We start from the raw sequence: 56,882 nt of genomic DNA, 5'->3' as shown, positions 1-56,882 counted from the left end.
GTGACCGACAGCTCGACCCGCTCGCCGGTGCGGTCGTCGTAGAAGGTGACCAGCGGGAGTGCGGGGTGCGAACGCAGCGCTCCGGCCAGGAGGTCGGGGAAGGTGCTCGGGGCAGGGGAGGGGCTCACCCGCAGCAGGGTACGCAATGGCAGGATGCCCGCATGTCGCACCATGCAGAGGCCGTGATCGTGGCCGGCGGGTTCGGGACCCGGTTGCTGCCGCTCACGGCCCGCCGCCCCAAGCACCTGCTCAACGTCGGCGGGGTCCCGTTCCTCGAGCACCAGCTCGCCCGGCTCGCCGGCGCGGGGGTCGAGCACGTCGTGCTCGCCACGTCGTACCGCGCCGAGCTGTTCGAGCCGGTCCTCGGCGACGGTTCCCGCTGGGGCCTGCGGCTGGACTACGTGCTGGAGGAGGAGCCGCTCGGCACCGCCGGCGCGATCCGCAACGTCGCAGCCGCCCTGGACGGCGACCCGGAGGGCGCGGTGGTGATCCTCAACGGGGACATCCTCTCCGGCCACGACCTGCGCAAGCAGCTCGCCGACTTCGAGACGCCGCGCGACGGACAGCGCGTCGACGTCTCCCTGCACCTGGTGCAGGTGCCCGACGCCCGCCCGTTCGGCTGCGTGCCGACCGACGCATCCGGCAGGGTCACCGGCTTCATGGAGAAGTCCGAGCACCCGGTGACCAACCAGGTCAACGCGGGCTGCTACGTGTTCCGCAGGCGGATCATCGACGAGATCCCACCGGGACGGGTGGTCTCGGTGGAGCGCGAGACCTTCCCCGAGCTCGTCGAGCGCGGCCGGCTGGTGGTCGGCTACGTCGAGACGGCGTACTGGCGCGACGTCGGCACCCCCGAGGCGCTCGTCGCCGCGTCGCAGGACCTCGTCACCGGGGTCGCGCCCAGCCCGGCGCTCGACCACGACCCCGCCGCGGCGCGGGTGCTCGACGGTGCCGACGTGGATCCCACGGCTCGGCTCGACCGGGGCAGTCTCGTCGACCAAGGAGCCCGGGTCGAGGCCGGGGCCCGGGTGAGCGGAAGCGTCGTGATGAGGGGTGCGGTCGTCGGGCCCGATGCCGTGGTGGAGGACTCGGTGGTCGGGCCCTCGGCGGTCGTCGGAGAGGCGGCGCGGCTGCAGCGGGTGACTCTCGGCGACGAGGCCACGGTCGCGCCCGGGACCCACCTGGCGGACGCCAAGGTCGACTGCGCCGTCGCGGTCTGACCCCTGCGCGCGGCCCCGCAGGCGCGTCGCGGCCGCGGGGTCAGGAGGCGCCGGGCTCGGGGGAGTCGGTGTAGGGGTAGTCCTCGACGAAGGTCGAGACAACCTCGCCGCTCGGCTCGCCGCAGTACTGCGTGATCCCGTGCTGGCCCTCGGGGTTGCCGTTGGTGCCGCCCATCGACCAGTGCGTCAACGCGATGTGCGCTCCGTCGGGGAACGGCTCGCCGTCCTCGGCGGTCCACGGGGCAGCGATGAACTTGTTCTCGTAGCTCTCGCCCTCGAACTTCTGCGCGATCGCCTTCACCTGGGCCAGCTTGTCGGAGTCCTCGGCGATGGTCTCGTCGTACCAGAGGATGTTGTAGCCGTGCTCGAGGTTGTGCACCAGGCGGCCCAGCTCGGGGCGGTCCTGGGCGGTGTAGAACTTGCGCTCGAGCGTGGCCCAGTCGGGGTAGTGCGGCCCGGCGGCCGGCGGCGACTGGTCGTAGGGCAGGTCGGAGCCCAGCGGGCGGTGGTCGTTGTTGCCCTCGGCCTTGACCGCCACCGGGTCGGTGCAGCTCGCGGCGTCGGCGGAGACGCCGAGAGCGCCGAGCTCCTCGTCGGCCAGCTTGTCCTGCTTCAGCAGCGGGTAGGCGCCGGCACCGATGATCACCAGCGCCACCAGCGACGCGGCGACGATCATCGCGATCGTGCGCTTCTTCTCGGCACGCTGCTGCTCGCGCTTGAGCTGCTCGACGACGGCGCGACGGTCATTGCCCTTGCTGGCCTTGGCCACGGAACCGATACCTCTCGACGGGGAAGTTACGCGCGCAGTCTACGGAGTGCCCGGCGAGAACAGCAGTCGCAGCCCGGCACCCGGATCCGAGGCGTCAGGAGCTGCCGCTTGCCAGCCGTGAGCGAACGCCACGCTGCGGGCTCGCTCCTCGAGCGCCCCGAGCAGATGCGGCTCGGTCCCGGCCGCGAGCGAGACCAGGACGCCGTCGGGGCTCGCGAGGCTGGTGGTCGCCTCGGGCGCGGGCAGGGCGTGGGACAACGTCGCGACGAGCTCCTCGGCCGGGGCGGGGTCGCCGAACCCCCGTCCGTCCTGACGCGCCGCTGCCTGGAGCACCGCCTCCCGGCTGCCGAGACCGAACATGTCCTGGGCCTCGGCACGCACCAACGCTGCCGCGCCGGACCCGTGCCGGCCGCGGGGCAGGACGAGGTGCCCGAGCCCCCGCACGACCGCCGCCGGGCTCCGGCTCAGCTTCCCCGTCACGAGGTCGGCTGCCGCTGCGAGCTCGTCGGCGACCGCGGGCACGGTGACAGCCAGCACGTTGCCGTAGCCGTCGTCACGACCCGCGTGGTCGTCGAGCACCTCGATCCCCGCCGCGCCGACCGCGATGTCGGTCTGGCCGGCTCGCCAGGCTCGTCCCGAGGTGTCGCTGATCAGGACCGCGACGTTCGGCCCGTCCGCGCCCAGTGCCTCGCGCAGCGCCCGGGCCGAACGGTCGGGGTCGGCCGGGAGCAGCACCAGCGTTCCCGGCTCGGTGTTGGAGGCGTCGATCCCGGCCGCGGCCATCACCAGCCCGAGCCGGGTCCGCACGATCGCGGTCTGCCCGCGCCGGGCGACGACCCGGTCCGTCTCCGCGGCGAGCGCCTCGGCCTTCTCGCCGCGGACCACCCGGCCTTCCGCCTTGCTCACCACCTTGCTGGTCACCACGAGCACGTCGCCGTCTCGCAGGTCCGCGCCGGAGGCGAGCAGGGCGGCCAGGTCGTCACCGGCGCGGACCTCACCGATGCCGGTGACGGCCAGGCAGCTGATCACCGCGCCGCCCCCGGCGCGCTGCCCGGGTCGACGACGTCACCGGCGAGGGCGTAGGCCTCGCCGACCATCGCCGCCGTCGCGTCGGGGTCGGTCATCATCAGTGGGACCGCCCGGCAGGCGATCCCGGCTGCCTCCACCCGCTGGACCTCGCCGGTGTCGCGCTCGTCGACGAGCCAGCCGTCGAGCACCCCGCCGCTGCGCCGGGAGCCGTAGTGCTCGGCCACCGCGGCGGCGCTGGTCTCGACGCCGATCGCCGCGAGCATCTGGGCCGCCATCCCGCGCACGTGTGCCCCGGCGACGATGGGGGAGACGCCGACCACGCGTGCGCCGGTCGCCCGCAGCGCTTCGCGGATGCCGGGCACGGCGAGGATCGTCCCGACGGAGACGACCGGGTTCGACGGTGGCAGCAGGACCACGTCGGCCGCGGCGATCGCCTCGAGGACCCCGGGCGCCGGGCGGGCCCGGTCGATGCCGACCGCGACCACGGCGCGGGCCGGGACCTCGGCGTGCATGCGGACCCAGTACTCCTGGAAGTGCACCACCCGTTGCCCCGACGGCGACTCCGGGTCGTCGACGGCGACGTGGGTCTCCACCCGGTCGTCGGTCATCGGCAGCAGGTCCACCCCCGGCTGCCAGCGCTCGCACAGCGCCCTGGTCACCGCGGACAGCGGGTACCCGGCGTCGAGCATCTGGGTGCGCACGAGGTGGGTGGCGAGGTCACGGTCGCCGAGGCCGAACCAGGTCGGCTCGACGCCGTACGCCTCCAGCTCGGCCTTCACGTTCCAGGTCTCGTCGGTGCGCCCCCAGCCGCGGTCGGAGTCGATCCCGCCACCGAGGGTGTACATCACCGTGTCGAGGTCGGGGCAGACCTTGAGCCCGTGCAGCCAGATGTCGTCGGCGGTGTTGGTCACCACCGTCACGTCGACGGGTGACCCCGTCGAGGCGTGGTGGTGGAGCAGGCCGGTGAGGAAGCGGGCACCCCCGATCCCCCCGGAGAGCACGACCACACGTCGGGTCGGTGGTGACGGTGGGGAGGAATGTGAGCTTTGGGGCGTTTGGGACGGCGAACCGGGGGTAGTCATGACGCGCTCTTCCTAGGGCAATGGCCCGACCGGGTCAACTTCACCGGCACGGACGGGCATATAGCAGATGCGGGCTTGACTTGGTCTCTACGACAGGCATGTAATTCCAACGTTGTTGTTCGAACCGGTCACATCGGGGAGCGATTGCCACTAGCGTCAGGCCAGTGCTGCAGAGCACGGGTAGTCAATGGGGGTCCTGCGAAGGATCTCACGGGTCGAAGGGCGGAATGCCGTGAGGGAGCTCTACGTACTCGACGGGGAAGCCGAGGAGCTGGGTTGGCAGGAGCGCGCGCTGTGCGCGCAGACCGACCCCGAGGCGTTCTTCCCGGAGAAGGGTGGCTCGACGAGGGAGGCCAAACGGGTGTGCCTGACCTGCGACGTGCGCAGCGAGTGTCTTGAATACGCGCTCGAGCACGACGAGAGGTTCGGCATCTGGGGAGGCCTCTCCGAACGCGAGCGCCGCAAGCTGAAGAAGCGGGCGGTCTAGCGCGACAACGGGCAGTGTGGTGACCACCGCACTGCCCGTCGTGGTTCTCGGGCAGCTGTCCCGGGCCGTGCGCTCGCCCCCGGCCTCGCCGATGCCTTCGGTCACCGGGCCGGTGGTTAGGGTTGGGCGCCGTGACGGTTACAGCGCTCCTGGTCAGCCACGACGGTGCTCGCTGGCTCCCGGCGGTGCTCGAGGGCCTGCGGCGCCAGACCCGGCGCCCCGACCGCGTGGTGGCGGTCGACACCGGCAGCACCGATGCCAGCCGCGACCTGCTGGTCGCGAACCTCGGTGCCGACTCCGTCATCGACGCTCCCGCCGAGCTCTCCTTCCCCGACGCCGTCGCCCTCGGCCTCGGGCAGCCACCCCGCACCGACGCGGACGGTGGCGAGTGGGTCTGGCTGCTCCACGACGACAGTCGGCCCGCCCCGGACGCTCTCGAGCGGCTCCTCGCGGCGGCCGCCGACAACGCCTCCGCCGCGATCCTCGGCCCCAAGATCCGTGAGTGGCCCTCGCTGCGCCGGCTGCTCGAGGTCGGGGTCACGATCAGCGGCACCGGCCGGCGCGAGACCGGCCTCGAGCGCGGCGAGTACGACCAGGGACAGCACGACCAGGTCCGTGAGGTGCTCGCGGTCTCCTCGGCCGGCATGCTCGTCCGCCGCGAGGTCCTCGAGCAGCTCGGCCTCGACCGCCGGCTTCCGGTGTTCGGCAACGACCTCGACCTCGGCTGGCGTGCGGCGCGGGCCGGCCACCGGACGCTGGTGGTCCCGGACGCGGTCGTCTTCCACGCCGAGGCGGCCCATCGCGGGCTCCGGCGTACGTCGCTCACCGGCAGTCCTCGTCGCGGGGAGCGCCGGGCAGCGTTGTACACCCTGCTGGCCAACGCGGCGCTCCCGGCGCTGCCGTTCCTCGTCGTCCGGCTGTTCCTCGGCAGCCTGCTCCGGGCGCTGGGCCTGCTGCTCGTCCGAGCACCGCGGGAGGCGCTGGACGAGCTGCTCGCGCTCCTGGCCACCTATGGCCGGCCGGACCTCGTACTGCGGGGTCGGCGGGAACGGCGCCGGACGGCCACCGTCCCGGCCCGCGACGTCCGGCACCTGCTGGCCCCGTCCTGGCTGCCCTACCGGCATGGCCTCGACGCGGTCTCCGACCTCGTCCTCGCGGTGGCCGGGCAGGTCGGCGAGGCGCCCTCCGGCCGGCGCGCCGCCCGTGCCGCGGAGACCGGGCCGGTGCCGGAGGAGGCCCAGGAGCTCCCCGCCGACACGGGCCTGCTGGCCCGGTTCCTGGCGAGCCCCCGTGCCTGGGTGGCCGTGCTGCTGGTGCTGCTCGCGCTGGTCGCGGCCCGCGGGCTGGTGGGCGGGGGTGTGCTCTCCGGTGGAGCGCTGCTGCCGGCACCCGGCTCGGCGGCTGCCTGGTGGGCGCTGTACCTGGAGTCGTGGCACGAGGCCGGCATCGGCTCGGACGTGCCGGCGGCGCCGTACCTGCTGCCGATGGCGCTCGGCGGCACACTCCTGTTCAACAAGGCGTGGCTGCTGGTCGACCTGCTCTTCGTGCTGGCCGTGCCCCTCGCCGCGTGGGGGGCCGGCAGGTTCCTCCGCGACCTCGTCGGCCCGGGCTGGCCGCAGCTGTGGGGCGCGGTCACCTACGGGCTGGTGCCGGTGCTGACCGGGGCGGTGGCCCAGGGCCGGCTCGGCACCGTCGTCGCCGCGGCGGTGCTGCCGTGGGTCGCGCACGCGGCCCTGTTCCTGGGCCCCGGGCATCGCAGCGAGCGGCGCTGGCAGGCAGGCTGGCGGACGGCCCTGCTCCTGGCGCTGCTCACCGCGTTCACCCCGCTCGCCTGGCCGCTGGCCGCGGTGCTCGCCGTCGCTGCTGTCGTGGCCGGTGTGGTCGGCGACCGGGCCACCTGGACCACGGTGACCGCGTGGGGTCCCGTCGCGGTCGCCGTGCTCGCCGTCCCCGTGCTGTTGCTGCCCTGGTCCCTGTTGCGGTTCACCGGGCAGCACGCCGGTGCCTGGTACGCCGAGGCCGGGCTGCCGGCGCCCGAGCTGGTCGCCGACCTCGGCTTCTGGGAGCTGCTCAGCGGCCGGGCCACCACCGCCGATCTGGGTGCCGCGCCGGCCTGGTTCAGCATCGGCGTCGCGGTGGCCGCGGTCGCCGCCCTGGTCGCCCGGCGCACCCGCCGGCTCGTCGTCGCGGGCTGGCTGGTGGTCGTGCTCGCGCTCGGGGTCGCGGTCGTCCTCGACGCGCGAGGTGAGTGGGCCGGCTTCCCGGTCCTGCTCGCCGCGGGGGCGGCCGTCACGGTCGTCGCCGCGGCCGGTCGGGGCACGACGCGCCGACTCTCGGGGCGGTCCTTCGGCTGGTACCAGCCGCTGGCGCTGCTGGTCGTCCTCGCGGCGCTGCTCGCGCCCGTCGCGGGGCTGCTCTGGTGGGTGACCGGAGTGCCCGGGCCGCTGGACCGCGCAGCCGCGAACGGCGTGCCCGCCTACATGGTCGACGCCTCGCTGCGCGACCCCGACCAGGGAGTGCTGGTGGTCCGTCGTGACGGCGCCGGGCTCGGCCACACGCTGTTGCGCGGCGAGGGGGCCCGACTCGGCGACGACTCCGTCCAGCCTTCCGCGGGGGAGCAGCGTGAGCTGACCGAGCTCGTGGCCGCGCTCGCCACCGATGCCACCGCCGAACAGGTCGACCGGCTGAGCGACTTCGCGGTCGAGTTCGTCTACCTGCCCCCGCCGGCCGACCCGACACTGGTCGCCAACCTCGACTCGGTGAGCGGCCTGAGCTCCGCGAGCTCGCTCCGTCCGGGCTCGCGCGCCTGGCAGCTCGACGCCGAGCCCACGCGCGACGCGCTGCCCGGTCCCGACATGTCGTGGCGTCCGGTGCTGCTGGGCGCCCAGCTCCTGGCACTCGTGGTCGCCGCGGTGCTCGCCGCACCGAGCAGGAGGGTCCGCCGATGAGCACGCCCACCCCCGGTCGCCGGATCGCAGCCCGGGCACGCCGGCGTCCCGACGCGGCGGTGCTCGCGGGCGCCGCCCTCGTCATCCTCGCCCTGGTGCTCCTCGTGGTGGTCGACCGTGTCGAGGCCGAACCCGAGGCACCGCCCCGGGCCTCGGCGGTGCCGGTCGGAGAGGTCACTGTCGCCTGCGCCGCCTCGCCCGTCCCGGGACGCCGCGAGGTGTCCACCCTCGCCGCGGCACTCCCCGACGCCGAGGGTGAGGGCCGGCTGGTCGCCGGCGCGGCGGGGGAGGAGCCGACGCAGATCCGGGGTGCCCGCGGCGAGCGGGTGGACGTCGACCTGCCCGCACGGGCCGCCGATGCAGCCGTGACCGTCGCGGCGACCGGTGCGCAGGCGCTGGGCCGAGTCACCTTCCAGGTCGACCGCGCACGGGGCGGCGAGCGGCTCGCCGTGCAGGCCTGCCCGCAACCGCGCTCGCGCTGGTGGTTCACCGGTGCGGGCGCCGGGCTCGACCACACCTCCGTGCTGACGCTGGTGAACCTCGATCCCGGCCCGGCCGTCGTCGACGTGCTGGCACTGGGCGCCGACGGCCCGATCGACAGCGTCGGCACCCGTGGGATCACGATCGGCCCCGGCGAGGTGCACACGCTCGACCTGGTCGACGTGGCGCCCCAGGCCGACGAGCTCGCCGTGCACGTCGAGGCGTCCCGGGGCCGGGTCGTCGCCGTGATGGCCGACGGGCTCACCGAGGGGCCGGCCGGCGCCGCGGGGCAGGAGTGGCTGCCCGGGCAGAGCCGTCCGGCTCGCGAGCTCCGGCTCGCTCCGCTGCCGCGCCGGGCCGACCGCCGTACCCTCCTCGTCGCGAACCGCGGCGACCGTGAGGCGCTGGTCGAGGTCGCTCTGGCCGGGGAGGCCGGGACGTTCGTGCCGACGGGGGTCGGCCCGGTGCGAGTGCCCCCGGGCACCGTGGTGACCCAGGACCTCGGCGACGCCGTCGGGGCCGAGCCCACGGCAGTGGTGCTGAGGTCCACGGTGGCGGTGACCGCCGCGGTGCGCTCCGTGAGCGGCGGCGGCGACCATGCCTATGCCGCAGTCGTCCGACCGCTCCGACGGCCCGCGGCTGCGGTGCTGCCTGTCGCCGGGGCCGCCGTGCACCTGACCGCCGGGGAGGACGGTGGCACCGCGCGGGTCACGTCCTACTCCGCGGCCGGCGAGGAGGTCGCCACCGAGGACGTCGAGGTGCCGGCCGCCTCGACCGTGACGTGGCAGCCCGGGCGCGACGCCGCCTCGGTGCTGGTCACCCCGGCCATCGGACGGCTCTGGGGCGGTGTTGCCCTCACCGGAGACGGCCTGTCCCAGATCGCGCTCCGCGAGCTGCCGGTGACCCTGCGCAGGCCACCGGTCGTGCCGGTGGTCCGCTGAGCCGAGGGCTCAGCCGGCGTCGTAGCCGGGGTCGACCTCCTCGGGCGGCAGGCCGAGCAGCTCGCCGACCTGCTCGGCGAGCACCGTCATCACCAGCGCCTCGAGGTCCGACCGGGTCTCGCACCGCATCTCGATCGGTCGCCGGAACAGCACCAGCCGGGTCGGCGTGGTGCCCGTCGCGCGCACCAGGGACGCCAGCGGCACCGGCCCCGCGCCCCAGTCCGCGGGCACGATCGGCGTCTCCTCGACCGCGAACTCGATGAGCCCCAGCTCGTCGTGCCACCGCTCCTCGAGCCGCTCGACGGCGGCGAGCACGATCAGGTCGAAGACGGTGCGCGGCGACCGGTCCCGCGGCACGCCGCGCGGGGACAGCGGTCCGGGCAGCACGGCGGGTCCACGCATCCCACGGCCCCGGCGGTCGCGGGTGCTGCGCCGCCGCGGACCTGTCACCGGGAGGCTCCACGACCCCCGCTCGGAACCACGTACATCCACGTTGGCGAGCCTAGTCGCAGGGGAGGGGAGCAGGATGTACCGTCTGCCTCGTGAGTTCTGCCCGTCGCTGTTCGCGCACCGCCTGCGGGCGGCCGGCGGTGGCCACCTTGACCTACGTCTACTCCGACCAGACCGCCGTCCTGGGGCCGCTGGCCACCTACGCCGAGCCGCACGCCTACGACCTCTGCGAGGCGCACAGCGAGCGCCTGAGCGCACCGCGGGGCTGGGAGGTCATGCGACTGGCCCCCGACCCCGACGCGCTCGGACCGTCGAGCGACGACCTCCTCGCGCTCGCCGACGCGGTCCGGGAGGCCGCCCGTCCGCTGCCGCCGCGCGAGGGTGCCGGGCAGGCGGTCGGGCTGGCCCAGGAGACCGGCCGCGAGGTGGGCCGGCGAGGGCACCTGCGAGTCCTGCGGTCCCCCGACGACTGACCCCGCGCGAGCGGTAGGGTCGGACCATGCCTGCGACCACGGAGCCGGGGAACCTCGCTGCGGTCTTCAAGGCCTATGACGTGCGGGGCACCGTCCCCGACCAGGTCGACGAGGAGCTGGCCCGTTCGGTCGGCGCCGCCTTCGCCGCGGTGACCGGCGCCGCGGGAGGCGCAGTCGTCGTGGGGCACGACATGCGGCCCTCCTCACCGGGCCTGGCCCGCGCCTTCGCGGACGGGGCCACCGGCGCCGGAGCCGACGTCGTGATGATCGGGCTCGCGTCCACCGACGAGCTCTACTTCGCCTCCGGCCGCTTGGACCTGCCGGGCGTGATGTTCACCGCCAGCCACAACCCGGCGCAGTACAACGGGATCAAGATGTGCCGGGCCCAGGCGGTGCCGATCGGAGCCGCCAGCGGACTGGTGGAGATCCGCGACCTCGTCGCCTCGGGCGCAGTCGCTCCGGCAGCCCGGCCCGGCACGGTCACGACCACCGACGTCCTCGCCGACTACGCCGACCACCTGCTCTCGCTCGCACCGGTCAGGGGCCGGCGGCTCAAGGTGGTCGTCGACGCCGGCAACGGGATGGCCGGGCACACCGCGCCCGCGGTCCTGGGCCGGCTGGACCTCGACCTGGTCCCGATGTACTTCGAGCTCGACGGGACCTTCCCTCACCACGAGGCGAACCCGATCGACCCGACCACCATGACCGACCTCGTCCGGCGGGTGCGCGAGACCGGAGCCGACATCGGGCTCGCCTTCGACGGCGACGCGGACCGCTGCTTCCTCGTCGACGAGCGCGGTCAGCTGGTCAGCCCCTCGGTGCTCACCGCGCTGATCGCCTCCCGAGAGCTGGCCGAGCACCCCGGCGCCACCGTGATCCACAACCTGATCACCTCGCGGGCGGTGCCGGAGATCGTCACCGAGCGGGGCGGGGTGCCGGTGCGCACCCGCGTCGGCCACTCCTACATCAAGGCGACGATGGCCGAGACCGGCGCGATCTTCGGCGGCGAGCACTCCGGCCACTTCTACTTCCGCGACTTCTGGCGCGCCGACTCCGGCCTCCTCGCGGCCCTCCACGGACTGGCCGCCCTGGCCGAGTACGACGGTCCGCTCTCGTCGCTGCTCGAGGAGTACTCCCGCTACGCCGCCTCCGGCGAGATCAACTCGACGGTGCGCGACCAGGCGGAGGTCCTGCGGCAGCTCGAGGCGGAGTACACCGAGCGCCCCGACGTCGAGCTCGACCACCTCGACGGGCTGACGGTGACCCACCCCGCCTGGTGGTTCAATGTCCGCGCCTCCAACACCGAGCCGCTGCTGCGGCTCAACGCCGAGGGCAAGGACGAAGCCACCATGACGCAGGTCAGGGACGAAGTGCTGGCCATGATCAGGAGAGATGCATGAACCTCAACCCCGCCCTGCTCGAGATCATCGTGTGCCCCGACTGCCACGGGAAGCTGGTGCCCGACGACGCGGCCTCGGAGCTGGTCTGCTCCGGGTGCGGCCTGGCCTACCCGGTCCGCGACGACATCCCGGTGCTGCTGGTCGACGAGGCTCGCAGGCCCGGGCAGGCGTGATGAGCCGCCTCTTCGACGAGTCGCGGCTCGACGACGAGGACGCCCTCGCTCGAGCCGACTCGGTGCTGCGCCCGCTGGCCGAGGCCGGGGCGCGCGTCCGCCGCGAGGCCGGCGGTGCCGCCGAGGCGATCGAGGCGGCGCTCGTGATCAGCGACCGTGACACCCGCCCGCGCGCGGTCGTCGCTGCCGGTCCCGACTCGCGCCTGCTGCGCGCGGTGCTGGAACCGTGGTGCCCGGTCCCGTTCGTGGCCTGGCCCGGCCCCAGCCTGCCCGGCTGGGCGGGCTCGCTGGACCTCGTGGTGGTGCTCGCTCCAGAGGGCAGCGACTCCGGCAGTGCCTCCGCGGTCGCCGAGGGCGTGCGTCGCGGCTGCCAGGTCGTCGTCGCGTGTCCCGAGAACAGCCTCGTCGCCGAGCACGCCGTCGGGCGACACTGCACGGTGCTGCCCGTCACCACCGGCGACCAGCTGGCGACCGCCGTGGTGATGCTGGAGTTCCTCGACCGCCTCGACCTCGGGCCGGAGACCGACCCGGAGGCGGTGGCCAACGCGCTCGACGAGGTCGCGATCTCCTGCTCGCCCTACAAGGACCTCGCGGTCAACCCCGCGAAGATGCTGGCGATCGCGCTCGCGGACTCGCTGCCCCTGGTCTGGGGCGGCTCGGTGCTGGCGGCCCGCGCCGCGCGCCGGGTGGCCGAGTCGATCCGCCGCAGCAGCGGGCGAGCCGCGCTGGCCGCCGACGCCGAGCACCTGCTCCCGGTCGTGGCCGCCGCACGTCGGCACGACGTGTTCGCCGATCCCTACGCCGCGCCGTACGACGACCTCAGCGACCCCGACGCCCCCGACCGCAGGCCCATCCTGCTGATCCTCGACGACGGCTCGGACGAGCCCTCGGTCCGCGAGCAGCGCGGCCGGCTGGTGGCCGCGGCCCACGAGCGTGACGTCCGGGTGGAGACCATCGCGACCGACGCCTCCAACGAGGTGGCCCGCTATGCCGCCCTGCTCGCCACGGGCACCTTCGCGGCCGCCTACCTCGGCGTGGGCCTCGACCACCTGGGAAGCTGACGCCGCCCTGCTCCGGCCGAGCACGCGTGGAGCCGCTCGGCGCGGGTAACCTGCGGTGAGGATTTCGGCCGACACGGCCGGGCAGGGACGGAAGGACTCTCGATGGCAGCCGGGCTTTTCGGCCTGCTCGACGACATCGCGGCGCTCGCCAAGCTCGCTGCCGCCTCGGTCGACGACATCGGCGCGGCCGCGACCCGCGCCGGGGTGAAGTCGGCCGGCGTGGTCGTCGACGACACCGCGGTCACTCCGCAGTACGTCCACGGCGTGACCGCCAAGCGTGAGCTGCCGATCATCCGGCGCATCGCGAAGGGCTCGCTCCGCAACAAGCTGCTGGTGATCCTGCCCGCGATCCTCCTGCTCAGCCAGTTCCTGCCTTTCCTGATCACGCCGCTGCTGATGGTGGGCGCGACCTACCTGTGCTTCGAGGGCGCCGAGAAGCTGTGGGGCGCGATGCGTGGCCACGAGAAGAAGGCGCCGGCCGCGGTCCAGGGCCCCGAGGCGGAGGAGACGGTGGTCTCCGGTGCCGTGCGCACCGACTTCATCCTGTCCACCGAGATCATGGTCATCGCGCTCAACGAGGTCACCGACCAGCCGTTCCTGGCCCGCGCGGCGATCCTGGTCGTCGTGGCGATCGGCATCACGCTGCTGGTCTACGGAGCCGTCGGGCTGATCGTGAAGATGGACGACGTCGGGCTGCTGCTCGCCGAGCGGACCTCCACGGCTGCACGGAAGGTCGGTCGGGGGCTGGTCAAGGGCATGCCGGTGCTGCTCCGAGTGCTGTCGGTGGTCGGTGTCGCGGCGATGCTGTGGGTCGGCGGCCACATCTTCCTCGTCGGTGCCGACGACCTCGGCTGGCACGCGCCCTACGAGCTGGTGCACCACCTGGAGGAAGAGGTGCGGCACGCCGTGCAGGGCCTCGGCGGCTTCCTCGCGTGGACGGTGAACACGCTGGCGTCGGCCGTGGTGGGCGTCGTGATCGGCGCGATCGCCGTCGCGGTGTGGCACGTCCTGCCGCTGCCGGGCCGCAAGGAGTCCGCCGCGCACTGAGGCGTACGGCGGAGCAGCACACCCGGCCACCGGGACGTGTCCCGGCCGGTACCCTTGACGAGTTGCCCCCGAGATGAGGATGTTCATGGATTTCAAGGTTGCCGACCTCTCCCTGGCCGACTTCGGCCGGACCGAGATCACCCTGGCCGAGCACGAGATGCCGGGCCTGATGGCCATGCGCGAGCGCTACGGCGACTCCAAGCCGCTGGCGGGGGCGAAGATCGCAGGCTCCCTGCACATGACGATCCAGACCGCCGTGCTCATCGAGACCCTCACCGCGCTCGGCGCCGAGGTGCGGTGGGCGTCGTGCAACATCTTCTCCACGCAGGACCACGCGGCGGCTGCCGTCGTGGTCGGTCCCGACGGGACCCCGGACAACCCCGCCGGGGTGCCGGTGTTCGCCTGGAAGGGCGAGACGCTGGAGGAGTACTGGTGGTGCACCCAGCAGATCCTGCGCTGGCCCGACGGTGAGTTCGCGAACATGATCCTCGACGACGGGGGCGACGCGACCCTGCTCGTGCACCTGGGCGTCGAGGCCGAGAAGACCGGTCACGTGGACTCCCCGGACTCCACCGACAACGCCGAGAAGAAGGTCATCCTCCAGGTCCTCGCCGACACCCTCGCCGAGGGCAGCAACGTGTGGACCCCGATCGCGAACGCGATCAAGGGCGTCACCGAGGAGACCACCACCGGCGTGCACCGGCTCTACGACATGATGAAGGAAGGGTCGCTCCTCTTCCCGGGCATCAACGTCAACGACTCGGTCACCAAGAGCAAGTTCGACAACAAGTACGGCTGCCGGCACTCGCTCGTCGACGGCATCAACCGCGCCACGGACGTGCTCATCGGCGGCAAGGTCGCCGTGGTCTGCGGCTACGGCGACGTCGGCAAGGGCTGCGCGGAGTCCCTGCGCGGCCAGGGCGCGCGCGTCGTGGTCACCGAGATCGACCCGATCTGCGCGCTGCAGGCGGCGATGGACGGCTACCAGGTCACCACCCTCGAGGACGTGCTCCCGGTGGCCGACATCGTGATCACCGCGACCGGCAACCGCGACGTCGTGACCGTCGACCACATGCGCCGGATGAAGCACCAGGCGATCGTCGGCAACATCGGCCACTTCGACAACGAGATCGACATGGCGGGCCTCGAGCGGTTCCCCGGGATCACCCGCAAGACCGTCAAGCCGCAGGTGGACCTGTTCACCTTCCCCGAGGGCAACTCGGTGATCGTGCTGTCCGAGGGCCGGCTGATGAACCTCGGCAACGCGACCGGCCACCCGTCGTTCGTGATGTCGAACTCGTTCACCAACCAGGTGCTGGCGCAGATCGAGCTGTTCACCAAGACCGACGAGTACCCCGTGGGCGTCTACACCCTCCCCAAGCACCTCGACGAGGAGGTCGCCCGGCTTCACCTCGGCTCGCTCGGCGTGAAGCTCACCGAGCTCACCGAGGAGCAGTCCTCCTACCTCGGCGTGCCGGTGGAGGGTCCGTACAAGTCCGACCACTACCGCTACTGACTCACGAGCCGGGACGGAGGGTGGTTGATGTCTGAGCAGGGAAGCCGGGGGCGGGTCCTCGTCGTGGACGACGACGCGGCCCTGGCCGAGATGCTCACGATCGTGCTCCGCAACGAGGGTTTCGAGCCGCGCGTGTGCGCCACCGGCGACCAGGCGCTGGGCGACTTCCGCGAGTTCCGTCCCGACGTGGTGCTCCTGGACCTGATGCTGCCGGGCAAGGACGGCATCGACGTGTGCCGCGAGATCCGCGCCGAGTCCGGCGTACCCATCGTGATGCTGACCGCCAAGAGCGACACCGTCGACGTGGTCGTCGGCCTCGAGTCCGGGGCCGACGACTACGTCGCCAAGCCGTTCAAGCCCAAGGAGCTCGTAGCGCGGATCCGGGCCCGGATCCGCCGGCACGACGACTCGGGCCCGGAGACGTTGCGGATCGCCGACCTCACCATCGATGTCGCAGGCCACCAGGTCACCCGCGACGGCCGGCCGATCTCGCTCACGCCGCTGGAGTTCGACCTGCTCGTGTGCCTGGCCCGCAAGCCGTGGCAGGTGTTCACCCGCGAGGTGCTCCTCGAACAGGTCTGGGGCTACCGCCACGCCGCGGACACGCGGCTGGTCAACGTGCACGTGCAGCGGCTGCGCTCGAAGGTCGAGCACGACCCGGAGAACCCCGAGATCGTCGTGACGGTGAGGGGTGTCGGGTACAAGGCCGGCACCTCCTAGGCAGCCGGCGATGAGACTGGTCGGGCTCCTGCGCCGGGCCGCCACCTTCTGGCGACGCTCGATCCAGGCCCGCGTCGTGGTCCAGACGCTGGTGCTCTCGGCCGTCGTAGTCACCCTCGTCGGCTGGGTCCTGATGCGCCAGATCACCGACGGTCTCGTGCAGAGCAAGACCAACCTCTCCGTCGCCGAGGCCACCCGCGGCGCCTACGAGGCGCAGAGCCGGCTCGAGGGGGTGCCTGGCACCGAGTTCGACTCCGGCAGCCAGCTCGCCCAGCTGGTCGCCGGCATCGTCGCCCGCGGGGAGGTGCAGGGCTACGACGTGGTCCTGGACGGGCCGGTCCCCGGGAGCGCCGACGCCGACCTGGCCGGCTCCGGGGGCACGTTCAAGTCTCCGGACGTCCTCACCGAGAGCATCCCGGAGCGCCTCCGCAGCACTGTCGAGACCAGCTCGGGCACGTCGTGGACCTACGCCACGATCGGGTACGAGCCTGGCAGCGGCCGGCGCGACGTGCCCGGCGTGGTCGCCGGCGCGCAGGTCGAGGTCCCCAGCGACGGCGGGGTCTACACGCTGTACTACCTGTTCCCGATGTCGGAGGAGGCAGCGACCCTGGGCCTGGTCCGCAGAGCGCTGCTGACCGGCGGCGGCCTGCTCCTGCTCCTGGTCGGCGGGCTGGCGTGGCTGGTGACCCGGCAGGTGGTCACCCCGGTGCGGCTGGCCCGCCGCGTCGCCGAACGGCTCGCCTCCGGCCGGCTGGAGGAGCGGATGCAGGTCCGCGGCGACGACGACATCGCCCGCCTCGGCACCTCGTTCAACCAGATGGCGGCCAGCCTGCAGCAGCAGATCCGCCAGCTCGAGGAGCTCTCCCGGGTGCAGCGGCGGTTCGTCTCCGACGTCTCGCACGAGCTGCGTACGCCGCTCACCACGGTCCGGATGGCCGGCGACGTGCTGTACGACGCCCGGGCAGAGTTCGACCCCGTCACGGCCCGCTCCGCCGAGCTGCTCCAGAAGGAGCTGGACCGGTTCGAGATGCTCCTCACCGACCTGCTGGAGATCAGCCGCTTCGACGCCGGCGCGGCGCAGCTGGAGCTCGAGGACGTCAACCTCGTCGACATCGCGCACCGGGTCGCGGAGTCCACCACCGCCCTCGCACAGCGACGAGGCGTGCAGGTGGTCGTGCACGATCCCGGCCGACCCTGCGTCGCCGAGGTCGACGTACGCCGGGTTGAGCGGATCGTGCGCAACCTGGTCTCGAACGCCATCGACCACGCCGAGGGCAAGGACATCGAGGTGAGGGTCGCCGCCTCCGACGAGGCCGCCGCCCTCGCCGTGCGCGATCACGGGGTCGGGCTGAAGAAGGGCGAGGCGCAGATGGTGTTCAACCGGTTCTGGCGGGCCGACCCGGCGCGAGCGCGCACCACCGGGGGGACCGGCCTGGGGCTGGCCATCTCGCTCGAGGACGCCCGCCTGCACGGTGGGTGGCTCGAGGCCTGGGGGGAGCCGGGCCGCGGTGCGCAGTTCCGGCTCACGCTGCCCCGCCGAGCCGGGGACCCGCTGACCTCGAGCCCGTTGCCGCTGGTGCCCGCACCGCTCCGTTCGCGGTCGGCGTCCCGGGTGCCCAGCGACGAGCCGGCAGGCACGTCGTGAGAGCCCGCGCCCTGGTGCCTCTGGCCGCCGCGCTCGCGCTGCTCGCGGGCTGTGTCAGCCTGCCCGAGCGGGGCGCCGTGGAGACCCGCCCCGGACAGGAGACGGTGGAGCAGGGCTCCGGGTCGTTCGACTACACGCCGTCGGGCCCCCGCCGCGGCTCACCGCCGTTGACCATCGTCGAGGACTTCCTGCTCTCGATGCAGGCATCTCCCCAGTCCACGGCGGTCGCGCGCAAGTACCTCACCGACGAGGCCCGCGCCGGCTGGTTCCCGGACAAGACGACGCTGGTCTACGGCTCCAAGGTGGTCACCGCCGACCAGGACGCGGTCCGGGTCGACCTCGAGGAGACGATCCAGCTCGACGACCGCGGCACCTGGCTCGGACGGGTCGGTGACAGCGGTGAGCTCGGCTACCGCCTGGAGCTGGTGCGCGAGGAGGGGGAGTGGCGGATCACCAACCCGCCGGACGCCCTGGTGATCCCGCGCTCCCACTTCGAGACCCGCTACCAGCAGTTCCTGGTCTACTTCTTCGACCCGACCGCGCAGGTGCTGGTGCCCGAGCCCACCTACCAGCCGCGGGGCGAGCAGGCCGCCACCCTGTTGGTCCGGCGGTTGCTCCGCGGCCCGCACCCGCGGCTCGAAGGGGTCCTGCGCACGTTCGTGCCCGGCGGGACCGAGTACGTCCTGTCCGTGCCGGTCACCCCGGACGGCGTGGCCCAGGTGGGGCTCAGCGAGCAGCTCCTGCGGCTCGACGCCGAGGAGAGGCAGCTCGTGCTCGCCCAGCTCGCCTGGACGCTGCGTCAGGTCGAGGGGGTGGAGTCGATGCAGGTGACCGTCGACGGCGTCCCGCTGGAGATCCCGGGCTCGGGCAGTCCCCACAGCGTGTCGTCGTGGTCGCAGTACGACCCCTCGATCCACTGGGCGTCGCAGGAGCTGTTCGGGCTGCGCGACGGACAGGTGGTGGCGCTGGGCTCCGACGGTGCCGTGATCGGCCAGTTCGCCGGGCCGCGCGGCGACCTGCGCGACATCGCCGTCGACCTGGAGGCCGAGCAGGTGGCCGGGGTCAGCCGGGACGGTACGTCGGTGGTGCTGGCGCCGCGCCGACGCACCGAGAGCAGTGAGCCGGGTGGGGAGGAGGCCCAGGTCGTCTACACCGGGACCGACGTGCTCCAGCCGGCCTGGACCGTCTTCGACGAGATGTGGCTGGTCGACCGCACCTCCGGTGGCGCGCGGGTCAGCGTGCTCCTGGACGGTGCGGCCGAGCCGGTGCCGGCCCCGAGCCTGACGGGCGAGGACGTCTCGGCGTTCGTGGTCTCACGTGACGGCACACGTCTCGTCGCCGTGGTCGACGGACGCGGCGGTGACCGGCTGGTGATCGCGCGGGTGCTCCGCGGTCCCGCCGGGAAGGTCCAGGGGCTGAGCCGCGCCGTCGACCTGCCGCTCGCCCAGGGCGGGGTGGACGAGATCCGCGACCTCGCCTGGCGCAGCCCGGCGAGCCTCGCCGTGCTCACCGGGCCGACACCTGAGTCCTCGCAGGTCCTCCTGGCGCTCGTCGACGGCTCGACCGCGCTCGCCGACGTCGAGAGCACCGCCGAGATCTTCCGCCGAAGGGCGGACCGCCTGGTCTCCGCCCCGTCACCGGGGACACCGATCTTCCTCGGCACCGACCAGGGCGTGCTCTACGAGCTCGGCGGCGACGGGCAGTGGAGCGAGGCGGTCGAGCGGGTGCCGCTGCTGATGCCGACCTTCGTCGGCTGACCAGGCCTTGTCCACGGCGCGGGGGGGAGGACGCGCGGTCCACAGCCGCCCAGCCGCGGCTGCGGTCGCCCGCACGGAGGCGGATCCTCGACGCATGCGCGATGCCGTCCTCGACCTGGTCCTCGGCAGCACGTGCGCGGTCTGCGGCCGGCCCGGCGCTGCGATCTGCGCATCCTGCAGCCGCGACCTGCCTCGTCGGCCGGTGACCTCCTGGCCCTCGCCGTGCCCACCCGGGCTGGCCCGCCCGACCGCCGTCGGCGACTACGACGGTGCACTCAAGGTGCTGGTCAACGCGCACAAGGAGCAGCAGCGCTTCGCGCTGGCCCGGCCACTGGGCGAGCTGCTCGCGGTCTCGGTGCTCGACCATCTCCCGCACCCGAGCTGCTCGAGCCGCACCGCCTCGCCGGTCCTGTTGGTGCCGGTGCCGTCCCGCCGCGCGGTGGTCCGCGACCGGGGCCACGACCCGCTGCTCCGGGTGGCCAGGGCAGCGACCGCCACCCTGCGGCGTCAGGGTGTTCCCGCAAGGGTCGGTCGCTGGCTCCGCGCGCTCCGCGCCGCCGAGGACCAGGCCCGGCTGGGAGCGGCCGACCGGGCCCGGAACCTCGCCGGCAGCATGGCGGCGGGGCGCAGCGTGCGCAGGACGGCCGCCGCGGCACGGCCGGTGCCGCTCGTCGTGGTCGTCGACGACGTGATCACCACCGGCGCCACGGTCCGCGAGGCGCAGCGGGCGCTCGAGGTGGCCGGCGTCGAGGTGCGCGGGATCGCGACGGTGGCCGCCACCCGGCGTCGGCGGGAGGTGGTTCAGAGCACCTGCGTCCGGTTGATCGCACCGGAGGACAAATCGGGCACTTCACTACCGCTTTCCGGTTCCGCCGACTAGCGTCTAGTCATGGAGTCCGTCCGGGTCCGTGGTTGCACCGACAGGATCCGGCCGAGCGCGGCTTTCGAGCTCGCGCCCGGGTGCTGGACCTGTCGGCTAGCCGATGCCAGTCGCAGGCGAAACGGTCCACGTAAGGCGTCGCCGTCGCAGGTGCCCTCGGGTGCCGACACCGCCGGCGCACGTCGATCACGGTGCGGCTTAGAAGTAAGTCCTGCCTCGCCCGCGTCGTCAGATACGACGCGCCGGTGGGAGAAGGTCAGTAGTGGCAACAAGCTGCGAGCACCTCAGCAGGCGGTTGTGGGGTCGAAGACCAGGTCGGCCGGACGGATCTCCATCTCTCAAGGCCGCCGGAGCGGCGGTCAAGACACCCCTGGTGACGTGGTCACCAAGACAATCGGGAGGTTGCCGTGGAAATCGTGGTCAAGAGCAGGCACATGGACGTGTCGGACCGGTTTCGCAGTCACGCCGAGGAGAAGCTCACCCGGTTGGAGAAGCACGACCAACGCATCATCAGGGTCGAGGTAGAGGTCGACAAGGAGCAGAACCCCCGGCTGCAGGACCGCGCCGTGCGCGTGGAGCTCACCGCGTTCACCAAGGGCCCCGTGATCCGCGCCGAGGCGGCGGCCGAGGACAAGATGGCCGCCCTCGACATGGCGATGGACAAGATGGCCAGCCAGATGCGCAAGGCCGCCGACCGTCGCCGCGTGCACCGTGGCCGCCGTACCCCGGTCTCGGTGGGGCAGGCGCTCGCGGGGATCGAACCGGCGCCCAACGGCACCGCCCCCGCGGAGCCCGAAGACACCGAGCGTCGGGTCGGACCGATCACCGTGATGGGGGACGGGCCGCTCGTGGTGCGGGAGAAGACCCACCAGGCCGACCCGATGACCCTCGACCAGGCGCTCTACGAGATGGAGCTCGTCGGGCACGACTTCTTCCTGTTCGTCGACAAGGAGAGCGAGCGGCCCTCGGTGGTCTACCGGCGGCACGGCTACGACTACGGCGTGATCTCCCTCGACGTGTCCGGGACGTGACGTACGCGTCTGCTTGGAAGTTTTCGACCCACTTCCGTGAGGCCCATGACATGATCGGGGCGTGTCCGCACCTCAACAGCGCATGACTGCAGGCGAGCCCATCCGCGTCGCGGTCGTCGACGACCAGGAGCTCTTCCGTCGTGGGCTGACCATGCTGCTCGGCGTGGAGGAGGACATCGAGGTCGTGGGTGAGGCTGGAGACGGCGTGGCCGCGACCGAGCTCGCGGCCACGGCCGTTCCCGACGTGATCTTGATGGACGTGCGGATGCCCAAGCGCTCGGGCATCGAGGCGTGCGTCTCGATCAAGGACGTCGCCCCCTCGGCCAAGATCATCATGCTCACGGTCAGCGACGAGGAGGCCGACCTCTACGACGCGGTGAAGAACGGTGCCTCGGGCTACCTCCTGAAGGACTCCTCGATCGACGAGGTCGCGCAGGCGATCCGGGTCGTGGCCGACGGGCAGTCCCTGATCAGCCCGTCGATGGCGGTGAAGCTGCTCGACGAGTTCAAGCAGATGACCCGCTCGGACCGCCAGCAGGTGCCGACGCCGCGCCTGACCGACCGCGAGCTCGAGGTCCTCAAGCTCGTGGCCCAGGGCCTGAACAACCGTGAGATCGCCAAGCGGTTGTTCATCAGCGAGAACACCGTGAAGAACCACGTGCGCAACATCCTCGAGAAGCTCCAGCTGCACTCCCGGATGGAGGCGGTCATGTACGCCGTGCGGGAGAAGCTGCTCGACATCCCCTGATGTCGGCGGTCGACGCATCCGGCGCCGGGCCGCGGACGGCGGTCTCGCTCAGCCGGGCCCAGGCACGGCGGGTCGCCCTCGTGGCGCAGGGCTTCCGCGACCCGCGGCACGTCGTACCGACGATGCGGACGCTGAACCGCACCCTGGCGCGTACGGCGGTCCTGCAGATCGACTCGGTCAACGTGCTCCAGCGGGCGCACTACATGCCGCTGTTCTCGCGGATGGGGCCCTACGACGTGGACCTGCTGCACCGGGCTGCCGAGAAGCGGCCGCGCCGGATCGTCGAGTACTGGGCGCACGTCGCGGCGTTCATGCCGGTGGAGCTGTGGCCCGTGATGCGACACCGGATGCACCACTACAAGGAGCAGGGGCACGCCTGGATGGGCCTGCCCGAGCGGCAGGAGCTCGTGTCGTCGCTGATGGCCGAGATCGCCGAGCGTGGGGCGGCCACCTCCCGCGACCTCGACGACGGCCTGCCTCGCAAGCGGGAGCACTGGGGCTGGAACTGGTCGGAGACCAAGAAGGCCCTGGAGTACCTCTTCCTCGCCGGCGAGCTGGCGGTCGCCGGGCGCACCTCGCAGTTCGAGCGGCTCTACGACCTGCCCGAGCGGGTCGTCCCGCACCGCTACCTCGAGGCGCCCACCCCGTCACCGGAGGAGGCTGCCGTGGAGCTGGTCCGGCGGGCCGCGGCCGCGCACGGGGTGGCCACCGCGGCCTGCCTGCGCGACTACTTCCGGATGCGCGACGACCAGGTCCGCCCCGCGATCGGCACCCTGCTGGAGTCCGGCGAGCTGCTCCCGGCGCGTGTCGAGGGGTGGAACCGCCCGGCCTACCTGCACCACGCGGCGGCGCTGCCGCGGCGGGTGTCCGCGCGCGCGGTGCTCAGCCCGTTCGACCCGCTGGTGTGGGAACGCGCGCGCACCGAGGCGCTGTTCGACTTCCACTACCGCATCGAGATCTACGTGCCCGAGCACAAGCGGGTGCACGGCTACTACGTCCTGCCGTTCCTGCTCGGGGACCGGATCGTCGCCCGGGTGGACCTCAAGGCCGACCGCGCGGCCGGGGTGCTCGTCGTGCACGCGGCGTACTCCGAGCCCCACGCGCCCCCGGAGACCGCCGCGGAGCTCGCCGAGGAGCTCGGCAGCCTCGCCGACTGGCTGGCGCTCGACGAGGTGTCGGTAGGCGAGCGGGGCGACCTCGCCGGACCGCTGCGCAGCGAGCTGCGGACCGCTCGCGGCTCGGCTGGTGGTGCTCGGTGAGGTAGGTAGGATGTCAACGGCCCAGACTGCGGCCGTCGCATGTCCAGTCCGTCACGGGCAACCCGCACATCATCAGGAGTCGACTCTCGTGCCTGCCATTCTCGACAAGATCCTTCGCATCGGTGAGGGCAAGATCATCCGCCAGCTGGAGTCGATCACCCGGGCCGTGAATGCGATCGAGGATGACTTCGTCGCGATGTCCGACGAGGAGCTGCGCGGGCAGACCGAGCTGTTCAAGCAGCGGCTCGCCGACGGCGAGACCCTCGACGACCTCATGCCCGAGGCGTTCGCGACCGTCCGTGAGGCGGCCCGGCGCGTGCTGGGGCAGCGGCACTACGACGTGCAGATCATGGGCGGCGCGGCGCTGCACATGGGCAACATCGCCGAGATGAAGACCGGTGAGGGCAAGACCCTCGTGGCGACGCTGCCGGCGTACCTCAACGCGCTCGCCGGCAAGGGCGTCCACGTGGTCACCGTCAACGACTACCTCGCGAAGTACCACGCCGAGTGGATGGGCCGCGTGCACCACTTCCTGGGCCTGACCACCGACGTCATCCTCCCGCACATGCGGCCCGACGAGCGGCGGGTGGCCTACGCCGCGGACATCACCTACGGCACCAACAACGAGCTCGGCTTCGACTACCTGCGCGACAACATGGCCAGCTCCATCGAGGAGTGCGTCCAGCGCGGTCACTTCTTCTCGATCGTCGACGAGGTGGACTCGATCTTGATCGACGAGGCGCGCACCCCGCTGATCATCTCCGGCCCGACCCAGGACGAGGTGAAGTGGTACGGCGAGTTCGCCGAGATCGCCCGCCGGATGGTCAAGGACGTCGACTACGAGGTCGACGAGAAGAAGCGGACCATCTCGGTGCTCGAACCGGGCATCACCAAGGTCGAGGACTACCTCGGCATCGACAACCTCTACGACTCGGTGAACACCCCGCTGATCTCGTTCATGAACAACGCGATCAAGGCCAAGGAGCTGTTCCGTCACGACAAGGAGTACGTCGTGATGAACGGCGAGGTGCTCATCGTCGACGAGCACACCGGCCGCATGCTCGCCGGCCGCCGCTACAACGAGGGCCTGCACCAGGCGATCGAGGCCAAGGAGGGCGTGCAGATCCGCGAGGAGTACCAGACCCTCGCCACGGTGACCCTGCAGAACTACTTCCGGCTGTACGAGAAGCTCAGCGGGATGACCGGCACCGCGATGACCGAGGCCTCGGAGTTCGACAAGATCTACGGTCTCGGCGTGGTGCCGATCCCGACCAACAAGCCGATGGCCCGCATCGACCAGCCCGACCTCGTGTACCGCACCGAGGAGGCCAAGTTCAACGCCGTGGTGGAGGACATCGCCGAGCGCGCCAAGAAGGGCCAGCCGGTCCTTGTCGGCACCACCTCGGTCGAGAAGTCCGAGCACCTGTCGCAGCTGCTCAAGAAGCGCGGCATCGCGCACAACGTGCTGAACGCCAAGCACCACGAGAACGAGGCCAAGATCGTGGCGCAGGCCGGTCACAAGGGCGCGGTCACCGTTGCCACGAACATGGCCGGCCGAGGCACCGACATCATGCTCGGCGGCTCCGTGGAGTTCCTGGCCGACCTCGAGCTGCGCAAGCAGGGCCTCGACCCGCTGGAGGACAACGAGGAGTACGAAGCCGCCTGGCCCGGCATGGTCGAGAAGATCAAGGCCCAGGTGGCGGCCGAGCACGACGAGGTCAAGGAGCTCGGCGGCCTCTACGTGATCGGCACCGAGCGTCACGAGTCGCGGCGGATCGACAACCAGCTCCGCGGTCGTTCCGGGCGTCAGGGCGACCCCGGCGAGTCGCGGTTCTACCTGTCCCTGCAGGACGACCTGATGCGGCTGTTCAAGTCCGACTGGGTGGACTGGGTGCTGACCACGCTGAAGGTGCCCGACGACGTCCCGATCGAGAACAAGCGCGTCACCGGGGCGATCGCCTCCGCGCAGGCGCAGGTCGAGGCCCAGAACTTCGACTCCCGCAAGAACGTCCTCAAGTACGACGACGTCATGAACCGGCAGCGCCAGGTCATCTACGCCGAGCGGCGCGCGGTGCTGGAGGGTGCCGACCTGCGCGAGCAGGTCCGCACGATGGTCGACGACGTGATCACCGGCTACGTCATGGGCGCCACCGAGGGTGCGCCGGCCGAGTGGGACCTCGAGGCGCTGTGGGCAGCGCTGAAGACCCTCTACCCGGTCGGGCTCCGCCTGCAGGACGTCGAGCAGGAGGCCGGCTCCCGTGAGGGCATGTCGCGCGAGCACCTCGTCGAGGAGCTCAAGGCCGACGCGCAGGCGGCGTACGCCGCCCGCGAGCAGTCCTTCGGCGAGGAGGTCATGCGCGAGCTGGAGCGCCGCGTCGTGCTCTCGGTGCTGGACCGCAAGTGGCGAGAGCACCTCTACGAGATGGACTACCTGCGCGAGGGTATCGGCCTGCGCGCCTACTCCCAGCGTGACCCGCTCGTGGAGTACCAGCGTGAGGGCTTCGACATGTTCGCGGCGATGATGGACGGCATCAAGGAGGAGTCGGTCGGCTACCTGTTCAACCTGGAGGTCCAGGTCGAGGAGGCGCCGAGCGAGGAGGAGGCGGCCGAGCTCACCGCACTCGGCGAGGGCGCAGCGGTGGCCCAGGCCGCCGCAGCCGGCACGACCCCCCACATCGTCGCCCGGGGCCTGGAGGCTCCGAAGGCCCCGAAGCACCTCGCCTACACCGCGCCCGACGAGGGCGGCGAGGCCGAGGTCACCGGTGCCGCACCGGCCGAGACGACCGACGAGTTCGCCGGGGTCGGCCGCAACGACGACTGCCCCTGCGGCTCGGGCAAGAAGTTCAAGAAGTGCCACGGGGCGCCGGGGGGGCCGACCGGCCTGACCACCCGCGTCAACGGCTGAGCGACCGCGCACCAGCCCGGGGACGCGCCCGGGCCGGCAGCGGAGGGCGGTGCGGTCAGCCCAGCTGGAGCTCGGTGCAGCGCCAGTGGCCCCGCACCAGCTCAAGCCGGGCGGCGATCGCCCGCGAGCGCTCCCCGTGGCGGACGTGCACACTGACCTCGGCGGAGACCGGGGTCGGGTGGAACACGTGCACGCTGCGGACCTGGGGCCGGATCGTGCGCATCCGGCGCCCGGCGTCGGAGGTGCGGGCCAGGATGCTCAGCCGGTGGCCGAGCTCGAGGTAGACGCGGTGGGAGGTCCAGCGGACCAGCTGCGAGAGCGGGCGGTCGCCGCCGAGCACCTCGACCACGGCCTGGGCGAACCGGGCGGCCCAGCGCTGCACGTCCTCGTCGGAGCGCCCGCCGACCAGCCGTAGCTCGGGGGTCTCGGGTGGGCCACCGGCGGAGTCGCTCGTGCCTGGGTCCTGCAGGGCCAGCGCGCCGTCGACGGCTGCAGGGACGGAGTCGCCGAGCACTGCGGGCGCCTGGCCCAGGCGGGTGACGGTCGCCCACTGCCTCGGCGCGGCCGGTGGTCGGTGCGCGGAGCGGCCCTGGTCCTCGTCGGTGTGGTCGTTCATGACTGTTCCTTGTCTCGTGCGGGGCCTGAGCCGTCGGGCCGGCCGGAGGTGGAAGCGGGAAGCAGGCGCGGCACCCGCAGCTGGACACCGACGCGGAGCAGGTCGGGATCGTCGCCGACCCGGTCGCGGTTGGCCCGGTAGAGCCGGCGCCAGGCACGGTCCACCTCGACCGTCGTGGCCGTGGCGGGGAGGCGCCCGGCGGCGATCCGCCACAGGCTGTCGCCCTTCTCGACGACGTGGGTCCCGGGAGCCGGGCGGGCCCGCGCCGCGACCTGGTGCTTCGTCCCGGGGGTCGACAGGAGACCGACCGGACGGTCGGGCAGGGCCAGCCCGTCGAGGGAGCTGACGCAGGCCGGCCCCGCCGGTTGTCCGGGGCAGGGCTCGGGTGCGGCCGAGGCTGGTGCGAGCACCGCTGCGCCGGAGACGGCGACGCCGAGGCCGGTGGTCACGAGACGCCGCAGCGACTCAGGTGTCAGGCGCCGCAAGGCCGAGACGGACCGTCCGGTGAGGACCTCCACCGCCACCGCGACCGTGATGAGGAGCAGCCAGACGGTGCACGCGGTGAGGATGACGGCGGCCAGCGCCGGCACGGCGACCTCGGCTGGCACGTCCTGCCAGCTGCCCCCACCCTGCCTCCAGTCGGTCGCCCTCGCCAGCGCATCGCTGCACAGAGCCTGGGCGAGCCGGGTCACGCCAGCGACCATGAGCAGCAGGAGCAGCCGGTTCAGCGGGATCCGGATCCTGGACGCGTGACGTGCCATCGCTTGACTGCCGATCTATGTGTTTGCTTGCGTTTGCCTTTTCTAGCCTGCGGCTGGAGCCGACGTCAACGCTCCATCCACAGGCGTTGACAGTCCGGCCGTGAGACGTGATCGTGCTGGGCATGGGGGAGATCCCGCTCCACGACCTCTTCGAGGACCTCGAGCAGCAGGCCGCGGGCCTGGAGCTGACCGAGCGCGACGCCGAGCTGGCCGACCGCGCCCGGAGCGAGTACGCCGCGGTCACCGTGTCTGCGCGGGTCCACGCATCGCTCGGCCGCCGGGTCAGGCTGATGCTCACCGACGGCGCCGCTCTCGAGGGTGTCCTCGCGCAGGCCGGTCCGGACTGGTGCTGGCTGGGCCAGGCCGGTCCGCCGGGGGTGCAGGCCGAGTGCCTCGTGCGACTGGCCGCCGTAGCGGTGGCGGAGGGGCTGTCTCCTCGGGCTGTCGCGGAAGCCGCCCGCCCGGCAGTCGCGCGTCTGGGATTCGGATCGGCCCTGCACCGGTGTGCAGGCGACGACCGCCGACTACGGCTCCGGGTCGCTGGTGCCGGCGACGTGGAGGCTCGGGTGCGCAGGATCGGCGCGGACTTCGTCGAGATCGAGGCCGTGGGTGCTGCGGGGAAGGAGGGTCACGCCGGGGAGAAGGAGACCCTGGTCGTGCCGTTCGCCGCGGTCAACGCCGCCTGGGCGCGGTGGTGACTCACCGCGCGGGGTCGTCCTGCTCCGCCTCGGCGAAGGGGTGCTCGCGGACGAAGGCCCTGGTCTCCTCGTAGGAGCGCTGGATGAACGCCTCGAGCTCGGAGGCCTCAACCCGCCACTGGCCGCGGCCGCCGATCTTGATCGCGGGCAGCTCGCCGCGTCGCACGAGAGCGTAGACCTGGGCGGTCGAGGTGTTCAGGATCTCGGCCACGTCCGCGAGCTGGAGGAAGCGGGGAGCCGACGCACCGTGGGTCATGGCCTCATTGTGTCACCGGTTGACCCGGGATCTGCGTGGTTGCCGCCGTTTGCCTGTGGACGGACCATGGCCGAATGCACGCGACGCGGCCATGATGTCCCCGTGCGCGCTTCATCCATCCACCAGGCCGAGGCGGCCGCGCCGACCACCGACACGGGTCGCCCGCGTGCCCGCGACGCGGCTCAGCTGCCCAGTCCGACGGCCGTCCGTCCCGCCCGCCGGAGCTGGCGGGACCCGCGCCTGCTCGTCGGGCTGTTCATCGTGGCCGTCTGCGTCCTCGCCGGCGCGAGGCTGGTCGCCGGCGCCGACGACACCGTTGCCGTCTGGACCGTGCGTGCCGACCTGCCGGCCGGCAGCCGCGTGGGCGAGGCGGACGTGGAGAGCGCCAGGATGAGGTTCGGGTCCGAGGAGGCCGCGGGTCGCTACCTTCCGGCGTCGGCGCCGATCCCGGAGGGGATGGTGCTCCTGCGTGAACTCGGCGCCGGCGAGCTCCTTCCCAGATCCGCTCTCGCACCCGAGGACGGCGGTTCGCTGGCTGAGCTGCCGCTGTCGGTGGCCTCCGAGCTCGTGCCGACAGGTCTGCGCCCGGGGGAGCTGGTCGACGTCTGGGTCACCCCGCCGCAACGGGCCGGGGCGGCGGAGGAGGCCGTGCGCGTGCTCGAGGAGGTGCGTGTCGTCGCCGCGCCGCGGGAGGCCAGTGCCCTGGGTCCCGCCACGACGAGACAGGTGGTCGTGGGCGTGCCGGAGGACCAGGACGGCCTGCTGGCCCGGGCGCTCGCCCAGCTGGCTGAGGGCGTCGTGGTGCTCGTGAGGCGGGGCTGACCGTGCTCGCGCCGCGCCCCGGTGTCCTGGTGGCGGCCGCGGGCTCCGGGTGGGAGGTCGCGGCCGTCCAGCTGCTCGCCGGTGGACCCGCCGGGGCAGTCCTCCTCAAACGGTGCGTCGACCTGCCGGACCTGCTGGCCAGTGCCTCGACCGGGCAGGCCAGTGTCGCGCTCGTGTCGGCCTCGCTGCCGGGTCTCGACGCCGACAGTGTGAGCCTGCTCCGTAGGGCGGGTGTGGCGGTGGTCGTCGTGCGTGAGCCCGGTGCGGAGCAGGCTGCGCTGCCCGGCGTCTTCGCGACGCTGGAGGAAGGGCGCGTGGCCGAGCTGGCCGCGCTGCTTCCGGCCGCCGCGGCCTCGGCGGTGTACGACGAGCCTGGGTCGAACGGCTCGTCCCGCGGCGCAGTCGGTGTGAGCGACAGCGACGACACAGAGCTCGAGCAGGCTTCTCCTGTCGTCGAGCGCGGGACGGTCGTCGCCGTATGGGGTCCCACCGGGGCCCCGGGTCGCACCACGGTCGCCGTGGGGGTCGCCGCGGAGCTGGCGCACCGCGGTCACGACGTGCTGCTGGTCGATGCCGACGGCTACGGCGGCGCGGTCGCGCAGCACCTCGGCGTGCTCGACGAGGTGTCCGGCCTGCTCGGTGCTGTGCGCGCGGCCAACGCCGGGACGCTCGACCCCGCGAGGCTGGCCGGCCTGGCCCGGAGCGTGACCCCCGGCCTCCGGGTGCTGACCGGGCTGCCCCGGGCGGACCGGTGGCCGGAGGTCCGGCCCGCCGCGTTCGACGCTCTGGTGGAGACCGCGCGAGCGCTGTGCGGCTACGTCGTGCTCGACCTCGGGTTCAACCTCGAGCAGGAGGCGCAGGTCTACGGCAGCGGGTCTCCCCAACGCAACCACATGACGGTGGCCGGGCTCGAGCTCGCCGACGAGGTGCTGGTCGTCGGTTCGGCGGACCCGGTGGGCCTGGCACGCCTGGCCCGGGGCCTGGTGGAGCTTCGCGACGCGGTTCCCGTCGGGCCGCCCAGAGTCGTCGTGAACCGGGTCCGGCCCTCGCTCGGCTGGGCGGAGCAGGACGTGCGGCGGATGGTGGAAGGTTTCGTGATGCCCGCGAGCCTCGACTTCCTGCCCGACGACCCGTCCGCGGCCGACCGGGCGCTGGTCTCGGGGCGGACCCTGCGGGAGACCGGGGACTCGGCGCTCGCGAGCGCGATGGGCCGCCTCGCCGCCGCGCTCGACGGGACAGGGCCGGTGCCCGCGCGAGCGGGCGGCCTGCTCAGGCGCCGAAGAGCAGGTAGAGCCCGGTGACGGTGTAGAAGACCATCACGAACAGCAGCGGCAGCTGCCCGGTGAGCTGGCTGCGCCGGGGCAGCAGCCGGACGGCGCGGTCGTGTGCCGCGATCACGCCGAGCACGTGTCCGGCCACCACGGCGAGCACCTTCGTGACCGCCAGGAACGTCGGGTGCATCGACAGCCAGTAGTTGACCTCGCCGTCGGCGGTGCCGAGGTAGTTCGAGCCGTCGCCCATCGGGTCGCTGAGCTGGATCAGCGTCTGTTGGCCGGACTCGACGAAGTAGGTCAGGTAGTGGGCGACCATGTAGCCGACGATGATCGGCACGACGGAGTGCGCGAACAGCGCCGGCAGGTCCCACCGGCGGACGCCCTCCCTCGGGGTCGCGGCCGCCGTCGCGAGGGTGAGGCTGAGTCCCACGACGAGCGAGAACCCGAGCAGCACCCCGGTGTTGACCCAGGTCATGTTCAGCGACGTGCTCTGGGTGAACCGTAGCCAGACGTTGGAGTCGCCGAAGCTGTCGAAAGCGGTGCTGCCGAACAACACGGCTACCACCGCGACGAGCCCCGGGGCGGGCCGGATCGCGTCGAGGTTGGCCAGCGGGCTGCGGAGCACGAGGGTCCCGTCGTCGCGACGGCCGAAGACCGACAGGTGACCGACCAGGGTGGAGTACGCCTCGAACGGGTCGGCCTGCGCGATCCAGCGCGAGCCGAAGACCAGGGCGCCGATGAACACGATCGCGAGGTAGAGGAGGAACCAGATCACCACCGGTCCCTTGTACGTCGAGTCGGGGGAGACGAGCTCGAGCCACACGAAGGCGAACAGCCCGGCGGCGGCCGGCCAGTAGCCGACCCAGCGAGGGAGGGCGACCAGTCCCTCCTCCGGGTCGCTGCCGATCAGCCTGCTGAGGACCAGGTGAGCCGTGCGGGCCGGGTTCACCGCCTTGTAGAAGCTGCCGAACAGCAAGGACGCCGGCACGATGCCGACCCACAGCAGCACGTAGACGACCCCGAAGAGGGGGTTGATCAGCAGGTCCGGTCCCTGCCACGCCGCCCAGGCGACGTACAGGAAGAACGCGAAGCCCAGCGCCCGGAGCGTCCAGCCGAACACGGGCGAGTCCACGACGGCGGCGACGCCGGCCGGCATCGGTCGCCCCGAGGTGGCCGCGTCGTACCGGGGGGTGCGCCAGGCGAGGGCGAGCACGCTGAACGACACGACCAGCGCGGCGCTCGCCCCGGCGATCGCCAGGGCGGCGGGGATGGGCAGGTCCTGGGCGCCGCCCACCCCGTGAGCGAAGACCATGGGTCAGCGCACCTCGAGCTGGAGCACGACGAGGCCGGTGTCGTGCTCCTCGACGTCGACCAGACCGGGTCGCTCGATGGTCAGCGTCAGCGTGGACTCCCCGGGCTCGACCTCGAGCGTCTGCTCCGGGGAGGAGTGCACGTGGAACTCGGCGGCGCGGTCGGACTCGACGTCGAGGGTGATCGTCTCCCCGACCCCGACCTTGACCCGCATGCCGTTGGGCTGGATCCGCTCGCCCTCGATCTCGATCTCGATGGCCTCGGACTCGCTCGGCTGGTCGCTGGGCTCCTCCGTGGGGGTCGCGGACCCCTCGGTGGTGGCCGTCTCGGACGGAGTGCCGGACTCGCTCGCCGATGGTTCGGCGCCGGTGGAGCCGTCGTCGGTGTCCGCGCAGCCGGTGAGGACCAGGGCGGAGAGGGCAAGGACCGCAAGAGCCCGGCGCATTGCATGACCTCCAGAAGTCGGGGGGACCGGCCCAAGTTTGCCAAAGCGGTTGCGACGCCCGACGAGTGGGTGCTATCGGCCCGGGGCGCGCCCGATAGCCTGGTGCGCCGACCGTCCGACCAGGAAGGAACCAGCGATGAGTGAGCGGCTGCGCCCCGCCGACATGGCCTTCCTGTCGCAGGAGTCGGCGAGCGCCCCGATGCACAACGCCACCTTGGAGATCTTCAAGCCGTCGCTCGAGGGCTTCGACTACGAGAAGCTGGTCGCCGTGATCGCCGACCGGATCGCGTTCGTGCCGCGGTACCGTCAGCGGCTTCGCGCCGTCCCCGGGAGGTTGGCCAACCCGGTGTGGGTCGACGACGACGACTTCGACCTGACCTACCACGTGCGCCGCTCGGCACTGCCCCGGCCGGGGTCGATGGAGCAGCTGCGGGAGCTGACCGGCCGGATCATGTCGCGCCGGCTCGACAGGAACCGTCCGCTGTGGGAGGTCTACCTCGTCGAGGGCCTCGAGGACGGCCGCTTCGCGATCCTCTCCAAGTCCCACCAGATCCTCGTCGACGGCATCTCCACCGTCGACCTCGGCCAGGTGCTGCTCGACGTCGACCCGCGGCCTCGCGACATGGTCAGCGACCACTGGCGTCCGGATCGGGAGCCGAGCCCGCCCGCCCTCCTCGCCGACGCGCTGCGGGAGTCGGTGCTGCACCCGGGCACGGTGGCCGAGACCGTGCGCGGCAACGTCGACGGGCTCTGGCGAGCCGCCGGCGCCGTGGGGCGCGGTGCCTGGTCCGCGGCCGAGGTCGTCTCGAACCGCCGGCACTCACCGGACACGCCCCTCCACGCCCAGCTCTCCGAGCAGCGCAGGTTCGTCACCGTCCGCACCGACCTGCAGGACTACCGCACGGTCCGCCGGGCGCACGGCGGCACCGTCAACGACGTGATCATGGCGACCGTCGCCGGTGCCATGCGGGCCTGGCTGATGACCCGTGCGGAGCCGGTGCACGGCAGCCGCCGGCTGCGGGCGATGGTGCCGATGAGCGTGATCGACCACGAGCTGGAGCCGACGTCGCTCGGCAGCCAGGTCACCGGGCACCTGATCAGCCTGCCGATCGGTGAGTCGAGCCCGGTCGTCCGGCTGCACCAGGTCTCCTACGCGTTCAAGGCGCACAAGGAGACCGGCATGGCGGTGGCGGCGGACCGACTGGCCGACGTCGCCGGCTTCGCGCCGACGACGTTCCACGCTCTCGGCTCCCGGGTGGCCGCTGCCCAGGTCAGGCGAGGGTTCGACCTCGTGGTCACCAACGTCCCGGGCCCGCAGTTCCCGCTCTACGCGGCCGGCGCCCAGATGCTGGAGAGCTACCCGGTGCAGCCGTTGCTGCCCGGCCACGCGCTGGCGATCGGCGTGACGTCCTACGACGGCGGTGTGTACTTCGGCATCAACGCCGACCGCGACGCGCTGCCCGACGTCGACGTCCTGGGCCAGTGCCTCGAGGAGGCGCTCGCCGAGCTCGTCGACACCGCCAGTGGGAGCAGGCCGCGGGCGCCGCGCGGACGGAAGAGCCCGAGGGGGGACAAGACATGAGCACGCGGGTCTACATCCCGTGCACCACCGGGCGGCTCCGGGACCTCCTGGTCGCCGGCGGGATCGGTCCGGTGCCGGTGCTCGCCCACGCTGTCACCGAGGCGCTCCGGGCCGGCTTCGCGGACGCCGGCGAGGAGGAGTGGGAGTACGCCGCTCTCACCGCTGCCGCACAGGACTCCCTCGCCCTGGTCGGCGAGACGGACCGCCCGCGGCGTGTCGTCGTGGTCGCCGAGGCCGACTCGGTGACCCCGGTCGGCGGCGCCGAGTCGAGCCTCGTGGAGGTCGACGAGGTGGTGCCCCTGCGCCGCGTCGTCGCCGTGCACGTCGACTCCGACGAGGCCGAGGCCGACGTGGCGGCGGCCGTCGAGGCCTGGCCACGGGCCGAGGACGGTGACCAGACCGCGCTTCAGCTCGTGGAGCGGTGTCTCGACCACGAACCGGGGTGGTTCGCCACCCAGGAGATCGGCGACCTCGTCGCTCCTGACGGGCCGCGCTGAGCCGCGTCGTACCGGTCTCCGGAGCAGTCGCCGGCCGACTTGGGAGTAACCCGGGGGCTCTGCCACGATCGGGGGTATGGACGCCATCACCCAGCCCCCGGCACCGGTCAACGAACCCAACCTGGGCTACGCGCCCGGTAGTCCCGAACGTGCCGACGTCGAGGCGGCACTCGCGCATCAGGAGTCCCTGCAGGTCGAGCTGACCGCCACGATCGGCGGGGAGAAGCGGATGGGGGGCGGGGCGGAGATCCCGGTCGTCCAGCCGCACGACCACCAGCACGTCCTGGGCGTGATGCGCAACTCCACCCAGGACGACGCGAAGGCCGCCGTCGCCGCTGCCCAGGCCGCGGCGCCGGAGTGGCGTGCGATGTCCCTCGACGACCGCGCCGCGATCCTGCTCAAGGCGGCCGACCTCCTCGCCGGTCCCTGGCGTCAGCGGGTCAACGCCGCGACGATGCTCGGCCAGTCGAAGACCGTGTGGCAGGCCGAGATCGACTCCGCCTGCGAGCTGATCGACTTCTGGCGGTTCAACGCCCACTACGCCCGCCAGATCGTCGCCGAGCAGCCGGTGGCGAACTCCCGGGGCGTGTGGAACCGCAGCGACCACCGGCCGCTGGAGGGCTTCGTCTACGCGATCACGCCGTTCAACTTCACCGCGATCGCCGGCAACCTCCCGACCGCCCCGGCCCTGATGGGCAACACCGTGCTGTGGAAGCCCTCGCCGACCCAGCAGCTGGCCGCGCACCTGGTGATGGAGCTGCTCGAGGAGGCCGGGATGCCTCCGGGGGTGATCAACATGCTCCCCGGTGACGGGATCGAGGTGTCCAAGGTCGCGCTGGCTCATCCGGACCTCGCCGGGATCCACTTCACCGGCTCCACGCCGACGTTCCAGTACCTGTGGTCGACCGTCGGGCAGAACATCTCGACCTACCGGTCCTACCCGCGTCTGGTCGGCGAGACCGGCGGCAAGGACTTCATCGTCGCCCACGCCTCCGCGGACCCCGACGTGCTCCGGGTCGCGATGCTGCGGGGCGCGTTCGAGTACCAGGGCCAGAAGTGCTCCGCGGCCTCGCGCGCCTACGTGCCGCGTTCGCTGTGGGCCCGGATGCGCGACGACTTCCTGGCCGAGGTCGAGGCGATCAGCATGGGCGACGTCACCGACCTGTCCAACTTCATGGGCGCGGTGATCGACGAGCGTGCGTTCGGCAAGCACAAGGCGGCGATCGAGCGGGCCAAGCAGACCCCCGGCCTCGAGATCGTCGCCGGCGGGCAGGTCGACGACTCCAAGGGCTGGTTCGTGCGACCCACGGTCGTCGAGGGCGGCGACCCGACCGACGAGATGTTCTCCACGGAGTACTTCGGGCCGCTGCTGGCGATCCACGTGTACGACGACCCCGACTTCGAGGACGTCGTGGCCCAGATGGAGTCGTTCGCGCCGTACGCCCTCACCGGCTCGGTGATCGCGCAGGACCGTCGGGCGATCGCCTGGGCGAGCGAGGTGCTCCGGTTCGCCGCGGGCAACTTCTACATCAACGACAAGCCGACCGGCGCCGTCGTCGGTCAGCAGCCGTTCGGCGGTGCCCGGGCGTCCGGCACCAACGACAAGGCCGGCGCCCCGTCGAACCTGCAGCGCTGGACCTCGCCGCGCTCGATCAAGGAGACCTTCGACCCGCCGAAGGACTACCGCTACCCGCACATGGGCTGAGCCCATGACGCACGACGAGGCCCCGTCCACACCTGGACGGGGCCTCGCGCGCTACGGCAGCCGGTGGATCAGGCCGGAGGCAGGCAGATCTCCTGGGCCTGGCCCTGACCGTTGACGTTGATGTCGAGGTTGATGCACAGGCTGGCAGCCGAGGCGGGTGCGGCGACGACGGCCGAGCCGAGCAGGCCGGCGCCGACGAGGGCGATGACAGCGATGATGCGCTTCACGCGTACTCCTAGGTGAACCGTGCGGGAGCCTGTCTCCCGCGGTGACTGCCTCAACTGGCGGCCGGGCAAAAGGTCACGCTCCGGACCCCCGAGATCCCCGCCGGGCACCGGGGGTGACAATGGGCAGATGAGCCCCGAGCTTCTCCTGCCGATGCACTTCGGCGGCCTGCACCCGTACGAGACCGCGCTGGTGGCCCTGCTGGCGTTCGGCCCGTTCGTGGTGCTCGCGGTCGTCGTGGTGATGATGCGGCGCAACGACGCCGGCGAGGACGAGCAGGGCGAGTGAGCGTCTAGCGCTCGGCCAGCCAGGCCGTGCCCACCCGGTGCTCGGTCTGCAGTGCGTGCTCGAGCAGCTCGCCCACGAGCACCTCGATCTTGCCGCCCACGAGCGGGATCGCCACCCTCAGGTCGCCGGAGACGGTCTCGACGGTGCCGTCGCCGTCGGGCCGGAGCGTGATGGTGCCCTTGAGGTGACCGGGCCTGCCGGGGATCGTGACGTCGAGCGTCGCGTCCGTCGCGCTGGACCACTCCTCGCGCTGGACGATGTGGATCGTGTCGCCGACGAACTTCTTGGCGAACGAGGGGATGCCCTCCGAGGGCCGCTTCTGGTCCACCGCGACGGACATCGTGTCGTCGACTCCGTCGACGGTGGCCGTCGCCTCGGTGGCGTGCTGGGCCTCGCACACCCGCTCGCGGAAGACCGCCTCGCCGAGCATCGCGAACACCTCGGCAGGGGAGGCGTCGTAGCGCAGTGTGTGCTCGAACCTCATCAACGCTCACCCTTCAGCCATGCCACGCCCGCGACGTGCTCCTTGTCCATGCCCTGCTGGAAGAGGTCCCGGAGCAGCGACTCGAGCTTGCCGCCGATCAGCGGCACCTTCGCCTTCGCCTCGCCCTCGAACGCCTCGACGGTGGTCGTACCCCGCTCGGTCAGCGTCAACCGGCCGGAGAGGTGCGTGGGCTTGCCCGGGGTCTCGACGGTCATCGTCGCCGAGGTCGGGTCGGTCCACTCCTCGACCTGGAGCGCACGGGTGCGCTCGCCGACGATCTTCTTCGCGAACGACGGCACACCGGCGGTGGGCTGGACCTGGTCGATGACCACCTTGGTGCCGCTGCCCTCGGGCTCGATCGAGATCTCGGCCGACAGCACGCCCTGGGCGTCGCAGCTGCGCCGGCGGAACTCCGGGTTCATCAACATGGCGTACACGTCGGCCGCGGGGGCGTCGTAGGTGATCTCGTGGCGGAACTTCATGGCGGTCATCATGACGTATCGACCCGGCCGTGGCTACGCTCCGCCGTGTGACCTCGAACCAGCCAGACACCGCCCGGCCCCCGGCTCCCGCAGGCGAGTGGGGCGGCACCGACATCGCCTTCGGCGAGCACGGCGGCCGGCTCACCTACGGCAGCTACCTCGCCCTCGAGCAGCTGCTGGGCGCGCAGCGGTTCGAGTCCGACCCGCCGGCCCACGACGAGCTGCTGTTCATCACCATCCACGAGGTCTACGAGCTGTGGTTCAAGCAGCTGCTGCACGAGGCCGGCGCGGCCCGCGACGCCATGCTCGGCGGTGGCGGTGGCGGTGGTGGCGGTGGCCACGACACCGGCCACGGCGCCGGTCACGGCACCGGTCCGAACCGGCTGTGGTGGGCCCAGCACCTGCTGCAGCGGATGCACGTCATCGAGCGGGTGCTGGTGTCCCAGGTCGACGTGCTGGAGACGATGACACCGCAGGACTTCCTGCAGTTCCGGCAGGCGCTCGCCCCCGCCAGCGGGTTCCAGTCGGTGCAGTACCGCGAGCTGGAGTTCCTCTCCGGGGCGAAGGACCCCTCCTTCGTCGAGCGGTTCAAGGGGCTCACCGACGACGAGCGCGCGCGGCTTCGGCGACGGCTCGAGGAGCCGACCCTGTGGGACGCGTTCCTGCACGTGCTCCGTGAGCGCGGCCTACCCGCGGCGAGCGACGACGAGGTCGCCGCGTCGGTACGACGGGCAGCACACGACCGTGCGTCGTACTCCGATGTCTGGGCACTCGCCGAAGCCCTGGTGCAGCACGACGAGCTCGCCGCGGCCTGGCGGGCCAGGCATGTCGTGATGGTGGAACGGATGATCGGCACGAAGACCGGCACCGGCGGCTCGTCGGGGGCCGCCTACCTGCGCTCGCGGCTGGACCTGCGGTACTACCCGCTGCTGTGGGAGCTGCGTTCCCAGCTGTGAGCACGGGCCTCGAGCAGCGCGGGGACACGCGGCTGCCGCCCGTTGTTGTTACGCCTGAGGGCACGCTCTAGGGTCGGAGACGTCGGCGGCACAACGGCGTGCCGTCTGGGAGCGACAAAGGTTGATGCCTCGTGCGTACGACGCTGGACGACAGCAAGGATGAGCTCATCGCGAGGGCTGCGAAGCTCGGCTCGAACCGCAGCGCAGCCGGTGGTCCGCCGGGCACCAGCATCGAGGCGTTCCTGAGGTCCTACTACCGCCACGTCGCCCCCGAGGACATCGTCGACCGGTCCGAGGAGGACCTGTTCGGCGCGGCGATGAGCCAGTACAAGCTCGCCACCCACCGGCCCCAGGGCACTGCCAAGGTCCGGGTGTTCACCCCGTCGGTCTCCGACGAGGGCTGGGGCGCCGACGGGCACACCGTCGTCGAGGTCGTCACCGACGACATGCCCTTCCTGGTCGACTCGGTGACCATGGAGCTCAACGAGCAGCAGCGGTCGGTGCACGTCGTCGTGCACCCCCAGCTCCTCGTGCGCCGTGACCTCACCGGGGAGCTGCAGGAGGTCTACACCTCCGAGGGCCAGGACGGTCCCGGCAGGGACATGCCGCACGACGTCTTCCGCGAGTCGTGGATGCACATCGAGATCGACCGGGAGACCGATGCCGAGGACCTCGAGAGCATCGAGCACGCCCTGGACAAGGTGCTGCGCGACGTCCGTGAGGCGGTCGAGGACTGGGAGCGCATGCATGCCCAGGCACGGGCGATCGTCAAGGACCTCGACGAGAACCCGCCGCCGCTGCCCGAGCAGGAGATCGCGGAGGGCAAGGCCCTCATGGAGTGGCTGGCCGACGACCACTTCACGTTCCTCGGCTACCGCGAGTACCACCTGGAGGAGCGCGGCGAGGACGACGTCCTGCGGGCGGTGCCGGGCACCGGCTACGGCATCCTGCGCTCGGACCCGGACATGTCCCCGTCGGTGGGCGTGCTGCCGCCGTTGGTGAAGGCCAAGGCCCGCGAGAAGACCCTGCTGGTGCTGGCGAAGGCCAACTCGAAGGCGACGGTGCACCGGTCGGCGTACCTGGACTACATCGGCGTGAAGGTCTTCGACGAGCACGGCGAGGTGGTGGGGGAGCGCCGCTTCCTCGGCCTGTACTCCTCGACGGCCTACACCGAGTCGCTGACCCGGATCCCGGTGCTGCGCAAGAAGGCGCAGGAGGTCATCGACAGGGCCGGCTTCGACCCGCTGAGCCACTCCGGCAAGGCCCTGATGGACGTGCTGGAGACCTACCCGCGCGACGAGCTGTTCCAGACCCCGGTCGACGAGCTCGTGCCGATCGCCGAGGCGGTGCTGCGCACCCGCGACCGGCGCCAGGTCCGGCTGTTCGTGCGCCGGGACGTCTACGGCCGGTTCCTCTCCTGCCTGATCTACCTGCCCCGCGACCGCTACAACACCGCCGTCCGTGAGCGCATCGCGTCCATCCTCAAGGACCAGCTCGGTGGCGAGTCCGTCGAGTACACCGTGCGCGTCAGCGAGTCGATGCTGGCCCGCCTGCACTTCGTCGTGCGGCCGCCGAAGGGCGAGCTCCTCGGGGAGTACGACGAGGCGGACCTCGAACGCCGTCTCGCCGAGGCCGCGCGCTCGTGGCGCGACGACTTCGTCGCAGCCCTGCACACCGAGTACGGCGAGGAGGAGGGCTCCCGGCTCGCACGGGTCTACGCCGATGCCTTCCCCGAGGCCTACAAGGAGGACTACGCCCCACGCGCGGGCGCGGTCGACCTGGGCCGGCTCGAGGCGATCGAGGGCGAGGAGGGCCTCTCCCTGGCGCTGTACCAGCCGGTGGGCGGTGATCCGGTCGAGGCGCGGCTCAAGGTCTACCGGGTGGGCCCGTCGCTGTCGCTGAGCCAGGTGTTGCCGGTGCTCTCGGCGATGGGCGTCGAGGTGATCGACGAGCGCCCCTACGAGATCGACGGCCTGACCCGCAGCTGCTACATCTACGACTTCGGCCTGCGCTACACCGACGAGATGCCTGCCGGAGCCCGCGAGCTCTTCCAGGACACGGTCTCGGCCGTGTGGGCGGGGCTCAACGAGAGCGACGGATTCAACGCGCTCGTGCTCGCCGCCGGGTTGACCTGGCGCCAGGTCGTCGTCCTGCGCGCGTACGCGAAGTACATGCGCCAGGGCGGCACCCCGTTCGCGCAGGACTCGATCGAGGGCGCGCTCCGCGGCAACGTCGACATCACCCGACTGCTGGTGCGGCTGTTCGAGACGAGGTTCGACCCCGGCCGCAACGGCGACCTCGCCGCCGACAGCGAGAGCCGGACCGCGGCCCTGGCGGAGCTCGAGTCCCGGATCGCCGCGGCGCTCGAGGACGTGGTGAGCCTCGACCACGACCGGATCCTGCGGTCCTACCTCGCGGTGATCAAGGCGACCCTGCGCACCAACTTCTTCCAGCCTGACGAGCAGGGTCGCCCCAAGAGCTACCTGTCGCTGAAGCTCGAGCCGAGCGCGATCCCGGACCTGCCCGAGCCCCGGCCGCGCTTCGAGATCTTCGTGTACTCCCCGCGGGTCGAGGGCGTGCACCTGCGCTTCGGCGCGGTCGCACGGGGCGGGCTGCGCTGGTCGGACCGGCGTGACGACTTCCGCACCGAGGTGCTCGGCCTGGTCAAGGCGCAGATGGTGAAGAACGCCGTGATCGTGCCTGTGGGCGCCAAGGGCGGGTTCTACGCCAAGCGGTTGCCCGACCCCGCCGACCGCGAGGCGTGGATGGCCGAGGGTGTCGCCTGCTACAAGACCTTCATCTGCGGGCTGCTCGACATCACCGACAACCTCGTCGCCGGCGAGACGGTCCCGCCGCAGCGCGTCGTACGCCACGACTCCGACGACTCCTACCTGGTGGTCGCCGCCGACAAGGGCACCGCCTCCTTCTCCGACATCGCCAACCAGATCTCGGCCGACTACGGGTTCTGGCTCGGTGACGCGTTCGCCTCGGGCGGCTCGGTCGGCTACGACCACAAGGCGATGGGGATCACCGCACGCGGTGCCTGGGTCTCGGTCCAGCGGCACTTCCGGGAGATGGGGATCGACTGCCAGCGCGAGGACTTCACCGCCGTCGGGATCGGCGACATGTCCGGAGACGTGTTCGGCAACGGGATGCTGCTCTCGGAGCACACCAAGCTGGTGGCGGCCTTCGACCACCGCGACATCTTCCTCGACCCCGACCCCGACCCGACGACCTCCTTCGCCGAGCGGCGCCGGCTCTTCGACAAGCCGCGGTCCACCTGGCAGGACTACGACACGTCGCTGATCAGCGAGGGCGGTGGCGTCTACTCCCGCGCGGCCAAGTCGATCCCCGTCTCCAAGCAGGTACGACGGGCGCTCGGGATCGACGACGCGGTCACGTCGCTGACGCCGAGCGAGCTGATGCGCGCGATCCTGGTCGCCGACGTCGACCTGCTGTGGAACGGCGGCATCGGCACCTACGTCAAGGCCGAGACCGAGAGCAACGCCGAGGTCGGCGACAAGTCCAACGACGCGATCCGCGTCAACGGCGGTGAGCTGCGCTGCCGCTGCGTCGGTGAGGGCGGCAACCTGGGGTTCACGCAGGCCGGGCGCGTGGAGTACGCCCGCAACGGCGGCCGGATCAACACCGACTTCATCGACAACTCCGCGGGCGTGGACACCTCCGACCACGAGGTGAACATCAAGATCCTGCTCGACCGGGTGGTCGCCACCGGGGACCTGACCGACAAGCAGCGCAACGACCTCCTCGCGTCGATGACCGACGAGGTCGCCGAGCTGGTCCTGGCCGACAACTACGACCAGAACCTGGCGCTGGCCAACGCCGAGGCGAACTCTGCCGGGCTGCTGCACGTGCACGAGGACTGGATGCGGCGGCTGGAGCGGCAGGGGCTGCTCAACCGGGAGCTGGAGTTCCTGCCCTCGCGCAAGCAGGTCGCCGAACGCATCGAGCACGGCCAGGGCCTGTCCGCGCCGGAGCTGGCGGTGCTGCTGTCCTACACCAAGATCGTGCTGGCCGACGAGCTGATCGGCTCCGACCTGCCCGACGACCCGTTCCTGCGCAGCGACCTGTTCTCCTACTTCCCGAGCCAGATGCGGCAGGACTACCGCCAGCAGATGGAGGAGCACCCGCTGCGCCGGGAGATCATCGTCACCCAGATCGTCAACGACCTGGTCAACGGCGCCGGCACGACGTACTTCCACCGGCTGTCGGGGGAGACCGGGGCGACCCCGGCCGAGGTGGTCCGCGCGAACTTCATCGCCCGTGAGATCTACGGGTCCAAGGCCTTGCTGCAGGAGATCGCCTCCTACGACAACGTGATCGACGCCGCGGTGCAGACCCGGATGCGGTTGGAGGTGCGCACGCTGGTCGAGCGGGCCTCGCGCTGGCTGGTGACCAACCGACGCGCGCCGATCGACTCCGAGGCGGTCGTGGACTTCTTCGAGGTGGTCGTGCAGCGGTTGACCGGCGAGCTGCCGGACATGCTCACGGGCGCGGAGCGGGAGGCCTACGACCACCGGCACGACGAGCTTGTCGAGGCCGGTGTTCCCGAGGACCTCGCCCGCCGGGTCGCCGTGATGCCGCCGGCCTACGCCGTCCTCGGCATCGTCGACACCGCGCACCGCGAGGAGCTCGACCCGCTCGAGGTCTGCCGGCTCCACTTCGAGCTGGGGGAGCGGCTGTCCCTGCCGGCCCTGGCGCGCAGGGTGCTCGCCCTGCCGCGCAAGGACCGTTGGCAGACGATGGCGCGGGCCGCCCTGCGTGACGAGCTGCACTCCGTGCACGTCCAGCTCACCGGTCAGGTGCTCGCCGCCACCTCGCCCGAGGACTCCGTCTCGGAGCGGGTGAGCGAGTGGGAGGCTCGCGAGCAGACGGCGGTCTCCCGGGCGGTATCGACCCTGGAGGAGATCTGCGCCGACGACCGTGCCGACCTCGCGCGGCTCTCGGTCGGGCTCCGGGTGGTGCGCACCCTGCTCGCCGTCCCGTGAGTGGTACGACGGACCTCGGTCCGTCGTACCACCATCGTCAGCTGCCGTACTCCCGGGCCAGCCAGGCCGCGCCCACGATCCCGGCCTGGTTACGCAGATGTGCCGGCACGATCGGGGTCCGCAGGTCGAGCAGCGGCAGGAACTCCTCGGCGCTCTTGCTGATCCCACCGCCGACCACGAACAGGTCCGGCCAGAAGAGGTTCTCCACGTGGCTGTAGTAGCGCTGCAGCCGCTCGGCCCACTGCGCCCAGGAGAGTCCCTCGCGCTTCTTGGCCGACTGCGCGGCACGGTGCTCGGCGTCGTAGCCGTCGATCTCGAGGTGCCCGAGCTCGCTGTTGGGGATCAGTCTGCCGTCGTGGAGGAACGCTGACCCGATCCCGGTGCCGAGCGTGGTCAGGATGACCAGTCCCGGCACGTCACGGGCGGCGCCGTACATCGCCTCGGCCACTCCTGCGGCGTCGGCGTCGTTGACCACGTGGACCGGGCGGCCGAGCCGCTCGGTGAAGAGCGCGTCGACGTCGGTGTCCACCCACGAGGGGTCGATGTTCGCCGCGGACCGCGCCACGCCGTGCTGGCACACGGCGGGGATGGTGATCCCGATGGGGCTGTCGCTCAGGGTCGCGGTGAAGCTCGCCGCGATCTCCTCCACGACGTCCGCGACCGCCTCGGGGGTGGCCGGCTGGGGGGTCTTGATCTTCAGCCGCTCGCCGACCAGCTCACCGGTGGTCAGGTCCACCGGCGCACCCTTGACCCCGGTGCCGCCGATGTCGACACCGAGCACCGGTCCGACCGTGCCTGCTTCACCCATGTTTGCCTCCTCCGCCCCAACCCTAGACACTCGCGTCATGACCCCTCACGGCCGCACCGACCTGGAGTCCTTTGTCCTCGACCACCTCGACGAGGACGCGCTCGTCGAGGACCTGGCCACGCTGGTCCGCCTGCCGAGCGTGGCCGGCAGCGAGGCCGAGGTCGAGGTGCAGGACGTGTGCGCGGAGATCCTACGGAGCCAGGCGGCGGTCGTGGACCGCTGGGAGATCGACCTGGCCGAGCTCCAGGACGACCCGTGGTTCCCCGGCTCCGAGGCACACCGGGACCGGGCCGTCGGGGTGGTCGGGATGACGCCCGGCGGCGACGTCCCCGGGCTGGTCCTCCAGGGCCACCTCGACGTCGTGCCCCCCGGTGACCCGGAGACCTGGGGCGGCGCGGACCCGTTCTCCGCGGAGATCCGGGACGGGGCGCTGCACGGCCGGGGCGCCTGCGACATGAAGGCCGGTGCGGCCGCCAACCTGGCGGTGATGCGCACCCTGCGCGCGGCCGGCGTGCAGCTGGAGAAGCCGCTGGCGGTGCACTGCGTGGTCGGTGAGGAGGACGGCGGGCTGGGCGCCTTCGCGACCCTGCGTCGGGGACATCGGGGCGAGGCGGCGGTGATCACCGAGCCGACGAGCGCCCGGATCGTGACGGCCACCGCGGGCGCGCTGACGTTCCGGATCGAGGTCGGCGGCCGCTCTGCCCACGGCAGCATGCGCCGTGAGGGCGTGAGCGCGTTCGAGGCGTTCCTGCCGATCTACGAGGCGCTGCGCCAGCTCGAGCGGGAGCGCAACCTCGACCCCGACCCGATCTTCGGCAGCGACCTTCCCTACGCGCTCTCGGTCGGCGTGGTCAGCGCCGGGGACTGGGCGAGCAACGTGCCCGACAAGCTCACCGCGGAGGGCCGGCTCGGGGTGCGGCTCGACGAGGATCCCCGGCACGCCCGGACCGCCCTGGAGGACGTGGTCGCCGAGGTAAGCGCCAAGGACCCCTGGCTGCGCGAGAACCGGCCGATCGTGAGCTGGCCCGGCGGCCAGTTCGCCAGTGGCCGGATCGACTCCGACCACCCGTTGGTCGAGGAGGTGATCGCGTCGGTGACCGACACCGGCGGTCCCGCCCCTGTGCTCGGCGGCGAGGTGTACGGCTCCGACCTGCGCCTCTACGCCGGCATCGGCGGGATCCCGACGCTGCACTACGGCCCCGGGGACATCCGGGTCGCCCACGGGCCCCAGGAGCACGTGAACCTCGAGGAGCTGGCCCAGGTGACCCGGGCGCTCGTCGTGCTCGCGCTCCGGCGCTGCGGCGTCCGACCCTGAGCCCCCTCCCAAGTAACGCGGGGTTACGGACGCTTCACACGCGGCACGACGCGGGTGATGCGTCCACGGCACGTGCACAGTGAGACGCCGCTACGGTGTGCTCCATGACCGACGACCTGCTCTTCGCCGGCGTGGAGGCGCTCGCTGCGGCGACCGCATCGGGGGAGATCTCCGCGCGCGAGCTCACCGAGGCCAGCCTGGCCCGGATCGACGCCACCAACGACCGGCTCAACGCCTTCTCGAACATCATGCGCGTCGAGGCGCTCGCCGAGGCGGACGCCCGTGACCGCGCCCGGCAGTCCGGAGAGCCGACGGGGCCGCTGCACGGGGTGCCGGTCGCCATCAAGGAGGAGCTCGACGTCGCCGGGCAGGTGACCACGTTCGGCGGCCGCGCCAACCGCACCCCGGCCGCCGCCGACGGAGAGGTGGTGCGCCGGCTGCGCCTTGCCGGCGCCGTGGTCGTCGGCAAGACCACGATGCCGGAGTTCGGCCAGTGGCCGTTCACCGAGTCCACCGCCTACGGCCTGACCCGCAACCCGTGGGACCTGAGCCGGTCGACCGGCGGTTCCAGCGGAGGTACGGCGGCAGCCGTCGCGGCCGGGCTGGTGCCGTTCGCGATGGGCGGCGACGGCGGCGGCTCCATCCGGATCCCCGCGGCGGTCTGCGGCCTCTTCGGGCTCAAGCCGCAGCGGGGCCGGGTCACGATGGCACCCCACGAGCACGGGTGGTGGGCGTTGAGCACGACCGGGCCGCTGACCCGTTCGGTGCGCGACAGCGCGATCGTCTACGACGTGATCCGTGGGACGACGCCCCGTGACCGCTGGCGAGCCGGCGAACCTTCCTCGTCGTTCACCGACGCGGTCCGCGCGCCGTTCCGGCCGCTGCGCATCGCCTGGTCGACCAAGCCGGTGACGCTGGGCGTGCGTCCGGCTCCGGAGAACGTCCGGGCGGTCCAGGAGACCGCCGAGCTGCTCGCGTCGCTGGGCCACCAGGTCCGTGAGGTCGACCCGGGCTATCCGGACCCGACCGCGGCGTTCGTCCCGCAGTTCTTCGGCGGGCTCAAGGTCCAAGCCGCCGAGGTCGAGGATCCCGCGCTGCTCGAGCGGCGCACCCGGGAGACCCTGCGTCTCGGCGCGTGGGCGGTGCCCAACGTCGTCGAGCGCGCGATCCGGGCGGGGGAGCGGGTGGCGGCGAAGGCGAACCAGGTCTTCGACGGCCACGACCTGCTGCTCACGCCGACGATCGCGCCACGGCCACCGCGCGTCGGGGTGCTCGAAGGTGTGGGCACGCTCCGTGCGGCGCTCAAGTCGATGCCGATGATCGCCTACACCGCACTGTGGAACGTCACCGGGAACCCCGCGGCCTCGGTCCCGGCCGGGTTCGGGAGAGACGGGTTGCCGCTCGCGGTGCAGCTGGTGGGACGCCCGGACGACGAGCCGACGATCCTCACCGTGGCGGCGCAGCTCGAGCAGGCGCGGCCCTGGGCCGAACGCCACCCGGAGCTGTGATGAAGCACCTGCTGCTGTCGACGCCGATCGCGCTGGCGCGGCGGGCCGCCGGGCTGGTCCCGGGCGTGGACCTGCCCAGCCCGCTCGCCGGGCGGACCGTGATGGTCACCGGCGCATCGTCGGGCATCGGCGAGGCCACCGCTCGGGCGGTCGCGGCCCGCGGTGCCTCAATGGTCCTGGTCGCGCGCCGGGCCGACGAGCTCGCCCGCGTCGCCGAGGAGATCACGACGGCAGGGGGTACGGCGTGGGCCTACCCGTGCGACCTCACCGACGACGAGGCCGTCTCGGCGATGGTGGCCAAGGTGCGGGCCGAGCACGGCGGCGTGGACATGCTGGTCAACAACGCCGGCCGCTCGATCCGGCGCTCGCTCGCGATGTCCTACGACCGGCTGCACGACGTGGAGCGCACGATCGCGATCAACTACGTCGCGCCGGTGCGGCTGATTCTCGCGCTGCTGCCGCAGATGGTGGAGCGCGGTGACGGGCACGTCGTGAACATCCTGACCTGGGGGGTGCAGGTCAAGGCGCCCAAGTTCGCTCCCTACATCGCCTCGAAGGCCGCGCTGGACACCTTCAGCAGGATCGCCGGCCGGGAGTTCTACGGCGACGGGGTGACGTTCACCAACATCCGCCTCTCGCTGGTGCGCACCGACATGATCGGGCCGACCGACGTCTACCGCCGGTCCCCGGCGATGTCGCCGGAGCAGGCCGCCGCGAAGGTGGTCCGCGCGCTGGAGGACCGGCCGTTGACCGTCGACACCGTCGCCGGCTCGGTCGCGGAGGTGCTCAACCTCGTCTTCCCCCGGCTCTCGGACGCGGTCAGCCATGCGGCGGCGAAGCGGTTCCCGGACTCGCCGGCGGCGGCCCGCCACCTCCGGGAGGACGAGGCCGCCACGTCCTGAGCCGCGCGACCCAGGTTCTCGGCCCGGGTCAGCTGGCCTTCTTGGCGGTCTTCTTCGCCGGCGCCTTCTTGGTCGTGGTCTTCTTGGCGGCCGTCTTCTTCTTGGTGGCCGGCTTCGAGGCGCTCTTCTTCGCGGCAGCCTTCTTGGCAGGGGGCTTCTTCCGCGCGGCGGGCTTCTCCTCGGCCGCCTCCTCCTCAGCCTGCTCCGACGCCTCCTCGGCCTCGTCGCCCGAGGCGGCCTCACCACGGGATCCCTTGGCCGCCTCGACGCTGCGCTGCAGCGCAGCGAGGAGATCGACGACCTCGCCCTTCTTCGGCTCCTCCTTGGCCAGCTGCTTGACCTCGCCGCCCTCGAGCTTGGCCTGCACGAGCGCCTCGACCGCGGAGGCGTAGTCGTCCTCGTACTCGCTGGCGTCGTAGTCGCCGGCCAGGGTCTCCACGAGCATCTGCGCCATCTTCAGCTCCTGGGGCTTCGCGGCGTCCTCGGTCGCGGACAGCCCGGCGAAGTCCGGCTTGCGGATCTCGTCGGGCCACAGCATCGTCTGCAGCACCAGCACGTCGTCGCGGACGCGGAGCACCGCGGTGGACGTCCGGTTGCGCAGGGCCACCGTCACGACGGCCATCCGGTCGGCCTCACGGATCGCCTCGCGCAGCAAGGCGTACGGCTTTGCGGCCGCCTTGTCCGGCTCGAGGTAGTAGGACTTCTCGAACAGGATCGGATCGATCTGGTCGCTGGGCACGAACTTCTCGACGGAGATCTCGCGGCTGCTCGTCGAGGGCAGCTCGGCGAGGTCGTCGTCGTCGAGGATCACCATCTGGCCGTCCTCGGTCTCGTACCCCTTCGCGATCTCGGAGTACTCCACCTCCTCGCCGTCGATGCTGCACACCCGCTTGTACTTGATGCGGCCGCCGTCCTTGGCATGCACCTGACGGAACGAGATGTCGTGGTTCTCGGTCGCGGCGTACAGCTTCACCGGGACGCTGACCAGGCCGAACGACACGGCACCCTTCCAGATGGCACGCACAAGCGGCTCCTTCCCTCCGGCGCTGTGACACGGCGATACTCGTAAGTCAGCATGGACCCTGCGGCCCACCGGTGACTAGTCGAAAACGCCGGTACCCACGCCGCGGCCGGGAATGCGGAGCTCGGCGCGCAGCGGGAGCCTGCGGGAGGACGGACCGACCAGGACGCGGTAGGTGCCGGGCGCCACGACCCACTGATCGCGCTTCGTGTGCCAGTAGGCGAACGCCCGCCGGTCGAGCACGACGCTGACCCGCCGCGACTCACCCGGGTCCAGGGTCACCTTGCGGAACCCCCTGAGCTGCTTGGGCGGTCCGCCGGTCGAGCTGGGCGCGGCGACGTAGACCTGGGGCACCGCGGCACCGGTGCGGTCGCCGGTGTTGCGGACGGTGAAGCTGACGCGGGCCCCGCTCCGGGTACGACGTACCGCCAGGTCGCGGTAGCCGAAGCTGGTGTAGCCGATGCCGTGGCCGAAGGGGAACAGCGGCCGGACCCGCTTGGCGTCGTACCACCGGTAACCGACGAGCAGCCCCTCGGAGTAGACCGCCTTGCCGCCCTTGCCCGGGTACTGCTCGGACCGGAAGGACACCTGCCTCTCGTCGCGCGGGAAGGTCTGCGGGAGCCGCCCGCCCGGCTCGAGCTCGCCGTACAGGACCGACGCGAGCGCGCTGCCGTGCTCGATCCCGCCGTACCACGGCACCAGGACCGCGCCGGCCTCCTTCAGCCACGGCATCCGCACCGGGCCGCCGACGTCGAGGACGACCACCGAGCGCCGGTTCGCGGCGGTGACCGCCTCGACCATCCGCTCCTGCTCGAGCGGGATCGCGGTGCAGAACACGGTGGCGCACACGCTCGGGCGCAGGCCGAGGTCGGGCCGGTCGGCGCCCTCGGTGGACCCGTCGGTGGCGACGACCACGGCGATGTCGGCGGCTGCAGCGGCGGCTCGGGCGTCCTCCACAGCGGAGCCCTCGACGTACACCACGCGGTCGCCGTGAGCCTGGGCGAGACGCTGGATGCCCTGCAGCGGCGAGACGACGCGGGGAGGCAGGCCCGACCCGTGGGAGGAGCCTCCGCCGGAGGTGGAGTTCGCCGCCCCCACGGGGTTGGCCGCCCAGCCGATCACGGCGATGGTGCGGCCGCTGCCCCGGTCGAGCGGGAGGAGCGAGCGGCGGTTCTTGAGCATCACCGTGGCGTCCGCAGCAACGCGCCGGGCCACCGCTCGGTGCTCGGGGGTCGACACGTCGCGCAGGAACGGGTCCAGGCCCGGCTGCACCGGGTCCTCGAACAGCCCGAGGCGGAACATCGGGCGCACGATGTTGCGCACCATGTCGTCGATCTGCCGCCGGGTGATCTGCCGCTTCGCGAGGGCGGCCTTCAGCTTGTCGGCGGAGTAGTGGCGGCTGCCTGCGCCGTAGAGCGGGGTGAGCTGCGCGGGGAGGTCGACGGCGTTCATCTCCAGGTCCAGCCCCGCCCGCACCGACGGCACGGTGGAGTGCACCGCGCCCCAGTCGGAGACCACGAACCCGTCGAAGCCCCAGTCCTTGCGGAGGAACCCGTCGAGCAGCGGCTTGTTCTCGCAGGCGTAGGGACCGTTCACCCGGTTGTAGGCACACATGACCGAGCCGACCTTCGCCTCCTTGACCGAGGCCTCGAACGCGGGGAGGTACAGCTCACGCATCGTGCGCTCGTCGACGCGCGCGTCGACGGTCATCCGGTCGGTCTCCTGGTTGTTGACCGCGTAGTGCTTGGCGTCGGCGATGACCGGGTTGTCCTGGATCCCCTTGATGACCGCGACGGCAGTGCGCGAGGCCAGGTGCGGGTCCTCGCCGAAGTACTCGAAGTTGCGGCCCAGGAACGGGGTGCGGGCGATGTTCATGCCGGGGGCGAGCATCACGTTGATGCCCTTGCGGTGCGCCTCCGCGCCGATCGCGCGACCCAGCCGGCGCTGCAGCGCGGGGTCCCAGGTCGCGGCCTGGGCGACCCCGGACGGGAAGACCGTCGTCGCGATCTGGAGCCCGGCCACCCCGGAGCCGGCGTCGCTGAGGACCAGGTCGGGGACGCACAGCTCCGGGAGCCCGGTGACGTGCCCGGCGGTGCCCCAGTAGGCCATCCACGGCGGGTTGCCGAACGTCACCATGTGCAGCTTCTGGTCCAGCGTCATCGCGCCGACCAGCGCGTCGGCCCGCGCCGACGGCGACTTCGCCGGGTCCATCCAGGCGGCGCATGCGTCCTGCTCGGCGCTCGAGGCCGCCTGCGGGGGAGCGGCGGTGACGGCGATGGTGAGGCCGGCTGTGGCGAGGGCGGCGAGCAGCCGTCTTGGGAGTGTGCGGCCAGGTCGTGGGTGCACCGTGGTTCCTTCCGTGTACGCCGGGCGGCGGCGCCGTACCACACCGACGACAGGCGACCGCCCCTTCTCGTCGCGCTGTCCAACGCGCCTGCGAGCCGCGGGTCACGCACACCACCGGAGACGGCGGCCACATCGACGGCGGTCGACGATCGGGGAGAATCGCGCCATGCGACCGATGCTGGCGAGTCGAGGCACCTCCGTGCCCACCGGGTCCGGGTGGGTGCACGAGGTCAAGTGGGACGGCATGCGCGTGCTCGCGCAGGTGCGCGACGGCCGGCTCACGCTGTGGTCGCGCAACGAGAACGACGTGACGGTCAGCTTCCCCGAGCTCCAGGACGTCGGTGTCCTCGCCGGCCGTGACGTGATGCTCGACGGGGAGGTCGTGGCGATGGCCGACGGCGTGCCGCGGTTCTCCGCCCTCGCCGACCGCATGCACGTCTCCAGCGCGACGCGTGCCCGTGCGCTGGCGCGCACCAACCCCGTGACGCTGATCGTGTTCGACCTGCTGCGGCTCGACGGCCGTGACCTCACGGGTGAGCCGCTGACCACCCGGCGTGCGGCGCTCGAGGACCTCGGCATCGGCAGCGCGCACTGGCAGGTGCCGCCGGTGTACGACGACGGGGCGATGCTGCTCACCGCCACCGAGCAGCAGGGGCTCGAGGGGATCGTGAGCAAGCGGCGTGCGTCGACGTACCACTTCGGCCGCCGCTCCAAGGACTGGCTGAAGTTCCCACACCGGCCGACGCTGTCGTACCTCGTGGGCGGCTGGCGGCGCGAGACCGGCAGCGACTCCCGGCTCGGCGCGCTGCTGGTCGGGGCGCCCGGGCCGCAGGGGCTGAGCTACCGCGGCCGGGTGGGCAGCGGCATCACCGGCAAGCACGCGCAGCAGCTGCTGGAGCTGCTCGAACCGCTGCACGCGGACGCGTCGCCGTTCTGCGACGAGGTTCCCAAGATCGATGCCACGGGTACGGTCTGGGTGCGTCCCGAGGTGGTCGTGGAGATCGCGGCGCTCGGCGTGACGAACGGCGGCCGGCTCCGGCAGCCGAGCTACCAGGGCGTCCGGTTCGACCTGGCGCCGGCAGACCTGAAGGAGTGAGCGTGGCCCCCACCGAGGAGCAGGTGCTCGTCGAGGTCGACGGCCGTCGGCTCAAGCTCAGCAACCTCGACAAGGTGCTCTACCCGGCCACGGGCACCACGAAGGGCGAGGTGCTGCACTACTACGCCCAGATAGCGCCGGTGCTCCTCCCGCACCTCGCCGACCGTGCGCTGACCCGGATCCGCTGGCCCAACGGCACGGCTTCGGAGAAGTTCTTCGAGAAGAACCTCCCGCCCGGGGCTCCGGAGTGGCTGCGCTCGGTGACGGTGAGCTCCACCGGCTCGCGCGGGGGAGGCGACACGATCGAGTACCCGATCGTCGAGGATCTCGCCGGGCTGACCTACCTGGCCAACCTCGCCTCGCTCGAGCTGCACGTGCACCAGTGGAAGTTCGGCCGCAACAACCAGGCCAAGAACCCCGACCGGCTGGTGATCGACCTCGATCCCGGCGCCCCGGCCGGGCTGCACGAGTGTGCCCAGGTCGCGCTGCTGGTGCGTGACCGGCTGGCGGACATGGACCTGCGCACCGCGCCGGTCACCAGCGGCAGCAAGGGCCTGCACCTGTACGCCGCGCTGCCCGGCCGGCTCAACGCCGACGAGGTCCGCGAGCTCGCCAAGAAGGTCGCCCAGGAGCTGACCCGCTCGCACCCGGACCTGGTGCTGTGGCAGATGACCAAGGCGATGCGCGGCGGCAAGGTCTTCCTCGACTGGAGCCAGAACACGAAGTCCAAGACCACGATCAGCCCGTACTCCCTGCGGGGGACCGAGGCTCCGTTCGCGGCGGCACCGCGGACCTGGGCGGAGATCGAGGAGGGGGCTGCGAAGGGCGGCAGTCTGCGGCACCTTCAGATGGGCGAGGTGCTCGACCGGGCACAGGAGATGGGCGACATCTTCGGCGAGCTGCTGCACCAGGCCTGACCGTCCGCGGGCCCGTACCCGAGCGGCAGCCCCGCCGTTCCCGAGAGACGGCGGGACCTGCCTCGGCCCGGTCGACCAGATGCCTTCTACCCGGCGGGGCCGGGACTCATGCCTGCACCAGGCTGTGACGTCCGTCGGTGGCAGAAGAGGGCGCGCGAGGGGTGGCTCGCCTCGACCGAGACCAGGGTCGGGAGCGTCCCCACCGTCACTCCCGTCCCTCGGGTCCCGAGTTTCCACAGATGTCCGGATCGGGTCTGGCCGAGAACGACGGGTTGCGCCAGACTCCGGTTCGTCTGATTTCGGGCAACGTGGTGGACGGGGACCATGAGCGTGACGATTGCCGACTCCGCCGACGAGGTCGTCGAGGACCTCGACGGACAGCTTCGCGACGTGGTGCGCCGCGAGGGCATCGACCCGCAGCGTGAGGTGGCGCTGGTCCGGGCGATGGCAGTGCGCCTGGTCGCCGGACACAACGAGCGCAGCCTCACCGGCGCGGTCGGTCCGGTTGCCGATCCCGAGGGTGTGGTCGAGGAGCTGGTCGCGCGGCTGGCCGGGTTCGGCCCGCTGCAGAAGTACCTCGACGACCCGGAGGTCGAGGAGATCTGGGTGAACGACCCGAGCCGGGTCTTCGTCGCCCGGGCGGGGCGCCACGAGCTGACCAGCACGATCCTGACCCGGGCCCAGGTCGACGAGCTCATCGAGCGGATGCTCAAGTCCAGCGGGCGACGGGTGGACCTGTCCCAGCCGTTCGTCGACGCCATGCTTCCCGGGGGCCACCGGCTCCATGTCGTGCTCGACGGCATCTCGCGTGGGTTCTCGGCGGTCAACATCCGCAAGTTCGTCGTACGCGCCTCCAGGCTCCAGGACCTGGTCGCGCTGGGGAGCCTCACCGACCGGGCCGCGAGGTTCCTCGACGCCGCGGTCCGGGCCGGGCTCAACATCGTGGTGGCCGGCGGGACCCAGGCTGGGAAGACCACCTTCCTCAACTGTCTCGCGGCGAGCATCCCGGGGGAGGACCGCGTGATCTCCGCCGAGGAGGTCTTCGAGCTGCGCTTCCATCACCCCGACTGGGTGGCGCTGCAGACCCGGCAGCACGGGCTCGAGGGCACCGGCGAGGTGCGGCTGCGCGACCTGGTGAAGGAGAGCCTGCGGATGCGCCCCTCCCGGATCATCGTGGGTGAGGTGCGGGCGGAGGAGTGCCTCGACCTGCTGCTGGCTCTCAACGCCGGCCTGCCCGGGATGGCGTCGCTCCACGCCAACAGCGCCCGCGAGGCACTGGTGAAGATGTGCACGTTGCCGCTCCTCGCGGGGGAGAACATCGGCTCCCGGTTCGTCGTACCCACCGTCGCGTCGTCGGTGGACCTGGTCGTCCACCTCGGGATCGACCGGCACGGCGTCCGTCGCGTCAACGAGATCGTTGCGGTGCCAGGACGGGCGGAGAACGACACCATCGAGACCGAGAGCGTGTTCGTCCGGGAGGCCGAGGAGCTCGTGCGGACCACCGGCATGCCGCCGAGGCAGGAGCGGTTCGAGCGGTTGGGCATCGACGTCAACGGCCTGCTGAACGGTGCCGACTGAGATGGGCGTGGCACTCGGGCTCGGGACCGGGATCGGCCTGCTGCTCGTGTACTGGTCCTTCGTGTCGCCGTCGACGCCGCGCCGGCCCCGCGGGCCCTCACGTCTGGACGGCCTGCTCACCCGAGCCGGGCTGTCCGCGACCTCTTCGACGGCCGTCGTGGCGCTCTGTGCCGGGGCGGGCGCGACGGCGGGACTGCTGCTCCAGGTCATCTCCGGCACCTGGCCGGTGAGCGTCGCCTTCGCGATGCTGGCCGGCTATCTCCCTCTGGCGGTCATCAAGGGCAGGGCGCGGCGGCGACAGCGCGAGCTGGCCGAGGTGTGGCCCGACGCCGTGGACAACCTCGCCTCGGCGGTGCGGGCGGGGTTGTCCCTGCCCGAGGCGCTCACCCAGCTCGGTGTGCGCGGCCCCGAGCCGTTGCGACCCGCTTTCGCGGCGTTCGGCACCGACTACCAGCTCACGGGCAGGTTCGGCGACTCCCTCGACCGGCTCAAGGACCGTCTCGCCGACCCGGTCGGGGACCGCGTGGTCGAGGGCCTCCGCGTCGCGCGCGAGGTCGGTGGCGGCGAGCTCGGACGGCTCCTGCGGAGTCTCTCGGCCTTCCTCCGGGAGGACGCCCGGACCCGCGCCGAGCTGGAGTCGCGGCAGGCCTGGACCGTCAACGGGGCCCGCCTCGCCGTGTCCGCGCCATGGCTGGTGCTGCTGATGCTCTCCTTCCAACGCGAGGTGATCACCCGCTACGCCTCGCCGGGCGGGGTTCTCGTCCTGGCCCTCGGCGGGGCGTCCTGCCTGGTCGCGTACCGGCTGATGGTCCGGCTCGGCAGGCTGCCCGAGGAGAGGCGGATCCTGTCGTGAGCCCGACGGTGTGGGGAGCACTGCTCGGCGCCGGGACCGGAGCGGGGCTGCTGCTCGTGCTCCGGGCGGTGACGACGGGCCGGCGCCTGGGTATCGAGCAGCGCGTGCTGCCCTATGTCCGCGACCTGCCGGGTGTCCGTGCGGAGGGACTCGCGGGAGGAACAGCATCCTCCGACTCAGCCCTGGTGGCGGTGTTCGGCCCGGTGCTGCGATCGGCTGCGCAGACCCTGGACCGGGCTCTGGGTGGGTCGTCCTCCGTGCGGCGTCGGCTGCAGCGCGCGAACCTCCCGATGACCGTGCACGACTTCCGGGTGGAACAGGTCGTGTGGGGAGTCGTGGCCTTCTGTGGCGTCGGTGTGCTCACGCTGCTGGTCGCGGTGCGCAACCCCGTGCGCACCCTTCCTCTTCTCGTCCTCTGCGCGATCGCGTTCGTGCTGGGCGCGCTGCTGCGAGAGAACCGGCTGACCGCACAGGTGCGGGAGCGCGAGCGGCGGATGCTCGCGGAGTTCCCGACGGTGGCGGAACTGCTGGCGCTTGCGGTCGCTGCGGGCGAGGGGCCGGTGCCCGCGCTCGAGCGGGTCGTGGCCCGGAGCCACGGCGAGCTGTCGGTGGAGCTGTCCCAGGTGCTGGCGGAGATCCGCACCGGTACTCCGGTCGCCCGGGCCCTCGACTCGTTGGCATCGCGCACAGGTCTGCCCGTGGTCGCCCGGTTCGCCGAGGCGGTGGCCGTAGCCCTGGAGCGGGGGACGCCGTTGTCTGAGGTGATGCACGCCCAGGCGACCGACGTACGCGAGGCCGGTCGGCGGGCGCTGATCGAGGCGGGGGCTCGCAAGGAGGTCCTGATGATGGTCCCGGTGGTCTTCCTGGTCCTGCCGGTGACCGTCCTGTTCGCGTTCTGGCCGGGGATGGTCGGTCTTCGGCTGGTCTCGCCCTGAGACCGGCCGCGGTGAGAGGAGTAGTCATGGTGGAACGGATCTTGCGCCGATGGATAGCGGCGGCGCACCGCGACGAACGGGGTGACGTGCCGGGTTGGGTGCTGATCACGGTCATGACTGGGGTCTGAAGACCGCTGGGTGGCAGCGAGTTCGATAGGTCTCAGATCCTGT

Annotated in this window: 51 protein-coding genes (1 of these 51 running past the window's edge); 35 read left to right on the top strand and 16 right to left on the bottom strand. The window is 72.0% G+C overall.

Going from position 1 to position 56,882, the window contains the following annotated elements; genetic code table 11:
- Positions 1–128, bottom strand: the start of a protein-coding gene (locus tag ACYVIH_RS18245; RefSeq protein ID WP_460870945.1) for a TIGR03089 family protein. The gene continues 637 nt to the left of window position 1, outside the view; only the first 128 of its 765 coding nucleotides appear in the window; it begins with the start codon at positions 126–128; the stop codon falls past the left edge of the window.
- A 33-nt stretch (positions 129–161) separates the two neighbouring features.
- Between ACYVIH_RS18245 and ACYVIH_RS18240 the strand changes: the two genes are divergently transcribed.
- Positions 162–1,220, top strand: a complete 1,059-nt coding sequence (locus tag ACYVIH_RS18240; protein WP_460870944.1) for a sugar phosphate nucleotidyltransferase — start codon at positions 162–164, stop codon at positions 1,218–1,220.
- A 40-nt stretch (positions 1,221–1,260) separates the two neighbouring features.
- On the opposite strand, the gene ACYVIH_RS18235 is transcribed toward ACYVIH_RS18240, so the two are convergent.
- From ACYVIH_RS18235 to cofD, 3 genes are read right to left on the bottom strand one after another with little or no spacing between them, the layout of a single operon-like run.
- Positions 1,261–1,989, bottom strand: coding sequence for a DUF3105 domain-containing protein (locus ACYVIH_RS18235; RefSeq protein ID WP_460870943.1), 729 nt, complete (start codon positions 1,987–1,989; stop codon positions 1,261–1,263).
- A gap of 39 nt (positions 1,990–2,028) precedes the next feature.
- Positions 2,029–3,018, bottom strand: a complete 990-nt coding sequence (gene cofE / locus ACYVIH_RS18230; RefSeq protein WP_460870942.1) for a coenzyme F420-0:L-glutamate ligase — start codon at positions 3,016–3,018, stop codon at positions 2,029–2,031.
- Positions 3,015–4,025: a 2-phospho-L-lactate transferase gene (cofD, locus tag ACYVIH_RS18225; protein ID WP_460870941.1), complete on the bottom strand. Its 1,011-nt coding sequence runs from the start codon at positions 4,023–4,025 to the stop codon at positions 3,015–3,017. The genes cofE and cofD overlap by 4 nt, the downstream gene beginning before the upstream one ends.
- Before the next feature lie 307 nt (positions 4,026–4,332).
- Between cofD and ACYVIH_RS18220 the strand changes: the two genes are divergently transcribed.
- From ACYVIH_RS18220 to ACYVIH_RS18210, 3 genes are all read left to right on the top strand, one after another.
- Entirely contained in the window at positions 4,333–4,587 is a 255-nt protein-coding gene (locus ACYVIH_RS18220; RefSeq protein ID WP_460870940.1) for a WhiB family transcriptional regulator, read from the top strand.
- 131 nt (positions 4,588–4,718) lie between these two features.
- Positions 4,719–7,535 carry a glycosyltransferase family 2 protein gene (locus ACYVIH_RS18215; protein WP_460870939.1) on the top strand — a complete coding sequence of 939 codons (2,817 nt, stop codon included), beginning with the start codon at positions 4,719–4,721 and terminating at the stop codon, positions 7,533–7,535.
- Positions 7,532–8,956: a DUF5719 family protein gene (locus tag ACYVIH_RS18210; protein ID WP_460870938.1), complete on the top strand. Its 1,425-nt coding sequence runs from the start codon at positions 7,532–7,534 to the stop codon at positions 8,954–8,956. The genes ACYVIH_RS18215 and ACYVIH_RS18210 overlap by 4 nt, the downstream gene beginning before the upstream one ends.
- 9 nt (positions 8,957–8,965) lie before the next feature.
- Here ACYVIH_RS18210 and ACYVIH_RS18205 read toward each other — a convergent pair whose 3' ends face one another.
- The gene (locus tag ACYVIH_RS18205) at positions 8,966–9,358 is read right to left on the bottom strand and encodes a metallopeptidase family protein (RefSeq protein WP_460870937.1); all 393 of its coding nucleotides are present in this window, start codon (positions 9,356–9,358) and stop codon (positions 8,966–8,968) included.
- Between the two features lie 140 nt (positions 9,359–9,498).
- Between ACYVIH_RS18205 and ACYVIH_RS18200 the strand changes: the two genes are divergently transcribed.
- From ACYVIH_RS18200 to secA, 14 genes are all read left to right on the top strand, one after another.
- Positions 9,499–9,879, top strand: coding sequence for a DUF3499 domain-containing protein (locus tag ACYVIH_RS18200; RefSeq protein ID WP_460870936.1), 381 nt, complete (start codon positions 9,499–9,501; stop codon positions 9,877–9,879).
- 26 nt (positions 9,880–9,905) lie between these two features.
- Complete coding sequence (locus ACYVIH_RS18195; RefSeq protein ID WP_460870935.1) at positions 9,906–11,279, top strand: phosphomannomutase/phosphoglucomutase; 1,374 nt, start codon at positions 9,906–9,908, stop codon at positions 11,277–11,279.
- On the top strand, positions 11,276–11,452 hold the full coding sequence (locus ACYVIH_RS18190; protein ID WP_460870934.1) for a Trm112 family protein: 177 nt from the start codon (positions 11,276–11,278) through the stop codon (positions 11,450–11,452). The genes ACYVIH_RS18195 and ACYVIH_RS18190 overlap by 4 nt, the downstream gene beginning before the upstream one ends.
- Complete coding sequence (locus ACYVIH_RS18185; RefSeq protein WP_460870933.1) at positions 11,452–12,513, top strand: SIS domain-containing protein; 1,062 nt, start codon at positions 11,452–11,454, stop codon at positions 12,511–12,513. Before ACYVIH_RS18190 ends, ACYVIH_RS18185 begins: the two co-directional genes overlap by 1 nt.
- A 102-nt stretch (positions 12,514–12,615) precedes the next feature.
- Positions 12,616–13,560 carry a DUF808 domain-containing protein gene (locus tag ACYVIH_RS18180; protein WP_460870932.1) on the top strand — a complete coding sequence of 315 codons (945 nt, stop codon included), beginning with the start codon at positions 12,616–12,618 and terminating at the stop codon, positions 13,558–13,560.
- 79 nt (positions 13,561–13,639) lie between these two features.
- Complete coding sequence (ahcY, locus tag ACYVIH_RS18175; protein WP_460871070.1) at positions 13,640–15,076, top strand: adenosylhomocysteinase; 1,437 nt, start codon at positions 13,640–13,642, stop codon at positions 15,074–15,076.
- Between the two features lie 27 nt (positions 15,077–15,103).
- Positions 15,104–15,796 carry an MtrAB system response regulator MtrA gene (mtrA, locus tag ACYVIH_RS18170; RefSeq protein ID WP_460870931.1) on the top strand — a complete coding sequence of 231 codons (693 nt, stop codon included), beginning with the start codon at positions 15,104–15,106 and terminating at the stop codon, positions 15,794–15,796.
- A gap of 10 nt (positions 15,797–15,806) precedes the next feature.
- A complete protein-coding gene (gene mtrB, locus ACYVIH_RS18165; RefSeq protein WP_460870930.1) occupies positions 15,807–17,441 on the top strand; it encodes an MtrAB system histidine kinase MtrB in 1,635 nt (544 codons plus the stop codon).
- The gene (locus tag ACYVIH_RS18160; RefSeq protein WP_460870928.1) at positions 17,438–19,198 is read left to right on the top strand and encodes an LpqB family beta-propeller domain-containing protein; all 1,761 of its coding nucleotides are present in this window, start codon (positions 17,438–17,440) and stop codon (positions 19,196–19,198) included. Before mtrB ends, ACYVIH_RS18160 begins: the two co-directional genes overlap by 4 nt.
- A gap of 94 nt (positions 19,199–19,292) precedes the next feature.
- Positions 19,293–20,078, top strand: a complete 786-nt coding sequence (locus ACYVIH_RS18155; protein WP_460870926.1) for a ComF family protein — start codon at positions 19,293–19,295, stop codon at positions 20,076–20,078.
- Between the two features lie 407 nt (positions 20,079–20,485).
- Entirely contained in the window at positions 20,486–21,109 is a 624-nt protein-coding gene (gene hpf / locus ACYVIH_RS18150; RefSeq protein ID WP_460870925.1) for a ribosome hibernation-promoting factor, HPF/YfiA family, read from the top strand.
- A gap of 82 nt (positions 21,110–21,191) precedes the next feature.
- On the top strand, positions 21,192–21,857 hold the full coding sequence (locus ACYVIH_RS18145; RefSeq protein ID WP_460870924.1) for a response regulator: 666 nt from the start codon (positions 21,192–21,194) through the stop codon (positions 21,855–21,857).
- Positions 21,857–23,116 carry a winged helix-turn-helix domain-containing protein gene (locus tag ACYVIH_RS18140; protein WP_460870923.1) on the top strand — a complete coding sequence of 420 codons (1,260 nt, stop codon included), beginning with the start codon at positions 21,857–21,859 and terminating at the stop codon, positions 23,114–23,116. Before ACYVIH_RS18145 ends, ACYVIH_RS18140 begins: the two co-directional genes overlap by 1 nt.
- 88 nt (positions 23,117–23,204) lie before the next feature.
- Positions 23,205–26,021, top strand: a complete 2,817-nt coding sequence (secA, locus tag ACYVIH_RS18135; protein WP_460870922.1) for a preprotein translocase subunit SecA — start codon at positions 23,205–23,207, stop codon at positions 26,019–26,021.
- A gap of 55 nt (positions 26,022–26,076) precedes the next feature.
- Here the strand turns inward: secA and ACYVIH_RS18130 are convergent, their stop codons facing one another.
- Both ACYVIH_RS18130 and ACYVIH_RS18125 read right to left on the bottom strand, forming a co-directional pair.
- Complete coding sequence (locus tag ACYVIH_RS18130) at positions 26,077–26,637, bottom strand: Rv3235 family protein (protein WP_460870921.1); 561 nt, start codon at positions 26,635–26,637, stop codon at positions 26,077–26,079.
- On the bottom strand, positions 26,634–27,398 hold the full coding sequence (locus tag ACYVIH_RS18125) for a LysM peptidoglycan-binding domain-containing protein (RefSeq protein ID WP_460870920.1): 765 nt from the start codon (positions 27,396–27,398) through the stop codon (positions 26,634–26,636). Before ACYVIH_RS18125 ends, ACYVIH_RS18130 begins: the two co-directional genes overlap by 4 nt.
- A gap of 122 nt (positions 27,399–27,520) precedes the next feature.
- Here ACYVIH_RS18125 and ACYVIH_RS18120 point away from each other — a divergent pair, with 122 nt between their 5' ends.
- The gene (locus ACYVIH_RS18120) at positions 27,521–28,096 is read left to right on the top strand and encodes a hypothetical protein (RefSeq protein WP_460870919.1); all 576 of its coding nucleotides are present in this window, start codon (positions 27,521–27,523) and stop codon (positions 28,094–28,096) included.
- A gap of 1 nt (position 28,097) precedes the next feature.
- On the opposite strand, the gene ACYVIH_RS18115 is transcribed toward ACYVIH_RS18120, so the two are convergent.
- A complete protein-coding gene (locus ACYVIH_RS18115) occupies positions 28,098–28,352 on the bottom strand; it encodes a helix-turn-helix domain-containing protein (protein WP_460870918.1) in 255 nt (84 codons plus the stop codon).
- Positions 28,353–28,454: 102 nt separating this feature from the next.
- On the opposite strand from ACYVIH_RS18115, the gene ACYVIH_RS18110 reads away from it, so the two are divergent.
- Both ACYVIH_RS18110 and ACYVIH_RS18105 read left to right on the top strand, forming a co-directional pair.
- On the top strand, positions 28,455–29,174 hold the full coding sequence (locus ACYVIH_RS18110; protein WP_460870917.1) for an SAF domain-containing protein: 720 nt from the start codon (positions 28,455–28,457) through the stop codon (positions 29,172–29,174).
- 2 nt (positions 29,175–29,176) lie between these two features.
- The gene (locus ACYVIH_RS18105) at positions 29,177–30,475 is read left to right on the top strand and encodes an AAA family ATPase (protein WP_460870916.1); all 1,299 of its coding nucleotides are present in this window, start codon (positions 29,177–29,179) and stop codon (positions 30,473–30,475) included.
- Here ACYVIH_RS18105 and ACYVIH_RS18100 read toward each other — a convergent pair.
- Positions 30,444–31,760 (bottom strand): hypothetical protein, encoded by a 1,317-nt coding sequence (locus tag ACYVIH_RS18100; RefSeq protein ID WP_460870915.1) that lies wholly within the window; start codon positions 31,758–31,760, stop codon positions 30,444–30,446. The genes ACYVIH_RS18105 and ACYVIH_RS18100 overlap by 32 nt on opposite strands.
- A 3-nt stretch (positions 31,761–31,763) precedes the next feature.
- The gene (locus tag ACYVIH_RS18095) at positions 31,764–32,204 is read right to left on the bottom strand and encodes a hypothetical protein (RefSeq protein WP_460870914.1); all 441 of its coding nucleotides are present in this window, start codon (positions 32,202–32,204) and stop codon (positions 31,764–31,766) included.
- A gap of 136 nt (positions 32,205–32,340) precedes the next feature.
- Here ACYVIH_RS18095 and ACYVIH_RS18090 point away from each other — a divergent pair, with 136 nt between their 5' ends.
- From ACYVIH_RS18090 to pruA, 3 genes are all read left to right on the top strand, one after another.
- A complete protein-coding gene (locus tag ACYVIH_RS18090) occupies positions 32,341–33,786 on the top strand; it encodes a WS/DGAT/MGAT family O-acyltransferase (protein ID WP_460870913.1) in 1,446 nt (481 codons plus the stop codon).
- A complete protein-coding gene (locus tag ACYVIH_RS18085; RefSeq protein ID WP_460870912.1) occupies positions 33,783–34,283 on the top strand; it encodes a DUF6912 family protein in 501 nt (166 codons plus the stop codon). Before ACYVIH_RS18090 ends, ACYVIH_RS18085 begins: the two co-directional genes overlap by 4 nt.
- A gap of 76 nt (positions 34,284–34,359) precedes the next feature.
- Positions 34,360–35,988, top strand: coding sequence for an L-glutamate gamma-semialdehyde dehydrogenase (pruA, locus tag ACYVIH_RS18080; RefSeq protein WP_460870911.1), 1,629 nt, complete (start codon positions 34,360–34,362; stop codon positions 35,986–35,988).
- Between the two features lie 68 nt (positions 35,989–36,056).
- On the opposite strand, the gene ACYVIH_RS18075 is transcribed toward pruA, so the two are convergent.
- On the bottom strand, positions 36,057–36,215 hold the full coding sequence (locus ACYVIH_RS18075; RefSeq protein WP_460870910.1) for a hypothetical protein: 159 nt from the start codon (positions 36,213–36,215) through the stop codon (positions 36,057–36,059).
- A gap of 127 nt (positions 36,216–36,342) precedes the next feature.
- Here ACYVIH_RS18075 and ACYVIH_RS18070 point away from each other — a divergent pair, with 127 nt between their 5' ends.
- Complete coding sequence (locus ACYVIH_RS18070; protein WP_460870909.1) at positions 36,343–36,501, top strand: hypothetical protein; 159 nt, start codon at positions 36,343–36,345, stop codon at positions 36,499–36,501.
- Between the two features lie 4 nt (positions 36,502–36,505).
- Here ACYVIH_RS18070 and ACYVIH_RS18065 read toward each other — a convergent pair whose 3' ends face one another.
- Both ACYVIH_RS18065 and ACYVIH_RS18060 read right to left on the bottom strand, forming a co-directional pair.
- Positions 36,506–36,985 carry a DUF2505 domain-containing protein gene (locus tag ACYVIH_RS18065; protein ID WP_460870908.1) on the bottom strand — a complete coding sequence of 160 codons (480 nt, stop codon included), beginning with the start codon at positions 36,983–36,985 and terminating at the stop codon, positions 36,506–36,508.
- On the bottom strand, positions 36,985–37,467 hold the full coding sequence (locus ACYVIH_RS18060; RefSeq protein ID WP_460870907.1) for a DUF2505 domain-containing protein: 483 nt from the start codon (positions 37,465–37,467) through the stop codon (positions 36,985–36,987). The genes ACYVIH_RS18065 and ACYVIH_RS18060 overlap by 1 nt, the downstream gene beginning before the upstream one ends.
- A gap of 47 nt (positions 37,468–37,514) precedes the next feature.
- Here ACYVIH_RS18060 and ACYVIH_RS18055 point away from each other — a divergent pair, with 47 nt between their 5' ends.
- Both ACYVIH_RS18055 and ACYVIH_RS18050 read left to right on the top strand, forming a co-directional pair.
- Positions 37,515–38,423, top strand: coding sequence for a tryptophan 2,3-dioxygenase (locus ACYVIH_RS18055; RefSeq protein WP_460870906.1), 909 nt, complete (start codon positions 37,515–37,517; stop codon positions 38,421–38,423).
- Positions 38,424–38,554: 131 nt separating this feature from the next.
- Positions 38,555–43,432 carry an NAD-glutamate dehydrogenase gene (locus tag ACYVIH_RS18050; RefSeq protein ID WP_460870904.1) on the top strand — a complete coding sequence of 1,626 codons (4,878 nt, stop codon included), beginning with the start codon at positions 38,555–38,557 and terminating at the stop codon, positions 43,430–43,432.
- Between the two features lie 37 nt (positions 43,433–43,469).
- Here the strand turns inward: ACYVIH_RS18050 and ppgK are convergent, their stop codons facing one another.
- Positions 43,470–44,240 (bottom strand): polyphosphate--glucose phosphotransferase, encoded by a 771-nt coding sequence (gene ppgK, locus ACYVIH_RS18045; protein WP_460870903.1) that lies wholly within the window; start codon positions 44,238–44,240, stop codon positions 43,470–43,472.
- A 37-nt stretch (positions 44,241–44,277) separates the two neighbouring features.
- On the opposite strand from ppgK, the gene ACYVIH_RS18040 reads away from it, so the two are divergent.
- The 3 genes from ACYVIH_RS18040 (at position 44,278) to ACYVIH_RS18030 (ending at position 47,965) form a co-directional block, all read left to right on the top strand.
- Complete coding sequence (locus ACYVIH_RS18040; RefSeq protein WP_460870902.1) at positions 44,278–45,555, top strand: ArgE/DapE family deacylase; 1,278 nt, start codon at positions 44,278–44,280, stop codon at positions 45,553–45,555.
- Positions 45,556–45,659: 104 nt separating this feature from the next.
- Positions 45,660–47,063, top strand: coding sequence for an amidase (locus ACYVIH_RS18035; RefSeq protein WP_460870901.1), 1,404 nt, complete (start codon positions 45,660–45,662; stop codon positions 47,061–47,063).
- Entirely contained in the window at positions 47,063–47,965 is a 903-nt protein-coding gene (locus ACYVIH_RS18030; protein ID WP_460870900.1) for an SDR family NAD(P)-dependent oxidoreductase, read from the top strand. Before ACYVIH_RS18035 ends, ACYVIH_RS18030 begins: the two co-directional genes overlap by 1 nt.
- Before the next feature lie 28 nt (positions 47,966–47,993).
- Here the strand turns inward: ACYVIH_RS18030 and ku are convergent, their stop codons facing one another.
- Both ku and ACYVIH_RS18020 read right to left on the bottom strand, forming a co-directional pair.
- Complete coding sequence (gene ku / locus ACYVIH_RS18025) at positions 47,994–48,989, bottom strand: non-homologous end joining protein Ku (RefSeq protein ID WP_460870899.1); 996 nt, start codon at positions 48,987–48,989, stop codon at positions 47,994–47,996.
- A 75-nt stretch (positions 48,990–49,064) separates the two neighbouring features.
- Positions 49,065–51,332, bottom strand: a complete 2,268-nt coding sequence (locus tag ACYVIH_RS18020; RefSeq protein WP_460870898.1) for a glycoside hydrolase family 3 C-terminal domain-containing protein — start codon at positions 51,330–51,332, stop codon at positions 49,065–49,067.
- Between the two features lie 166 nt (positions 51,333–51,498).
- Here ACYVIH_RS18020 and ligD (ACYVIH_RS18015) point away from each other — a divergent pair, with 166 nt between their 5' ends.
- The 5 genes from ligD (ACYVIH_RS18015) to ACYVIH_RS17995 all read left to right on the top strand — a co-directional run bounded on the left by ligD (ACYVIH_RS18015) (position 51,499) and on the right by ACYVIH_RS17995 (position 56,711).
- The gene (gene ligD, locus ACYVIH_RS18015; protein WP_460870897.1) at positions 51,499–52,428 is read left to right on the top strand and encodes a non-homologous end-joining DNA ligase; all 930 of its coding nucleotides are present in this window, start codon (positions 51,499–51,501) and stop codon (positions 52,426–52,428) included.
- Positions 52,429–52,430: 2 nt separating this feature from the next.
- The gene (ligD, locus tag ACYVIH_RS18010; RefSeq protein WP_460870895.1) at positions 52,431–53,345 is read left to right on the top strand and encodes a non-homologous end-joining DNA ligase; all 915 of its coding nucleotides are present in this window, start codon (positions 52,431–52,433) and stop codon (positions 53,343–53,345) included.
- A 324-nt stretch (positions 53,346–53,669) separates the two neighbouring features.
- Positions 53,670–54,923, top strand: coding sequence for a CpaF family protein (locus ACYVIH_RS18005; RefSeq protein WP_460870894.1), 1,254 nt, complete (start codon positions 53,670–53,672; stop codon positions 54,921–54,923).
- Positions 54,913–55,776 carry a type II secretion system F family protein gene (locus tag ACYVIH_RS18000; RefSeq protein WP_460870893.1) on the top strand — a complete coding sequence of 288 codons (864 nt, stop codon included), beginning with the start codon at positions 54,913–54,915 and terminating at the stop codon, positions 55,774–55,776. The genes ACYVIH_RS18005 and ACYVIH_RS18000 overlap by 11 nt, the downstream gene beginning before the upstream one ends.
- Entirely contained in the window at positions 55,773–56,711 is a 939-nt protein-coding gene (locus ACYVIH_RS17995) for a type II secretion system F family protein (protein WP_460870892.1), read from the top strand. Before ACYVIH_RS18000 ends, ACYVIH_RS17995 begins: the two co-directional genes overlap by 4 nt.
- The last annotated feature ends 171 nt before the right edge of the window (positions 56,712–56,882 follow it).

Source organism: Nocardioides pakistanensis (assembly GCF_054781215.1).
Note: the sequence above shows the minus strand (reverse complement) of the source record. Positions and strands in the feature narration are given on the sequence as shown.

Bases quoted from the DNA above. Each gene is read 5' to 3' on its own strand.
- ACYVIH_RS18240 (WP_460870944.1), top strand. From the start codon at position 162: ATGTCGCACCATGCAGAGGCCGTGATCGTGGCCGGCGGGTTCGGGACC.
- ACYVIH_RS18210 (WP_460870938.1), top strand. From the start codon at position 7,532: ATGAGCACGCCCACCCCCGGTCGCCGGATCGCAGCCCGGGCACGCCGG.
- ACYVIH_RS18205 (WP_460870937.1), bottom strand. From the start codon at position 9,358: ATGCGTGGACCCGCCGTGCTGCCCGGACCGCTGTCCCCGCGCGGCGTG.
- ACYVIH_RS18195 (WP_460870935.1), top strand. From the start codon at position 9,906: ATGCCTGCGACCACGGAGCCGGGGAACCTCGCTGCGGTCTTCAAGGCC.
- ACYVIH_RS18190 (WP_460870934.1), top strand. From the start codon at position 11,276: ATGAACCTCAACCCCGCCCTGCTCGAGATCATCGTGTGCCCCGACTGC.
- ACYVIH_RS18185 (WP_460870933.1), top strand. From the start codon at position 11,452: ATGAGCCGCCTCTTCGACGAGTCGCGGCTCGACGACGAGGACGCCCTC.
- ACYVIH_RS18180 (WP_460870932.1), top strand. From the start codon at position 12,616: ATGGCAGCCGGGCTTTTCGGCCTGCTCGACGACATCGCGGCGCTCGCC.
- ahcY (WP_460871070.1), top strand. From the start codon at position 13,640: ATGTTCATGGATTTCAAGGTTGCCGACCTCTCCCTGGCCGACTTCGGC.
- mtrA (WP_460870931.1), top strand. From the start codon at position 15,104: ATGTCTGAGCAGGGAAGCCGGGGGCGGGTCCTCGTCGTGGACGACGAC.
- mtrB (WP_460870930.1), top strand. From the start codon at position 15,807: ATGAGACTGGTCGGGCTCCTGCGCCGGGCCGCCACCTTCTGGCGACGC.
- ACYVIH_RS18155 (WP_460870926.1), top strand. From the start codon at position 19,293: ATGCGCGATGCCGTCCTCGACCTGGTCCTCGGCAGCACGTGCGCGGTC.
- ACYVIH_RS18145 (WP_460870924.1), top strand. From the start codon at position 21,192: ATGACTGCAGGCGAGCCCATCCGCGTCGCGGTCGTCGACGACCAGGAG.
- ACYVIH_RS18140 (WP_460870923.1), top strand. From the start codon at position 21,857: ATGTCGGCGGTCGACGCATCCGGCGCCGGGCCGCGGACGGCGGTCTCG.
- ACYVIH_RS18130 (WP_460870921.1), bottom strand. From the start codon at position 26,637: ATGAACGACCACACCGACGAGGACCAGGGCCGCTCCGCGCACCGACCA.
- ACYVIH_RS18125 (WP_460870920.1), bottom strand. From the start codon at position 27,398: ATGGCACGTCACGCGTCCAGGATCCGGATCCCGCTGAACCGGCTGCTC.
- ACYVIH_RS18120 (WP_460870919.1), top strand. From the start codon at position 27,521: ATGGGGGAGATCCCGCTCCACGACCTCTTCGAGGACCTCGAGCAGCAG.
- ACYVIH_RS18115 (WP_460870918.1), bottom strand. From the start codon at position 28,352: ATGACCCACGGTGCGTCGGCTCCCCGCTTCCTCCAGCTCGCGGACGTG.
- ACYVIH_RS18100 (WP_460870915.1), bottom strand. From the start codon at position 31,760: ATGGTCTTCGCTCACGGGGTGGGCGGCGCCCAGGACCTGCCCATCCCC.
- ACYVIH_RS18095 (WP_460870914.1), bottom strand. From the start codon at position 32,204: ATGCGCCGGGCTCTTGCGGTCCTTGCCCTCTCCGCCCTGGTCCTCACC.
- ACYVIH_RS18090 (WP_460870913.1), top strand. From the start codon at position 32,341: ATGAGTGAGCGGCTGCGCCCCGCCGACATGGCCTTCCTGTCGCAGGAG.
- ACYVIH_RS18085 (WP_460870912.1), top strand. From the start codon at position 33,783: ATGAGCACGCGGGTCTACATCCCGTGCACCACCGGGCGGCTCCGGGAC.
- pruA (WP_460870911.1), top strand. From the start codon at position 34,360: ATGGACGCCATCACCCAGCCCCCGGCACCGGTCAACGAACCCAACCTG.
- ACYVIH_RS18070 (WP_460870909.1), top strand. From the start codon at position 36,343: ATGAGCCCCGAGCTTCTCCTGCCGATGCACTTCGGCGGCCTGCACCCG.
- ACYVIH_RS18065 (WP_460870908.1), bottom strand. From the start codon at position 36,985: ATGAGGTTCGAGCACACACTGCGCTACGACGCCTCCCCTGCCGAGGTG.
- ACYVIH_RS18060 (WP_460870907.1), bottom strand. From the start codon at position 37,467: ATGAAGTTCCGCCACGAGATCACCTACGACGCCCCCGCGGCCGACGTG.
- ppgK (WP_460870903.1), bottom strand. From the start codon at position 44,240: ATGGGTGAAGCAGGCACGGTCGGACCGGTGCTCGGTGTCGACATCGGC.
- ACYVIH_RS18040 (WP_460870902.1), top strand. From the start codon at position 44,278: ATGACCCCTCACGGCCGCACCGACCTGGAGTCCTTTGTCCTCGACCAC.
- ACYVIH_RS18035 (WP_460870901.1), top strand. From the start codon at position 45,660: ATGACCGACGACCTGCTCTTCGCCGGCGTGGAGGCGCTCGCTGCGGCG.
- ACYVIH_RS18030 (WP_460870900.1), top strand. From the start codon at position 47,063: ATGAAGCACCTGCTGCTGTCGACGCCGATCGCGCTGGCGCGGCGGGCC.
- ligD (WP_460870897.1), top strand. From the start codon at position 51,499: ATGCGACCGATGCTGGCGAGTCGAGGCACCTCCGTGCCCACCGGGTCC.
- ACYVIH_RS18005 (WP_460870894.1), top strand. From the start codon at position 53,670: ATGAGCGTGACGATTGCCGACTCCGCCGACGAGGTCGTCGAGGACCTC.